Source organism: Paenibacillus barengoltzii G22 (assembly GCF_000403375.2).
GTDB classification, from domain to species: domain Bacteria; phylum Bacillota; class Bacilli; order Paenibacillales; family Paenibacillaceae; genus Fontibacillus; species Fontibacillus barengoltzii.
In genome coordinates this window covers 857,604-915,274 of sequence record NZ_KE159653.1, presented here as the reverse complement: position 1 = coordinate 915,274, position 57,671 = coordinate 857,604, and the positions used below count along the sequence as shown (strand labels likewise).

Annotated in this window: 57 protein-coding genes and 1 pseudogene (1 of these 58 only partly in view); 29 read left to right on the top strand and 29 right to left on the bottom strand. The window is 51.6% G+C overall.

Annotated features, from left to right (window positions below; genetic code table 11):
- From C812_RS12565 to C812_RS12555, 3 genes are all read left to right on the top strand, one after another.
- Positions 1–61, top strand: the 3' end of a protein-coding gene (locus C812_RS12565; protein WP_016313029.1) for a transporter substrate-binding domain-containing protein. It extends 761 nt beyond the left edge of the window; the window shows 61 of its 822 coding nt (coding positions 762–822); its start codon lies off the left edge, out of view; the stop codon is at positions 59–61.
- A 70-nt stretch (positions 62–131) separates the two neighbouring features.
- Positions 132–845 carry an amino acid ABC transporter permease gene (locus C812_RS12560; RefSeq protein WP_016313028.1) on the top strand — a complete coding sequence of 238 codons (714 nt, stop codon included), beginning with the start codon at positions 132–134 and terminating at the stop codon, positions 843–845.
- 18 nt (positions 846–863) lie between these two features.
- Positions 864–1,607 carry an amino acid ABC transporter ATP-binding protein gene (locus tag C812_RS12555; protein WP_009226089.1) on the top strand — a complete coding sequence of 248 codons (744 nt, stop codon included), beginning with the start codon at positions 864–866 and terminating at the stop codon, positions 1,605–1,607.
- Between the two features lie 79 nt (positions 1,608–1,686).
- On the opposite strand, the gene C812_RS12550 is transcribed toward C812_RS12555, so the two are convergent.
- Positions 1,687–2,364 (bottom strand): LysM peptidoglycan-binding domain-containing protein, encoded by a 678-nt coding sequence (locus tag C812_RS12550; RefSeq protein ID WP_016313027.1) that lies wholly within the window; start codon positions 2,362–2,364, stop codon positions 1,687–1,689.
- 96 nt (positions 2,365–2,460) lie between these two features.
- Here C812_RS12550 and C812_RS22275 point away from each other — a divergent pair.
- Positions 2,461–2,550, top strand: a pseudogene (locus tag C812_RS22275) (SDR family NAD(P)-dependent oxidoreductase); the annotation flags it as partial.
- Positions 2,551–2,556: 6 nt separating this feature from the next.
- Here C812_RS22275 and C812_RS12545 read toward each other — a convergent pair.
- From C812_RS12545 to zwf, 4 genes are all read right to left on the bottom strand, one after another.
- Positions 2,557–3,231 (bottom strand): uracil-DNA glycosylase, encoded by a 675-nt coding sequence (locus C812_RS12545; protein WP_016313026.1) that lies wholly within the window; start codon positions 3,229–3,231, stop codon positions 2,557–2,559.
- A gap of 174 nt (positions 3,232–3,405) precedes the next feature.
- The gene (gndA, locus tag C812_RS12540) at positions 3,406–4,818 is read right to left on the bottom strand and encodes an NADP-dependent phosphogluconate dehydrogenase (RefSeq protein ID WP_016313025.1); all 1,413 of its coding nucleotides are present in this window, start codon (positions 4,816–4,818) and stop codon (positions 3,406–3,408) included.
- A gap of 48 nt (positions 4,819–4,866) precedes the next feature.
- Positions 4,867–5,532, bottom strand: a complete 666-nt coding sequence (gene fsa, locus C812_RS12535) for a fructose-6-phosphate aldolase (protein WP_016313024.1) — start codon at positions 5,530–5,532, stop codon at positions 4,867–4,869.
- 67 nt (positions 5,533–5,599) lie between these two features.
- The gene (gene zwf, locus C812_RS12530) at positions 5,600–7,132 is read right to left on the bottom strand and encodes a glucose-6-phosphate dehydrogenase (RefSeq protein ID WP_016313023.1); all 1,533 of its coding nucleotides are present in this window, start codon (positions 7,130–7,132) and stop codon (positions 5,600–5,602) included.
- A 190-nt stretch (positions 7,133–7,322) separates the two neighbouring features.
- Between zwf and C812_RS12525 the strand changes: the two genes are divergently transcribed.
- Positions 7,323–8,204, top strand: a complete 882-nt coding sequence (locus C812_RS12525; protein WP_016313022.1) for a LysR family transcriptional regulator — start codon at positions 7,323–7,325, stop codon at positions 8,202–8,204.
- Positions 8,205–8,326: 122 nt separating this feature from the next.
- On the opposite strand, the gene C812_RS12520 is transcribed toward C812_RS12525, so the two are convergent.
- Complete coding sequence (locus C812_RS12520) at positions 8,327–8,797, bottom strand: MarR family winged helix-turn-helix transcriptional regulator (protein ID WP_016313021.1); 471 nt, start codon at positions 8,795–8,797, stop codon at positions 8,327–8,329.
- 151 nt (positions 8,798–8,948) lie between these two features.
- Here C812_RS12520 and C812_RS12515 point away from each other — a divergent pair, with 151 nt between their 5' ends.
- Entirely contained in the window at positions 8,949–9,449 is a 501-nt protein-coding gene (locus C812_RS12515) for a CarD family transcriptional regulator (RefSeq protein WP_016313020.1), read from the top strand.
- Positions 9,450–9,516: 67 nt separating this feature from the next.
- Here the strand turns inward: C812_RS12515 and C812_RS12510 are convergent, their stop codons facing one another.
- The 12 genes from C812_RS12510 to C812_RS12460 all read right to left on the bottom strand — a co-directional run bounded on the left by C812_RS12510 (position 9,517) and on the right by C812_RS12460 (position 21,180).
- On the bottom strand, positions 9,517–10,383 hold the full coding sequence (locus C812_RS12510; protein WP_016313019.1) for a spermine/spermidine synthase domain-containing protein: 867 nt from the start codon (positions 10,381–10,383) through the stop codon (positions 9,517–9,519).
- Between the two features lie 2 nt (positions 10,384–10,385).
- A complete protein-coding gene (locus C812_RS12505; protein WP_016313018.1) occupies positions 10,386–10,952 on the bottom strand; it encodes a DUF4256 domain-containing protein in 567 nt (188 codons plus the stop codon).
- A gap of 36 nt (positions 10,953–10,988) precedes the next feature.
- Entirely contained in the window at positions 10,989–12,158 is a 1,170-nt protein-coding gene (locus tag C812_RS12500; RefSeq protein ID WP_016313017.1) for a DUF4317 domain-containing protein, read from the bottom strand.
- A gap of 452 nt (positions 12,159–12,610) precedes the next feature.
- Positions 12,611–13,231 (bottom strand): DUF6273 domain-containing protein, encoded by a 621-nt coding sequence (locus C812_RS12495; protein ID WP_016313016.1) that lies wholly within the window; start codon positions 13,229–13,231, stop codon positions 12,611–12,613.
- Between the two features lie 225 nt (positions 13,232–13,456).
- Positions 13,457–14,236, bottom strand: a complete 780-nt coding sequence (locus C812_RS12490; RefSeq protein WP_016313015.1) for an arginase family protein — start codon at positions 14,234–14,236, stop codon at positions 13,457–13,459.
- Between the two features lie 242 nt (positions 14,237–14,478).
- Complete coding sequence (locus C812_RS12485; RefSeq protein WP_016313014.1) at positions 14,479–15,363, bottom strand: fructosamine kinase family protein; 885 nt, start codon at positions 15,361–15,363, stop codon at positions 14,479–14,481.
- Between the two features lie 238 nt (positions 15,364–15,601).
- Positions 15,602–17,053, bottom strand: a complete 1,452-nt coding sequence (gene rlmD, locus C812_RS12480) for a 23S rRNA (uracil(1939)-C(5))-methyltransferase RlmD (RefSeq protein ID WP_016313013.1) — start codon at positions 17,051–17,053, stop codon at positions 15,602–15,604.
- A gap of 88 nt (positions 17,054–17,141) precedes the next feature.
- Positions 17,142–17,351 carry a CLC_0170 family protein gene (locus C812_RS12475; RefSeq protein ID WP_016313012.1) on the bottom strand — a complete coding sequence of 70 codons (210 nt, stop codon included), beginning with the start codon at positions 17,349–17,351 and terminating at the stop codon, positions 17,142–17,144.
- Positions 17,352–17,363: 12 nt separating this feature from the next.
- A complete protein-coding gene (locus tag C812_RS12470) occupies positions 17,364–18,590 on the bottom strand; it encodes a Ger(x)C family spore germination protein (protein WP_016313011.1) in 1,227 nt (408 codons plus the stop codon).
- Positions 18,583–19,416 carry a GerAB/ArcD/ProY family transporter gene (locus C812_RS12465; RefSeq protein WP_016313010.1) on the bottom strand — a complete coding sequence of 278 codons (834 nt, stop codon included), beginning with the start codon at positions 19,414–19,416 and terminating at the stop codon, positions 18,583–18,585. Before C812_RS12465 ends, C812_RS12470 begins: the two co-directional genes overlap by 8 nt.
- A gap of 32 nt (positions 19,417–19,448) precedes the next feature.
- Entirely contained in the window at positions 19,449–19,637 is a 189-nt protein-coding gene (locus tag C812_RS22570; protein ID WP_167669320.1) for a hypothetical protein, read from the bottom strand.
- Positions 19,627–21,180, bottom strand: coding sequence for a spore germination protein (locus C812_RS12460; protein ID WP_244268313.1), 1,554 nt, complete (start codon positions 21,178–21,180; stop codon positions 19,627–19,629). Before C812_RS12460 ends, C812_RS22570 begins: the two co-directional genes overlap by 11 nt.
- A 325-nt stretch (positions 21,181–21,505) precedes the next feature.
- Between C812_RS12460 and recQ the strand changes: the two genes are divergently transcribed.
- The 6 genes from recQ to C812_RS12430 all read left to right on the top strand — a co-directional run bounded on the left by recQ (position 21,506) and on the right by C812_RS12430 (position 29,830).
- Positions 21,506–23,338 carry a DNA helicase RecQ gene (gene recQ, locus C812_RS12455; protein ID WP_028538515.1) on the top strand — a complete coding sequence of 611 codons (1,833 nt, stop codon included), beginning with the start codon at positions 21,506–21,508 and terminating at the stop codon, positions 23,336–23,338.
- Between the two features lie 12 nt (positions 23,339–23,350).
- Positions 23,351–25,162: a B12-binding domain-containing radical SAM protein gene (locus tag C812_RS12450; protein ID WP_016313006.1), complete on the top strand. Its 1,812-nt coding sequence runs from the start codon at positions 23,351–23,353 to the stop codon at positions 25,160–25,162.
- Between the two features lie 16 nt (positions 25,163–25,178).
- Complete coding sequence (locus C812_RS12445; protein ID WP_016313005.1) at positions 25,179–25,901, top strand: response regulator transcription factor; 723 nt, start codon at positions 25,179–25,181, stop codon at positions 25,899–25,901.
- On the top strand, positions 25,898–26,908 hold the full coding sequence (locus C812_RS12440) for a sensor histidine kinase (protein ID WP_016313004.1): 1,011 nt from the start codon (positions 25,898–25,900) through the stop codon (positions 26,906–26,908). Before C812_RS12445 ends, C812_RS12440 begins: the two co-directional genes overlap by 4 nt.
- Positions 26,909–27,135: 227 nt before the next feature.
- Complete coding sequence (locus tag C812_RS12435; RefSeq protein ID WP_016313003.1) at positions 27,136–27,906, top strand: ABC transporter ATP-binding protein; 771 nt, start codon at positions 27,136–27,138, stop codon at positions 27,904–27,906.
- Positions 27,881–29,830, top strand: a complete 1,950-nt coding sequence (locus C812_RS12430; RefSeq protein WP_016313002.1) for an FtsX-like permease family protein — start codon at positions 27,881–27,883, stop codon at positions 29,828–29,830. The genes C812_RS12435 and C812_RS12430 overlap by 26 nt, the downstream gene beginning before the upstream one ends.
- Positions 29,831–29,910: 80 nt before the next feature.
- Here the strand turns inward: C812_RS12430 and C812_RS12425 are convergent, their stop codons facing one another.
- From C812_RS12425 to mnmL, 4 genes are read right to left on the bottom strand one after another with little or no spacing between them, the layout of a single operon-like run.
- Positions 29,911–30,858, bottom strand: a complete 948-nt coding sequence (locus C812_RS12425; RefSeq protein ID WP_016313001.1) for an alpha/beta hydrolase — start codon at positions 30,856–30,858, stop codon at positions 29,911–29,913.
- 36 nt (positions 30,859–30,894) lie between these two features.
- Positions 30,895–31,293 carry a VOC family protein gene (locus tag C812_RS12420; protein ID WP_016313000.1) on the bottom strand — a complete coding sequence of 133 codons (399 nt, stop codon included), beginning with the start codon at positions 31,291–31,293 and terminating at the stop codon, positions 30,895–30,897.
- Between the two features lie 16 nt (positions 31,294–31,309).
- Positions 31,310–31,906: a tRNA 5-(aminomethyl)-2-thiouridylate-methyltransferase MnmM gene (gene mnmM / locus C812_RS12415; RefSeq protein ID WP_016312999.1), complete on the bottom strand. Its 597-nt coding sequence runs from the start codon at positions 31,904–31,906 to the stop codon at positions 31,310–31,312.
- A gap of 6 nt (positions 31,907–31,912) precedes the next feature.
- Positions 31,913–32,866 (bottom strand): tRNA modification radical SAM protein MnmL/YtqA, encoded by a 954-nt coding sequence (gene mnmL, locus C812_RS12410; RefSeq protein WP_016312998.1) that lies wholly within the window; start codon positions 32,864–32,866, stop codon positions 31,913–31,915.
- A 335-nt stretch (positions 32,867–33,201) separates the two neighbouring features.
- Here mnmL and trmB point away from each other — a divergent pair, with 335 nt between their 5' ends.
- A complete protein-coding gene (gene trmB, locus C812_RS12405; RefSeq protein ID WP_016312997.1) occupies positions 33,202–33,912 on the top strand; it encodes a tRNA (guanosine(46)-N7)-methyltransferase TrmB in 711 nt (236 codons plus the stop codon).
- A gap of 75 nt (positions 33,913–33,987) precedes the next feature.
- On the opposite strand, the gene C812_RS12400 is transcribed toward trmB, so the two are convergent.
- The 3 genes from C812_RS12400 to C812_RS12390 all read right to left on the bottom strand — a co-directional run bounded on the left by C812_RS12400 (position 33,988) and on the right by C812_RS12390 (position 36,259).
- The gene (locus C812_RS12400; protein ID WP_016312996.1) at positions 33,988–34,422 is read right to left on the bottom strand and encodes a hypothetical protein; all 435 of its coding nucleotides are present in this window, start codon (positions 34,420–34,422) and stop codon (positions 33,988–33,990) included.
- A 119-nt stretch (positions 34,423–34,541) separates the two neighbouring features.
- Positions 34,542–35,681 carry an MGDG synthase family glycosyltransferase gene (locus C812_RS12395; RefSeq protein ID WP_009226116.1) on the bottom strand — a complete coding sequence of 380 codons (1,140 nt, stop codon included), beginning with the start codon at positions 35,679–35,681 and terminating at the stop codon, positions 34,542–34,544.
- A gap of 50 nt (positions 35,682–35,731) precedes the next feature.
- The gene (locus C812_RS12390; RefSeq protein WP_016312994.1) at positions 35,732–36,259 is read right to left on the bottom strand and encodes a phosphatase PAP2 family protein; all 528 of its coding nucleotides are present in this window, start codon (positions 36,257–36,259) and stop codon (positions 35,732–35,734) included.
- A 619-nt stretch (positions 36,260–36,878) separates the two neighbouring features.
- On the opposite strand from C812_RS12390, the gene C812_RS12385 reads away from it, so the two are divergent.
- From C812_RS12385 to C812_RS12345, 9 genes are all read left to right on the top strand, one after another.
- Complete coding sequence (locus C812_RS12385; protein WP_016312993.1) at positions 36,879–38,120, top strand: glycosyltransferase family 2 protein; 1,242 nt, start codon at positions 36,879–36,881, stop codon at positions 38,118–38,120.
- Positions 38,121–38,398: 278 nt separating this feature from the next.
- Entirely contained in the window at positions 38,399–38,893 is a 495-nt protein-coding gene (infC, locus tag C812_RS12380; protein WP_009226729.1) for a translation initiation factor IF-3, read from the top strand.
- Between the two features lie 87 nt (positions 38,894–38,980).
- Complete coding sequence (gene rpmI / locus C812_RS12375; protein WP_009226728.1) at positions 38,981–39,181, top strand: 50S ribosomal protein L35; 201 nt, start codon at positions 38,981–38,983, stop codon at positions 39,179–39,181.
- A 44-nt stretch (positions 39,182–39,225) separates the two neighbouring features.
- The gene (gene rplT, locus C812_RS12370) at positions 39,226–39,585 is read left to right on the top strand and encodes a 50S ribosomal protein L20 (RefSeq protein WP_009226727.1); all 360 of its coding nucleotides are present in this window, start codon (positions 39,226–39,228) and stop codon (positions 39,583–39,585) included.
- A 533-nt stretch (positions 39,586–40,118) separates the two neighbouring features.
- A complete protein-coding gene (locus tag C812_RS12365) occupies positions 40,119–41,204 on the top strand; it encodes a BMP family lipoprotein (RefSeq protein ID WP_016312991.1) in 1,086 nt (361 codons plus the stop codon).
- A gap of 127 nt (positions 41,205–41,331) precedes the next feature.
- The gene (locus tag C812_RS12360; RefSeq protein WP_016312990.1) at positions 41,332–42,870 is read left to right on the top strand and encodes an ABC transporter ATP-binding protein; all 1,539 of its coding nucleotides are present in this window, start codon (positions 41,332–41,334) and stop codon (positions 42,868–42,870) included.
- Positions 42,863–43,936 (top strand): ABC transporter permease, encoded by a 1,074-nt coding sequence (locus tag C812_RS12355; RefSeq protein WP_016312989.1) that lies wholly within the window; start codon positions 42,863–42,865, stop codon positions 43,934–43,936. Before C812_RS12360 ends, C812_RS12355 begins: the two co-directional genes overlap by 8 nt.
- Position 43,937: 1 nt before the next feature.
- The gene (locus C812_RS12350; RefSeq protein ID WP_016312988.1) at positions 43,938–44,897 is read left to right on the top strand and encodes an ABC transporter permease; all 960 of its coding nucleotides are present in this window, start codon (positions 43,938–43,940) and stop codon (positions 44,895–44,897) included.
- A 212-nt stretch (positions 44,898–45,109) separates the two neighbouring features.
- The gene (locus tag C812_RS12345) at positions 45,110–45,421 is read left to right on the top strand and encodes a hypothetical protein (protein WP_016312987.1); all 312 of its coding nucleotides are present in this window, start codon (positions 45,110–45,112) and stop codon (positions 45,419–45,421) included.
- Positions 45,422–45,426: 5 nt separating this feature from the next.
- Here the strand turns inward: C812_RS12345 and C812_RS12340 are convergent, their stop codons facing one another.
- Entirely contained in the window at positions 45,427–45,882 is a 456-nt protein-coding gene (locus tag C812_RS12340; RefSeq protein ID WP_016312986.1) for a GNAT family N-acetyltransferase, read from the bottom strand.
- Positions 45,883–46,436: 554 nt separating this feature from the next.
- Between C812_RS12340 and ilvB the strand changes: the two genes are divergently transcribed.
- The 7 genes from ilvB to C812_RS12305 all read left to right on the top strand — a co-directional run bounded on the left by ilvB (position 46,437) and on the right by C812_RS12305 (position 54,906).
- Positions 46,437–48,182, top strand: a complete 1,746-nt coding sequence (gene ilvB / locus C812_RS12335) for a biosynthetic-type acetolactate synthase large subunit (protein WP_016312985.1) — start codon at positions 46,437–46,439, stop codon at positions 48,180–48,182.
- Entirely contained in the window at positions 48,179–48,667 is a 489-nt protein-coding gene (gene ilvN / locus C812_RS12330; protein ID WP_016312984.1) for an acetolactate synthase small subunit, read from the top strand. Before ilvB ends, ilvN begins: the two co-directional genes overlap by 4 nt.
- Before the next feature lie 240 nt (positions 48,668–48,907).
- A complete protein-coding gene (gene ilvC / locus C812_RS12325; protein WP_016312983.1) occupies positions 48,908–49,900 on the top strand; it encodes a ketol-acid reductoisomerase in 993 nt (330 codons plus the stop codon).
- 112 nt (positions 49,901–50,012) lie between these two features.
- A complete protein-coding gene (locus C812_RS12320) occupies positions 50,013–51,545 on the top strand; it encodes a 2-isopropylmalate synthase (protein ID WP_016312982.1) in 1,533 nt (510 codons plus the stop codon).
- Positions 51,546–51,714: 169 nt separating this feature from the next.
- The gene (leuB, locus tag C812_RS12315; RefSeq protein WP_009226716.1) at positions 51,715–52,794 is read left to right on the top strand and encodes a 3-isopropylmalate dehydrogenase; all 1,080 of its coding nucleotides are present in this window, start codon (positions 51,715–51,717) and stop codon (positions 52,792–52,794) included.
- Between the two features lie 277 nt (positions 52,795–53,071).
- On the top strand, positions 53,072–53,482 hold the full coding sequence (locus C812_RS12310; protein ID WP_009226715.1) for a hypothetical protein: 411 nt from the start codon (positions 53,072–53,074) through the stop codon (positions 53,480–53,482).
- A gap of 317 nt (positions 53,483–53,799) precedes the next feature.
- On the top strand, positions 53,800–54,906 hold the full coding sequence (locus tag C812_RS12305) for an ATP-binding protein (RefSeq protein WP_016312980.1): 1,107 nt from the start codon (positions 53,800–53,802) through the stop codon (positions 54,904–54,906).
- Position 54,907: 1 nt separating this feature from the next.
- Here the strand turns inward: C812_RS12305 and C812_RS12300 are convergent, their stop codons facing one another.
- Genes C812_RS12300 through C812_RS12290 form a run of 3 tightly spaced genes read right to left on the bottom strand, consistent with a single transcriptional unit; the run spans position 54,908 to position 57,393 of the window.
- The gene (locus C812_RS12300) at positions 54,908–55,090 is read right to left on the bottom strand and encodes a FeoB-associated Cys-rich membrane protein (RefSeq protein WP_016312979.1); all 183 of its coding nucleotides are present in this window, start codon (positions 55,088–55,090) and stop codon (positions 54,908–54,910) included.
- Between the two features lie 33 nt (positions 55,091–55,123).
- On the bottom strand, positions 55,124–57,154 hold the full coding sequence (gene feoB, locus C812_RS12295; protein WP_016312978.1) for a ferrous iron transport protein B: 2,031 nt from the start codon (positions 57,152–57,154) through the stop codon (positions 55,124–55,126).
- A complete protein-coding gene (locus C812_RS12290; RefSeq protein ID WP_016312977.1) occupies positions 57,151–57,393 on the bottom strand; it encodes a FeoA family protein in 243 nt (80 codons plus the stop codon). Before C812_RS12290 ends, feoB begins: the two co-directional genes overlap by 4 nt.
- Positions 57,394–57,671: the final 278 nt, after the last annotated feature.

Below are 57,671 nucleotides of genomic sequence, written 5' to 3'. Positions count from 1 at the left end.
CGAAGACGAACGGGCCCAGATTATGAACGATGCGATTAAGAATCAACCTGCAGCGAACTAAATAAAGCACGGGACATAAGCCGGCTGCAATGGGATTGCAGTCGGTTTTATACGGTGCGGGAGGAAATGAAATGACTTACGAGTGGATCATCCAAATCATTACCGATAACTGGCCTATGTTTTTGCGTGGAGCCGGGATAACGTTATATATTTCGCTCATCGGCACGATCATCGGTGCGGCGATTGGTCTGCTGGCTGGCGTGATCCGAACCATTCCGGTGCCGGAGCGCGGGCTGAAACGCTGGCTGCTGAAGATCGTTAACGGCCTGCTGACCGTTTACATTGAATGCTTCCGCGGAACGCCGATGATCGTTCAAGCGATGGCGATTTTTTACGGATCGTCTCTGTTGTTCAATTACGATATGGACCGGACATTTGCGGCAATCTTCATCGTCTCCATCAACACGGGAGCTTATATGGCCGAGATCGTGCGCGGGGGCATCTATTCAGTGGACAAAGGACAATTCGAAGCTGCCCACGCCATTGGGATGACCCATTGGCAGACGATGCGCAATGTCGTGCTGCCGCAGGTCATTCGCCACATTTTGCCGGCGACGGGCAATCAATTTATTATTAACATCAAGGATACCTCGGTGCTGAACGTCATTTCCGTATCGGAACTGTACTTTATGACCAAGTCGATTGCCGGGAACAACTTCCGGTATTTTGAATCGTTCTTTGTGGCCAGCGTGTTGTACTTGATCATGACGTTAACCGTAACGAAAATATTACAGCGTATCGAAAAAAGGCTGGACGGCCCCGAAAGCTATACGCTGCAGCGCTAGCAGAAAGCAGGAGTGAGGATGGACAAGGTAATCGAAATTCGGCATTTGAGCAAATTTTTTGGTACCCACGAGGTGCTTAAGGATATCAACCTGTCGGTCAGCAAAGGTGAGGTTGTCAGCATCATCGGCTCCTCCGGCTCCGGCAAATCCACATTGCTCCGCTGCATCAATCTGTTGGAGAAGCCAAGCGGCGGGGAAATTATCTACAATGGCAACAATATTTTGGAGGATTTGCAGAAGGCCTCGTTGTACCGCCGGCATTTGGGGATGGTGTTTCAGCAGTTTAACCTGTTCAACAATCATGACGCGCTAAGCAACTGCGTCGTGGGACAAGTCAAGGTGCTGAAGCGCTCCAAGGAAGAAGCGACGGAAATCGCGATGAAATATTTGCGAGATGTCGGGATGGAGCAATATATTCATGCCAAACCGAAGCAGCTCTCCGGCGGACAAAAGCAGCGGGTCGCCATCGCCCGCGCCTTGTCGATGGACCCGGACGTCCTGCTGTTCGACGAGCCAACCTCGGCGCTGGATCCCGAGATGGTGGGCGAGGTGCTGAAGGTCATGAAGGAGCTGGCCTACTCAGGGCTCACGATGATCGTCGTGACCCATGAGATGGAGTTCGCTCGGGAGGTATCGGACCGGGTCGTATTTATGGACCAAGGGGTCATCGCCGAAGAGGGAACGCCGGAGCAGATCTTTAATGCTCCGAAGCAAGAACGGACAAGAGAGTTCCTGAAGCGGACGTTAAACCGGGAAGGGTAAGACGAGGTTAAATGAGGATACGGCGGAACCTGGATGTAGATCTGGGTCCCGCCTTTTTTTTCGTGTGTGTGGACATCAATCAGGATTGCGGTGTTTGTTCCCTGTAGTTCAAGGAATGCCATACCCCGAAGTTATCTTTGACGTTCAGTGTACGTCTGCCGCCCATGGAGGCATCCACGTAGTAGGGGTAACGGCGGCCGGCGGTAAAATGACCGCGGAATGCGCCGGTGAACGTGACCGGAACCGCCTCGAACCGGATCTCACGAGGGGTTACGCTCAGCACGCGGGTCGTCTGCGTGGAGTTGCCGTAGTTGCTCTCATGCGTTTGCTGAACGCTGCTATCCGATTTGATCGTATTGATGTCGCTTTGCATGGCGGTAATCGTTTCCCGTAGGCCGGATACATCGGGAGCGCCGCCAATTTGCGGGATACAGAGACGTTGTCCGACCCGCAGCGAGTTCGGATCCACGCCCGGGTTCGCTTCCAGGATGCTGGCGATGGTCACGCCGTATTCCTGCGCAATCTGATACAGCGTGTCGCCGGGCTGGATGATACGGGACACATGATTTGGCGGGCAGGAGGGGATGCAGATCACCTGGCCGATTTGCAGGTTGTTCGGGTCAAGGCCTGGATTCGCGGCTAAAATGCGTGTGACGCTGGATTCCAGCCGGAACGCGATGATGTTCAGCGTGTCCCCAGGCTGTACAGTGTAGGGGTAGTGCTCTGCGGGGCACTGCCGATAATAATAGTTAAACAATGGAACTTCCCCTTTCGTTTAGGCTTCTTCCTATACCGTATGCGAGGCCTGGGCGTCGGTTACTGGAATCTCACGGGGAAGCCGTTAATCCGTTGATTCGACACTTTCCTCAGCAGCCCGCTGTCATCGGCGATCAATGGGGCGGCATTGCGGATCGATGGAGGCTTGGTACGGAGTATCGTCTAAAGTACCTTACAAATCCGGAATCTGCCAATCGATTTCAGCCAATCCTTTGGAGCGCAAAAATTGATTGGCCCGCGAAAACGGCCGACTGCCCAGAAATCCCCGATGGGCCGATAAAGGGCTGGGGTGCGGCGACTTGATCAAATGATGCTCGCGGTTTGTGATCAGGGCCGCTTTTTTCTGGGCATGGCTGCCCCACAGCAGGAACACGACCGGCTCCTGCTTCTCATTCAGCGTTTCAATCACCTTGTCGGTGAACGTTTCCCAACCGATATCCTTATGGGAATTCGGGGTGTCGGCCCGCACGGTCAGGACGGTGTTGAGCAACAGCACGCCTTGCTTGGCCCATGGGACTAAATAGCCGTTATTAGGGATTTGGCAGCCCAAATCGTCCCGCAGCTCCTTGAACATGTTCTGCAGGGAAGGCGGGGCTTTGACTCCAGGTTTGACGGAGAAGCTGAGCCCATGTGCTTGTCCTGGGCCGTGGTAAGGGTCCTGGCCGAGAATGACGACTTTGGTGTCGGCGAAGGAGGTATAATGAAGCGCGTTAAAAATATCATACATATCGGGATAAATCGTACGAGTGCGGTATTCATTCGCCAAAAACTGGCGCAGCTGTAGATAGTACGGTTTCTTGAATTCGGGCTCCAGGAAGGGGGCCCAATCGTTGTGAAGAATCGTCAAGCTTTCGTCACCTCGCAAGTTCTAGAATGCTTATGTAGGCTTCGACATCAGCGGGTGCAGTTCCTCCTTAACGCGTGCGCAGGCGCTCGATTGGTTGGATTTGGAACAGCGTGCTAGACCGTGCAAAAACGTAGTAAAAAAGCCGCGAGGTTCTTCTCGCGGCTTTCGTATATTTTATTTATCCAACCATTGGAAATGGAAGGTACCTTCTTGGTCAACGCGTTCGAACGTATGGGCGCCGAAGTAATCGCGTTGGGCTTGCAGCAGGTTCGCTGGCAACCGCTCAGAACGGTAGCTGTCGTAGTAAGCGAGAGCGGAGGAGAAGGCCGGTACCGGAATACCGCGGGTGACGGCAGTGGCAACGACTTGTCTCCAAGCATCTTGGTAGTTCTCTACAACATTTTTGAAGTAATCGTCGAGCAACAGGTTTTTCAGATTCGGGTCACGGTCGTACGCATCTTTAATATTTTGCAGGAAGCGGGCCCGGATGATGCAACCGCCGCGGAAGATCATCGCGATGGCTCCATAATTCAGATCCCAGCCATATTCTTCGGACGCGAGGCGCATTTGCGCGAAGCCTTGGGCGTACGATGCGATCTTGCTGGCGTACAGCGCTTTGCGTACCGCTTCAATGAATGCTTCTTTATCTCCGTCATACGGCTGAGTAGCCGGACCGTTCAGCCGCTTGCTGGCGGCCACGCGTTCGCTCTTCATCGCGGAGATAAAGCGGGCAAACACCGACTCGGTGATGATCGACAGCGGTACGCCCAGATCGAGGGCGCTTTGGCTCGTCCATTTCCCAGTGCCTTTCTGACCAGCGGAGTCCAGGATCACGTCTACCATCGGTTTGCCGGTAGCGGGATCTTTCTTGCCAAAGATGTCGGCGGTGATTTCGATCAGGTAGCTGTCCAGCTCACCGTTGTTCCATTCTGTAAAAATCTTATGCAGTTCATCAACGCTCAGCCCGAGAACATCCTTCAACAGATGGTAGGCTTCGCCGATCAGCTGCATATCCCCGTATTCGATCCCGTTGTGAACCATCTTCACGTAGTGACCGGCACCATCTGGACCGATGTAGGTGGAGCAAGGATCGCCGTTCACTTTGGCCGAAATCGCCGTCAAGATCGGTTCAACCAGCTCGTAAGCGTCACGTTGTCCGCCTGGCATGATCGCCGGGCCTTTCAGCGCGCCTTCTTCACCACCGGAGACACCGGCACCGATAAAGCGGATGCCTTGCGCCTCCAACAGCTTGTTGCGGCGTTGGGTGTCCGGGAAGTGGGCGTTTCCGCCGTCGATCAAGATGTCTCCTTTTTCCAAGTAAGGAACCAGTTGGTTGATCGTGTCGTCAGTTGGCTTGCCGGCTTTGACCATAATCAAAATTTTACGCGGCGTTTCCAGCGATTGCACAAATTCCTCAATGCTGTAGGTGCCAACGAAATTTTTGCCCGGGGCTTCTTCCAGCAGTTCTTTGGTTTTCTCCGGCGAGCGGTTGTACAATGCGACGGAGAAGCCTTTGCTTTCAATGTTCAGCGCGAGATTCTTGCCCATGACGGCGAGACCAATCACGCCGATTTGTTGTTTTTTCATATATATTTACCTCCAAACCTATCCTCTCTAGTCTATAGGGAAAAGCACTTATTTTACGGAATTCTTCCAGTCAGCTGCAAACTTCTCCAGCCCTTGATCGGTCAGCGGGTGTTTAGCCAATTGCGCAATGACGGCGAACGGAATAGTTGCGATATGCGCTCCGGCCAGAGCAACGCGGGTCACATGGTCCGGATGGCGGACAGAAGCGGCGATGATTTGCGTATCCAGGTTATGGACCCGGAACAGCTCTGCCACTTTCGATACCAGCTGCACGCCGTCTTCGGAGATGTCATCCAAGCGACCGAGGAACGGCGATACATAAGTTGCCCCTGCACGAGCGGCCAGCAAAGCTTGGTTGACCGTAAAGATCAAGGTGACGTTGGTCTTGACGCCCTTTTGCGCCAAATATTTGGTGGCTTCAAGACCAGCCAGCGTCATTGGCAGTTTAATCGTGATCCGCGGATCATTGTTGTTGATTTTGATCAGTTCTTCCGCTTGGGCAATCATCTCTTCAGCCGTCACTGCGTCCGGCGTGACTTCCGCAGAGACGGACTCCACGTCAGGGACGGCTTTCAAAATTTCCTCGATGCGGTCTTCGAACTTAACGCCTTCTTTGGCAACGAGGGAAGGATTGGTTGTCACCCCGGATAAGACGCCGATTTTATAGGCTTTTTGAATGTCTTCCAGATTGGCTGTGTCAACAAAAAATTTCATCGTGATCCCTCCAAATTTATAAATTTTAGATTTGAACGATCAGGGACAAGAAATTCCATATTCCCTGTTACTTAATGGATAAGGACGCTTGAGACGATGTGTTCCCGGTATTTTTGGCGGAGGTTGCCGCTTCGCTTTCACGGTCGAACCACCACTCGAACCCGTCTTTGGCCAGCAGATCGTGCGCCGCTTGCGGGCCGAAGCTGCCTGCAGGGTATTGGTATAACGGCACCTCATTTGCGGCATATGCATCCAGGATGGGTTGCACCCATTTCCAGGACAACTCGACTTCATCCCAATGCGCGAAGAAGGAAGAGTCGCCGCGGAGCGCGTCATAAATCAGGTTCTCATAGGCTTCAGGCACTTCGCTGCCGCTCTTATGGGAGCCGATCAGCACCTTCGTGAGATCTTGTTGCTGCGCTTCGCCTTCCGTATTCAGGCGCAGGTAAATGCCCTCGTTTGGACTGATTTCGAACACAAGCAAATTCGGTTTGCCGCCGTTGTTCGTGTTGGAGACTTGCTTCACCGGTTCACGGAACTCAATGACGATCCGAGTTGCTTTCTCCTTCATGCGTTTGCCGGTACGGATGTAAATCGGAATCCCGCGCCAGAAGTCATCTTCGATTTGCAGTTTGGCTGCGATGAAGGTATCGTTTTGGGATTCCTGCGGGATCCCGGCTTCGTCTTTATAACCAACCACCGGTTTTCCTTGAATTGTCCCGCTTGTATATTGACCGCGAACCACTTGGGTTGCGACGTCTTGACGCAGCAGCGGCTCCAGCGATTGCATGACATGCTTCTTCTTGGAGCGCACTTGCTCCGAATCGTCGCCTTTCGGCAGATGAGCGGCAAGCATCATCAGCAGTTGTAGCATATGATTTTGGAACATGTCGCGCAGTGCACCGGAATGGTCGTAATACCCGGCTCTTTCCTCAACGCCAACGGTTTCGCTGGCCGTAATTTGCACGTTAGCGATATAGCGGTTGTTCCAGGAAGCCTGGAGCACCGGATTCGTTTGCTGCAGCAGATGAAGCTTCTGTACCATCGGTTTACCGAGGTAGTGGTCGATGCGGAAAATTTCATCTTCAGTGAAAGCTTTGCTTAACTGTGCATTGAAATCACGAGCGGATTGCAGGTCGCGGCCAAACGGTTTTTCAATGACAAGCCGTTTCCAGCCTTTCGTGTCGCCGAGTCCGCTGTCTTGAATATGATTGGCAATCGTCTCAAACAGCTCTGGACCAACCGACAGATAAAATAACCGATTGGGCTCCGCCCCTAGGGCCTGTTCGCGTTCTTCAATGAGCTTCAGCAAGCTTTGGTAGTCTTCCTTGCGATCGACGTCCAAGACATGATAGCGGAAGAAGCTGAGAAATTTAGTCACAGCCTCAGCATCGCTAGCTTCCCGTCGGGAAAAGCTGTGCAGAGATCGTTCGATGTTTGCCTTAAAGGTCTCATCCGACCATTCTCTGCGGCCCAAACCGATGACGCTAAACACCTCAGGCAGCTTTCCATCCAAAAACAAGTTAAACAGGGCAGGGTAAATTTTACGTTTTGCCAGATCCCCAGTTGCCCCAAACAATACAAACGTATTGGCATCCATCCAGTTTCTCTCCTCTCAGCATAGCTTTCCATTTATCTATTCGTTGAATACAGGTTATCTGTGTTCGTGGAAGATAGGACTTCGCCCATTCCCACCTCGAAGCTATGGATTATTTGGAATGACTCCAATATAATACGAATATGACCATAGGTGAAATTAATATATTTGACAGGAGCTATAGACCAGGTTTATGACAAACAATTATGAGCTATACAAAGTGTTTTATTGGGCAGCCAAAACCGGCAGTTTGACGCAAGCAGCGAATGCATTATTCCTGACTCAGCCCAGCGTCAGCCATGCGATTAAACAGCTGGAAGAAAGCTTCGGCCTCACGTTGTTTTACCGCAACTCCAAGGGAGTATCATTGACGCAGGAAGGGGCGATCTTGTACTCGTATATCGAGCAATCGCAAATTTTGATCTCCCTGGCGGAGAAGAAGATGGCCGAGCTCAAAAACCTTGAGACCGGCGTACTTCGGATCGGCGGCAGCGACTCGTTGTTTAAGCATTACTTGCTTCCGTATTTGGAGGATTTTCATCGACGTTATCCGGAAGTGGGGATTCAACTGCTGCACGGAACCACTCCGGAAATCATGGGGTATTTGAAGGAAGGGAAAATCGACCTAGGCGTAGCTCGGATGCCGATCGTCGATCCGCATATCGAGGTGCGGGAGGGCATTCAGCTGCAAGACTGCTTCGTGGCTGGCTGTGCCTATGCCAATCTCAAGGACAAGGTGATTTCACTGGAGACGCTGCTGGAGCACCCGCTTATCTTGTTTTCCCGTAACAGCCGTGCCCGGATGGCGATCACGGAGCTGTTTCATGAGTACGGCTTCGAGTTGAAGCCGGAAATCGAGGTGGGCAGCGTCGACCTGCTGATTGAATTGGCGCGCAAAGGACTCGGAATTTCTTATGTGGCTCGGGAGTTCGTGTCGAAGGAACTGGAAGAGGGGTCTCTGTTTGAAATCAAGCTGGACGTAGAGCTGCCGCCGTCTCAGGTGGGCATTATGAATATGCGGAACGTGCCGCTCACTACCGCAGCCCAGAAGTTTATGGAGGAATTTAGCCTCTAACCCATATTGTGCTCCCTTGTTTCGTCAGCCTGCAAGGAATGAATGGCTACGGCGGCTCGAAATGGGGTCCACTCAGCCACAACGTATTTGTCGGGATGTAATTAAAAAAAAGGAAGGGGATTCTAAAAGGATTCCCTTCCTTTTTTCATGTCGTGAAGATCGTTTAACTTTCCCCAATCCGCCTTTAGCAGCTTCTTTAACATTTCGACCTGCTCGGCTCCCAGCGCTTCCGCAATGATCTGTTCCAGCGCTGCCTTGATGGTGGTGTTCTTCTCATAACAGCTTTCGCCCAAAGGCGTTAATCTCAAGCTTTTTTCCTTCTTATTATGCTGGGCGGGCATAACCTCTACCAGCCCTTTGGCTTCCAAGCTCTTGATGAATTTATGTGTCGCCTGCCGGGAAATATCGACTTGCCTGGTCACTTGAGATATCGTGGGATTTTGCTGATAAATCCTGGCCATGATAAACCATTCTGAGTTGGAGATATACATCTCGTTCCGTTCGTTCCACACTTGTTCGCGAATGGAGCGAAGCTGAACATGACGTTCGCTGATCAGGTCGATGAGATCCAGAGTTTCAAATCTGGGATGCATGGGATCCCTCCATTTCCGTGCCGGTTGCTAGTTCTCCTACACTATACAAAAAACGGTTGTATATTGTCAATTTAGTTGACAATTTTGCAAAAAAAGAGTATACTGATGATAGTCAACTTAGTTGACAAAATAGAGAGGCGGGATCACGACCATGTTTCATGAGGGGGATTTGATCAGTTATTCGGTGCATGGAGTTTGCCGCATCGACGAGGTTTGCGTGAAATCGCTGGCCGGGGTTTCCAAGACTTATTATGAATTGCATCCACTAAGCAATGAGACCTTGAAGATCAGCATTCCGGTTGATAAGGCGCCCTTGCAATTGCAGAAATTGATGGGGCCGGAGGAAGCGATGACCTTAATCGACTCGTTTATGGAGCAAGGCATTCCATGGATCGATAACAATCATGAACGGCATCACAAATACAGCGCGATGGTGAAGACAGGAGAACGAGAGGAAATCGCGAAGGTAGCTAATACGTTGATGCGCAAGAAACAATGGTCCGAGGAAAATCATAAGAAGCTCGGCAACCAAGACAACCAGCTGTTGTTGAGCATAGAGAATACTTTATTTCAAGAGATGGCCATCTCGTTGAACATCTCCTTCGATGATGTCTTGCAGGCCGTCGAGGAGAAGGTTGCTGTGAAACAGTGATCTGCGGTGTTCATTAATTCATTAATAGAAGAAGAGAGGTGTAGACGCACCTCTCTTTTTTATGGCTTTATAGATAACATTGAATCGACTTTTCAATCCAATATGAAAAATGAGTCTTAGGATGCTGTCGTTCGATTTGCTTCATTCGAAGATACAGGTCGATCCCATCGGATACGTCATGCCATAGATCAGTGAACACATAGTCATAAGCCTTCTGGGCCAGACGGGTGCGGGCAAACTCGAAAGCATCCGCCTGGATGATCTGAATTTTCTCAGCATGCGGGAAATGGGGAAGAAGGTGTTGCTGGAACAACTGAATCACATCTTCGTTGATCTCAACAATCGTCACGCAGTCCACATTGTCCTTCTCCGAAACCATATACGCGTAGTATCCCAGACCAAGTCCAAAGGTTAGAACTCGTCCAAAAGCATCAGCGATCGGTCCCTTCATCGTGGCGATCTCGTTTGGCGTCACCGTCATCCAGATTCGTCCCTGTTCCAGCAATGCCGGATACTTGAATTCAACCGGGAAGAACCCGATCTGCGGGATCTGCCGTCCATCCGTCGTTTGCACAATATCGTTGCATACGAATCCCTCAAACGGCTTGTACCTTTCGTATTTCAATTCGCAATCGCCAATCTGGGCATTGGGGAGGCGGATATTCCGATAATACGGGTTATGCTCATACTCAGCAGGATCCAACTGATGAACCATTGGGTCAAAATACTGATGAAACATCTCCCGATCGTGAGGGGTCTCCAGGATATCCAGCCCAAACTTGGCGGCGAGCAGCAGCTTGAAGGCGTACTCGGCTGAGACACCGCTCTGCACGAGCTCGTTAATCTCCGCCTCATCGATCAAATCGGGGGCATGGTTAAGATAACTGCTAAGTAAAGCAAAAAGCTTGTGATTGTCCTCATGGTTATGTTCCATCTCTAAACCTTCAGCATCCCGCGGAACCCTCTGGCGCCATAATAGGATTCTGCACCATTATGGTACACAAAGACGGTGTCGTAACGACGGTCGCAGAAAAGGGCACCGCCAAGCTTCCGAATGGAAGCAGGGGTTTGCACCCAACTGGAGGTTTTCAGATCAAATTTCCCCAGCTTCTGCAGTTCTCGGTACTGCTCTTCCGTTAACAGCTCAATCCCCATAGCAGCCGCCATATTCATCGCGCTGTCTTCGGGCTTATGCTGCTTTCTCGATTCCAGGGCTTCATGGTCGTAACAGACGCTTCTACGGCCCTTAGGCGATTCCGCCGAACAATCTACGAACAAGAATTGGTTGGTTTGCTCATCGTATCCAATCACGTCCGGCTCGCCGCCGGTCCGTTCCATTTCGTGGAGCGACCACAGCTTATCGGGCTGTGCCTCCAGCTTCACTTGGACCTCGGCCCATGTCAACTCGGGATGGCGATTCATGTTTTTCTCAAAGCGGGCTTGCAAAGTTTGGAGCAACTGTTCACGTTGTTCTGGCAACAAGTCCTTTGGTTCATTACTCATCATGAAGCCTCCTTCATAAAGTGATCGATTTCACCACTATAGTTCTTCTGTGCTTAGGGTAAACCCTTCAATCACCGCATCCTCATCGACTTCGATTAGAATGCAGCGTTTTCCATGATAATTGACTTGCTTCAGGTACTTTAAATCTTGAGGGCTGACCGAGATCGTGGCCACCTTCGTTTCGATCTTGATTGATTTGGACGTAAACTTCGGAACTACGCTGCTTGCTTTGATTTCATAGTTTTTGTCATCAATTACGGTTTGGTAGGCCAGCTCGACTTTTTCTGTCGTCACGTTCTCCACTCCGCTGGCGGTCAGCACGCGTTCCACATCTCGATAATCCAGCTTGGGCGGTTCTTCCTCCTCATGGGTTTCAATCACCTGCTGAATTTCCTCATACACGCTCGCAATCGTGGAGGCGTCGAGCTGATCACCGGCAACTTCTTTGACGATTTCCTCAAAGATCGCTCTCTCTTCCAGCGCGGTTACCGTCTTCTCAGCGTTCAGGACCTGATCGATAAAATGTTGATTGGGATCATTAGCCTTCCCCGCGCAATAGAGCACCCGATTCACATCCGAGAAGCCGTCGGTGATGCTGGGGTAGAAGAAGCCTTGCTCCGGCGAGCGCAGCTTGATGATCGGATCAACGATCACGTTGTACTTAAACTCGCGTTCGACATAATCGAACATCAGCGTTTTGCGTTGGGGTTCGGTCGAATTGATGCTGCACAAAATAAACGGATTGGCAAACATTTCATCGGTTTCGCTCTCCTCGGCTTCTTCATTGCGCTCCTTGGTGGGCTTGTAGTATTGGCCGCGTACGAAGGTGATCACCGTATCCCGTTCATACGTCGTATCCTCCAGCATTTTCTCCACCAGCAGAAGCATCAAATCATGCCACTCGTCGGCATCTCCGGTTACGAGAGCTTGATGCAGCAGTTCCTGTGCTGGCTTGTCCGTTTCCGGGTGCTCCTGGAACTTGACCTCGAACAGCTTCTGATCCAATTCACCGGACAGCAGTCTTTTGAAATTGCCCATGTGCAATTCCTGCTTCTCTCTCTCTAACAGCTCAAATGGCGTACGCTCAAAATGATAGATTTCGTTGGTTTCCTTCATAATATAGACGTTCAGGATGTCGTAGATACTTAGTCTTTCATGATCCAGCTTGAATTGCTTGCGGATATAAGCGATTTCCTTCTTGATCAAGATAATTCCCCTTTGCAAAAATTCAATATTTGCATTGTACTATAATGCTCGCCCTCTGTCATGGTACGTAAAAAATGAAAAAGACCCAAACCGTCAAGTTTGGGCCTAAGCGGGGGAGTTGTAGATGTGTGCGTTTTATTTCATGAACCCAACAATAAGAAAGATGACCCCAAGCGCGAAGAACAGAACTAGATTCCATAGATCCACCCCAGATAAAAAAAGGCCCACCTTGGTACGCATTGTAAAGAGGCGTGGTGGGAACTGTTACCTTTTGTAATAACGTCAACGAAACAGTGACCTCTGTTATTCTTCTGTGATAATGTCACTATGGACACTTTCGTACAACAGAAAGATTTACACTCTGGGTATCGAATGTTACCGGTGATGCAGGGGCGGATGAATTCGTATAATTTCCTGATTTGTCAACTTCGTTCACCTCCAGTTCATCTAGCTTATAAACTCAGCCACAGGGCGGGACGAACCCCGCCTTTGTTATTACCTGTTGAAGGGTGAACGTTAATGCTGTTATAGCGGAAGGTGCCATTTCCCTGAATACCTACGTTGCCGTCGCCATGGATATATACGGCTCTTCGATTGTCACGCCCGGGCGAGCGAAGCCACCACCACCATCCATGCCCATCGAGTGTTGATTTTCGCTTGTCGTTGTTTTCATCTTTCTTTTGAAACCAGTATCGTTGTTTGGCGCTGCGGTTTTCCAGGTTCTGACGGCTGTCTCCGAAATATTTACACACGGCTTCCTCAATGCTTAGAAGAAAAATAAAATCCTGAGTATCTTCTCCGCCTCTTGAACCGTACCACGAATTATCGGGGTTATTGTTCAAGACCGGAACGATTCTTAATTGCTCGGCCGGAGTGAATTTGTTGTAAAACTCACCGTTCAGATATTTTCTCAGCGAGCAGTCCGCCCAAGTCACATCACCAGCGCAATTATGATAGGAGTGTTGTTCAATGATGTGTTCTGTAATCATCAAGGCCGCACCCGGCTGTAGATCAAGAATGCGCCAGAGATAGCCGCCGAAGGTCACCACCGAGCCGATATGAAACTCACTCATCTTCTTCCTCCTCGTCCGCAGAAAGTATATCTTGGCATTTACCTTTCTTTGTTATCAAATCCATTGTATAACTCAAAGGACGATTTTTCTGTATATTTCGTTACTAATGGTTAACGCGCAAAAAAATAGGGATTCCTGACTTCGTCGTCTCCGGAAACCCTTTAATGTATAAATATGATTGTATGCGATCGAAGTCATGTGTAATACGCGCACATTCGATTTATGTCAGCCAGCTAGCAAAATATCAACAATCGCCTTGTTCGCGATCTCGTTCTTCTTTAGCTGCGGCACCCGCTCGTCGCACAGAACATCGACGGGGGATAGAGGCAATTCTCCGCAAATATCCTCTCCGACGATCGGTCGAAGTCGTTTCAACTCTCGGATCACATCCAGCAATTGTCGCAATGTCATGCTCCCCTGATCCCAATTGGTGACCGCATTATCCGGATCAAGGACATCTTTGTCTACACTGATATAAACCGGTCCGTCTGGTAATACGGAGCGTATGGCCCTGACAATATCAACCGGAGACAAACGACGAACCTCTTGCTCCGAGATGACGGTGACCTTATCGGGGATGCCAGAGGCTTGGAAGAGATTTAACGTATTCGCACCGATGATGACCACGCGGTTTAGCAGTGGTAAAGTTTGCAGCGCCATACTGACCCAAGAGCCGCAAGAAATAAGCGGAACATCGTCGTTAAATGCAAGGTCGGTATGGTGATCGAACAGGATCAGCGAGAACGGATGCTGGATTTCGGACAGCAACAAATAGGTAACGTAGTGATAATTCCCGCCCCCGATCAAAGTAATGTTTTTATACTTTCGCGATTTTAACCGAAATTGAATTTGACGCAAGGATTCATCGCTGCAGTAACCTTGGCAACTGTGTAGATCGGAAAAATCGATCCACTCGCCGGGGTATCCCCGAAGCCATGGTTGTTGTTTCAAAGTTCCATCGAAGTTTAACAAGGAAATTCCGCTTGTTTTCGTTCTGCTATCCATTGTTTCACACTCCTAATTCTTTAAGCAGGGCTTAATGTACAGGAACTTCACAATGATTCTGTCAGGCTCAGCAAGAATGTTCTCTTATTAAAAATCGTTTCATTGCTACACAACGAAGCCATTGTGCGAAATTTGTTACAGTGATGCCGGGCATCAAAGCAAGAAATCTCACAAAATGGCTCCTAAAAATAGAATGGCACTTTTGATTGTTTTTCGCAAGTAGATGCACATAGGCTTAATGCTTATCCAACATAACGAACCAACACCCGGTCAACGGATGAGCCATACGATTCGCCAAACAGGATCAAGTGGACGAGTAAATAATAAAGTTGGTACAAAGGGCGCCGATCCGCATAATCGGGGGATAGCGGGTGCGCTTCTTTATATGCGGCGTAAAACAACGAGGAAAACCCGCCGAACAATTCCGTAAACGCCATTTCGTATTCCCGGTCGCCATAGAAGACGGCCGGATCGATGAGGTAGGGTTGTCCATCCTCGCTTGCCATCCAGTTCCCATGCCAGAGATCGCCGTGAAGCAAGGACGGTTCGGTTTTGTCTGGAATCCATCGATCCAGCGATTCCGTCAGCCGCATCAGTTGTTTTTTTCGCTCGGTAGACAACCGCCCGCGTTTCTCTGCCAGCTGGATCATGGGGAGGAGGCGCCGCTCTGCATAAAATTCCCTCCACGTATCGCACCAGCTATTCGGCTGCGGAAGCAAGCCAATATAATTATCGTTATGAAGTCCGAAGCGTCCGCCAAGGGATTGCTTACGGTGCAGCTCTGCAATACCTCTTCCGAGCGCTTCTTCTGTTGTTTGGCGGGGAAGGCCGGTCTTGATCCACTCTAATACGATCATGCCGCCGTCCCTTCCGGGGATCTCACCAGCATAATACGTTTCAGGAACGGCCACCGCACAGGTTTCTCTGAGAAGTTGCAGCCCTTCAGCTTCACGTTCAAATACGATGCCGGGCAGATCGATCCGGTATTTGATGAACCACTGGCGTTCCTGGGTCGCAACCGAATACGAACGGCCGATATCTCCGCCGCGTACTTCCTTAATAGATATAATGTCTTCCTGCGGATGCAGCGGAAGAATCTGTTTCAACGTATATTTCATCCATTCCATAAATCCCTCATCCCAACGATTAAATTTTTTGAATTGGTTTGACGTAAATCATTCTCTAAGAAGGCAAAATATTATTAATTGAAGACTACAGTTAGGCTATTTACAGTAAGGTGGACAAAACGTGGACAATGTCCACGTAATAACGAAAAGCCGGGGACGAAAATCCCCGGCCTTACAGGTAGAGCTAAAAAGAGGAGCTGTTGCCCCTCTTTTTTCATTTTCAACAGTGCGACTCAAATCAGTCATCTTTCCTCACCAATAGTGAGCAACACTCCACATGGCTCGTCTGCGGAAACATATCCACCGGCTGCACCCATTCCAGCTTGTAACCGCCGTCCAGCAGCGCTTTGCAATCCTTCGCCAGGGTGGACGGATTGCAGGAGACGTAGACGAAGCGCTTCGGTTTCGTCTTCAGCACTGCTTCAAGGAAGCGGGGATCCAGCCCGGTGCGCGGCGGGTCCGCCACAATGACGTCCGGGGCGAACCCGGACTTGACCCAGCGAGGGAGCAGCTCCTCGGCGTATCCGGCGTAAAACTGAGCGTTATCCCGCCCGTTGCGGGCCGCATTGGCCTTGGCGTCCTCGACAGCTTCAGGGATCGATTCGATGCCGCGGACTTCCTTCGCGTAAGGCGCTAGCCACAAGCCAATCGTGCCGGTGCCGCAGTAGGCGTCAACGACAGTTTCTTTGCCCGTCAGGCCTGCAGCCGCCCGTACTGATTCATACAGCTTGACGGTTTGCAGCGGGTTCAGCTGGAAGAAGGCGCGGGGGGACAAGGTGAATTCCAGATCACCGAGGGATTCTTCGATCCCGTCCGCTCCCCACAAGATTTCCGTGCGGTTCCCAAACACCAGCGAGGTGTTCTTGGGGTTTACGTTCATCGCAATGCTGGTTAACTCGGGAATTTCCAGCCGCAGTTCTTTGATCAGCTCACGGCGATTTGGCAGTTTGTCGTTAGCCGTCACTAGAGTCACTTGAATTTGACCGGATTGAAACCCAACGCGGACGACAATGGTACGAACCAGCCCTTGATTGCTTTTTTCCTTATATACCGGAATGCCTAGACGCTGCAGCACGTTTCGGGTCTTGTCCACCACCTCGTTCACCTTCGGGTGTTGGATCGGGCAACCGGTAATATCAATCAGCTTATGGGAGTCGGCTGCATATAAGCCGGCGATCATTCCTTCTTGAGACATGCCTAATTGCAGCTGCGCCTTGTTGCGGTAGCCCCAAGGGTGGTCCATGCCCAGCATCGGCTTCACCCGTACATCCTCAAGACCGGTGTAACGCGCAAACGCTTCGCGAATGATCTCTTCTTTACCGGCTAACTGCCCCTCGTAGGACAGATGCTGGATTTGGCAGCCGCCGCAGATGCCAAACACCGGGCACGGCGCATCCACCCGATGCGGGGAACGCTTCTCGATCTTTCGTATCGAAGCAGTGATATATTTAGGTTCAACGCGGGTCACCTCTGCGTGAATGACCTCACCGGGAATACCGCCTTCGACGAACACGGCTTTCCGCCGGTAATAGCCGACGCCTTCACCGTTAATCCCCAGCCGCTTGATCGTCACGACGATCCGGTCGCCCGTCCGTACCTCATCGGCCTGTTCCCGCTTGGTGATGGGCGGCTTGGGCCGCGATTGCGTTTTGTTCCCTGGGCGGTTGCCCGCATAGTTGCGATCTTTCATGAATCCTGATTCTCCATCCTATTAGGTTTGTACTAGACTCAATATACCATGGGAATCCAAGGGATACCATGACCCGATATAACGAGGGCTACAGCAACTGCAATAGCAGAAACACCAAATAACCGGTAGCTGCCAGTGAAAGGTTGACCCATCCAAAGATTTTGGCGTATTTCTGTTCCTTTTGCTTTTGCTGAACTTTATAAACCGTCTGATCCACGAGCAGCAAGACGAGTCCGGAGAAGAGGGAGAGGGAAGCCGTATAAGAAAATACGCTAGTCATCACATGTAACTGATTCATCACAAACATCTCCTATTTCGACTTTAAGCCGGTTCGACGGATCGACACGCTGAGTTTTATGGAGATTGGGATGTTCGCATACATCTGTTCCCAATCGCTTTTTTGGTGAATGTGCTGTTTCCAGAAGCCGGGATGATGCGCCCTCACATATTCGCCAAATCCAAAAATGTCTGAGTGATCTTGTTGTGTCCGACGGCAGAAGTTATGCATCAGCTTCGTTGCACTCCGCTCTAAAGCGTCTTCAATTTTTTCGAGAGCAGCTTCCGAGTCAGCACCCTGGCCAGCATCGAAATGCTCATCAAGAACTCCTTCGAGGTGGAGATTCAGATATACATGGGGCTTTCCTTCTTCGATGCGGACATTCGTTTTGGCACGACGCTCCGTTATTTTAATCATGGTATAGCCAAGATCGGGAACTTCTAATAAGGCGGAATACCCCCCGGGATCCGTACCCTTAATCCCCATATAGACTCCGATATCCACCGCAGAGGTGACTCCGGCCAGGCGACCGTCGCTGAAGTAAGCCATGCCTTTCAACAAAATATGTTCCTTACCTTGAACGGCGATGTAAGGGAGAAACCCGTTCTGTCCCCAGTTCGATTCCTCGATCCAAAAGGTGCCTAAGTAATTGGCTGGAAATTTCCCCATGCCGATGGCTTTTTCAACCATGGCCTGAAGATACAAGGTAGGCACGCGTTCGAGCGGAGGGGCCACCTTCATCAACTCGGCGGCTTCTGTCTCGGAGACGAGCAGCCAAGTTCGCCGGCGAACCTCTGGATTTCGGCGGAGATAATCGTTTAGTTCGTCCAGACCTCCTCGGGCAATTTCCTTACTGATGACGATCACCCGTAAATGAATGAGATAACGAGGATCGGCAATTTCCTGCTGCATATTGTTTAAAGCTTCGTCCAGACTATGCCCGTACACTTGAACGATCCATACCGGGCTTTCTCCATCGCCGCCACCTCCCATACCGCCGGTGCCGGGGCCAAGGGGAACCCGACCGGGAACGGCAATTTGGGCCGTCACTCGAATCATCTTTTTAGGTAACGGTATGTTTTTCATATGGGTGACTTGCGGTTCCTTCTCCAAGGCATCTGGAGGTGCCTCATCGATAGCCAAGCCGAGCACGAGGGCGCGTTCTTCGACTTCCACCTGATCCCAGCAGCCTGTCAAATTAAGCGTTAGTACGAAGCAAAACAAAATCTGTATCCATCGCTTCCCTAGGGCGTTACCCATGAGAGTGCCCTCCCTTGCGTCGGATCACCGAAACGATCCATAGCAGCAAGGCGTAGCCTGTCAGGAACAAATAACTGGACTCATCGGCAATCCGAGAAAATCGATACAATTGAAATTGATCTTGAGGAAGCAAAGAGACCCCAAACAGGAATGGGATCAGTAACGTCGTCACGAGACGGTGGTCCTGGAACTTAAGCAGTTTGCTGAAGGTGATTGAAGTGATGTAGTAGGTGGAAAACATGGTCGTGTACACGTTAATCACCCACATGATAATGAAAAGCGCATCCATCCGCTCGATGACATCGTCGCCAACAGCGATCGAGCGCGCCATTTCCAGCGTAGGATATATCAGAAGAAGGGTTTCCCGAACTCCGTATATCCCAATCGTGGAAAGCACGAGCAACAGGTACAAACTGGCGCTGACCGCGATGCCAAGCATAACCGACTTCATGGCACGAGCCGGCTTCTCTGTAATTGGAAGCAGCATCGTGATGATGAAGGAGCCCAGGTACAGCGAAGCCGTAGATAGAATGGCGAGCGGCCAATTGGGAGCTTCATTCCCGAGCACGGGCAACCAATTTAAGAAATGGACCGATTTCATCGACATGAAGATGAGAAACAGGAAAGGGAAAATGACAAACGGCCAATAAAACAAATGAACATAGGCAAATTGAATGGAATTCCTCCGGCAGGATAAGGCGACAAGGATGAGCATCATCAGGATACTCATTTCGATCGGAGTTTTCCGGAAGACGACGGTGGACAACACTTCCCCAAACTGACGGAACAATAGCGCTGTTGTGATGAAGAAGCAGGCGAACACCATACAATTGGCAAAGAGGGCAGGAAGTTTTCCAATTACGGTCTGGCTGTAACCAGTAATGTCTGATCACTAAATCGCTGGCTAAGGCGGGTGAACACAAAAAGGCTGAAGGCGGCGCAGCAAGAGCCAACTACCGTCATCAGCGGCGCGGCATTATCGGCCGTCTGAGCGATCAATTGCGGAAAGCTTAAAACGTAAGGCCCAAAAATGGTACTACTGATCACAATGGCCAGCTGAATCGTGCTGAGTTTCTCTATTTTCTGCATCGGCTGTCTCCTCCGGTCGAAAAATCTTATTGAAATTGGCTTGGAACGTGTTGGCACCGCGCCGTGTGTCATCGATGGTGTACAGATAACTTGGGCGCTTACCCATCCACCACAAGGGAGCCCGAATGATCGTGTCCACAATCCCTGCGCGTTTCTTGGTCAGGATGGACTGCAGGTACGGAATGCCAAACGACTCCAGATACAATAAGTGATTTACGATAAAAATGCTCCCGATCATCACCCCGTACAATCCGAATAAGCCGGCTAACACGATCAGCGGAAAGCGGAGCATCCGCATCGCAATGGCTGCATTATAAGCCGGAGTGGCAAAGGAGCCAATCGTTGTCAGGGCGACGATAACCACCGTAATCGGGCTCGACAGGCCAGCGGATACAGCGGCTTGTCCGATGACCAGTACGCCAACAATCGACAGCGCCCCGCCAATCATTTGCGGCAACCGGATCGTGGCTTCCCTCAGCACCTCCATCGAAGACTCCATAATCAGCACCTCCAGCATGGCGGGGAAGGGGACTCCGGCGCGCCCCCCGGCGATCGCCACCGCAAAATCGGTAGGCATCAGCTCCGGGTTATAGGAGATGACAGATACATATAGCGATGGAAAGAATACGGAGAATATCAAGGCCATTAGCCGGACAAATCGCAACATGCTGGCGATCAGGAAGCGTTCGGAATAGTCGTCAATGGTTTGAAAAAACTGGTCAAACAGTGCCGGGACGATCAAAGCAAAGGAGGAGCCTTCCACCAGAATCGCTATTCGCCCTTCCAGCAAAGCGGCAGCGGTTTTATCTGCCCGTTCCGTGTTCTGAATCTGTGGAAACGGTGAGATCGGCTGGTCTTCAATGAACTGTTCGATGTACCCGGCGTCGATGATGCCGCCGATGTCAATTTTGGACAACCGCCGCATCACCTCGCTAACCAAGTCGGGATTGGCGATTCCGCTGATGTAGCAGACCGCGGTTTTCGATTTGGAGCGGGTACCTAGATCGGCGGTTTCTACAACCAAATCGGCCGTTTGCAGCCGGTAACGGATCAGCGACAGGTTCGTCTCCAACTGCTCAATAAACCCGTCCCGCGAGCCGCGGATGACCTGCTCGGTCTGAGGTTGTTCGATGGATCGCTTCTCAATACTCCGTGTATTGAAGGTCACCCCTTCGGCGTAACCGTCGATGAGCAGCACAGTATGTCCCTTCATCATCAGGTCCAGCAGGACGCTCCAATCGGAGCTTCGCTGACCGAAGTTCGCATGCACTCGCTCCCGGTACACCTGTTCAAACGGATCCAAAGGCTCTGGCGAATACTCTCCGTTCCCCGGCTTTAACTCATGGGAAAGGAAAGGAGACTGCATTGGGGCGACAATCCCCTCTTGAATCAACTTTTGATCCGTGATGGAGGAGAGGAAGAGCAGTGCCGCGTCTCGCTTGTCCAATGTCACCTGGCGAACAACCAGATCTGCGTAATGATTCATATGTTGATGAATCATGTTCAAGTTATTTTCCAGACTCGCCTCAAGTTGCCTTGGCTGGTTTCCTTCGAGGGAGGAACTGTTCGAGGAAGATGACGAAGATGATGAATGAATCTTTTTCATATACGCTTCGTATTTGGATTTCCACTCCATCATAACTGCCGCCTCCGGACGATTTTAGGATTATTAGAGAGTGTTGGTCTTTTTGGTAAAGTTTATGTAGCATTAGCGGCGGTTGCCCAATTGTTCAAACCCCGGTAAACTAAAAAAGTGCATAAAGCCGGTCTGTCCCGGAGTTCGGGAAGGCAACGGCCTGATGGGAAGTTAGGTGAAAACAAGCGAAATGAGCACGGAAGCACTTACGATGGAACATGCGCAGCAACTGCTGCAGAAATATTACGGATACCCCGATTTCCGCGAAGGCCAGCGGCGGATCGTCGAGAGTGTATTATCCGGCGCAGATACGCTGGGCATTATGCCGACAGGCGGTGGGAAATCGATCTGTTACCAGATCCCGGCTCTAATGCTGCCAGGTCTGACGCTGGTGGTGTCCCCGTTGATCTCGTTGATGAAGGACCAGGTGGATGCGCTCACCGCGATGGGCATCTCTGCTGCCTACATCAACAGCACGCTGTCGGGCAAGGAAGTCAACGACCGCATTCGGGCAGCACGCCGCGGCGAACTGAAATTGCTCTACGTGGCGCCGGAGCGGTTGGAGCTGGACTGGTTCCGTGAGGAAATGAGTGAGCTCGCCATCTCCTGCGTCGCCGTCGATGAAGCACACTGCGTGTCACAGTGGGGACACGACTTCCGGACGAGCTATCTGGCGGTCTCCCCGTTTGTGGAGTCGCTGCCGCAACGGCCGATCCTGGCAGCCTTTACCGCCACAGCAACGCCGGAGGTCATGGACGACATGGTCCGCTTGCTGCGTCTAGCGAATCCGGCGGTGTTCGTCACCGGCCTGGGCCGGGACAACCTGGCGATGTCGGTGCTGCGTGGGGAGAACAAGCGCGAATTCGTCCTGAATTACGCGACGACCCATGCGCATCAGCCCGGCATCGTCTACGCCGCCACTCGCAAGGAGGTCGACGACCTGTACGAGCGCCTGTGCCGTGCCGGCATCCCTGCCGGCCGCTACCATGCCGGCTTGTCCGACAAGGAGCGGGAGGAGAGCCAGGAGGCTTTTCTCTATGACGACATTCGCGTGATGGTCGCGACCAATGCCTTTGGGATGGGGATCGACAAATCGAATGTCCGTTATGTCATCCACTACAATATGCCGAAGAACATGGAGGCTTATGTTCAGGAAGCAGGCCGGGCTGGACGGGACGGCGAGCCCAGCGAATGCATTCTGCTGTTTAGCCCGCAGGACATTATGACGCAGAAATTCCTGATCGAGCAAAACCCGCAGGATGGGGAGCGCAAACGTAACGAATACCGCAAGCTGCAGCAGATGGTTGAATATTGCTACCAGACCAGCTGCTTGCGCTGGGCGATGCTGGATTATTTCGGCGAAGCTCATGACCGCACGCCTTGCGGCATTTGCAGCTCCTGCCGAGACGAACGGGAGCTCCTCGACATGACGCGGGATGCGCAAATCGTCTTCTCCTGCATCCATCGGATGCGGGAGCGGTTTGGCGTCTCGCTGGTCGCTTCGGTGCTTAAGGGCTCGCAGAACAAAAAGGTGCTGCAATACGGCTTTGACCAGTTGCCTACTTACGGTATGCTGCGGACTCGTACTGAGAAGGAAATTTCTGAACTGATCAATGTGTTTATAGCGGAAGGGTATTTAGCCTTGTCTGAAGGGCAATATCCGGTCGTAAGGCTGCAACCGCTGGCGGTTGAGGTGCTGAAGAGCCGCCATCAGGTGATGCTGCGTGCGCCGGAGCCTGCGAGTGCGGCCTCATCATCGTCCAGCTCGCGACGCCGGAAGTATGATGAGGGGCCGTCTGCTGTCAATGAGACGGTGTTTGAGCAACTGCGCTTGATCCGCCGCGATTTGGCCGAGAAGGAGCGGGTTCCTTCCTATATTATTTTCAACGATGCGACGCTGCGCGAGATGAGTGTGGTCTGTCCGACCAGCGAAGCGGATATGCTGAGAATCAAGGGCGTCGGCGAAGTGAAGTACCGTAAATACGGAAAGCCGTTTCTGGAGTTTTTTCAAAATATGGAGTAGGGTTGTGAGCATGTGAAAGTCATATTGGCAACGCTGAACGCAAAATTTATTCATACCTCGCTGGCGATCCGGCTGCTCAAAGCTTACAGCGGCAACAAGTTTGACATTGATCTGGCCGAATATACGATCAAGGACCCGGTGATGAACATCGTATCGGATCTGTTTAAGCGTAAGCCGGATGTCATCGGATTCTCTTGTTATATCTGGAATATCGAAGAGACGATTCGAGTGGTGGCCTTGCTGAAGAAAGTGCTGCCGGAAGTGAAGATTGTACTGGGCGGCCCCGAGGTCAGCTACGATACGAAATACTGGATGGAGCGGGTCCCGGAGGTGGATTTTATCGTCATGGGGGACGGAGAGGAAACGTTCCACCATTTGCTGCAGGAGCTGTCCGGGGAGCAGAAGTTCCACTTCGTGTTTGGCGCAGCTTACCGCAAAGGGGAAGAGGTTGTGCTAAATCCGCCTCGGCCAAAATCCGATCTGAACACGCTGCCGTCGCCGCATCGTTTTCCCGAGGATATTCCGAATCTCGGCAAACGGATCGTCTATTTCGAGACCAGCCGCGGTTGTCCGTTCAGCTGCCAGTTTTGCCTCTCAAGTATTGAGGTGGGCGTGCGGTATTACGATATCGAACGGGTGAAGTCTGACATTCTGTACCTGATCGAGAACGGCGCGAAGATCATTAAATTTCTGGACCGTACGTTTAACATTAACCGCAATTACGCGATGGAAATGTTCGAGTTTCTGATCAACAACCATCAAGGTTGTGTCTTCCAGTTCGAAATTACGGCGGACATCATGCGGCCGGAGGTCCTGGACTATTTGGCGGAGAACGCGCCGCCAGGAATCTTCCGCTTCGAGATTGGCGTGCAGTCCACAAACGATCCAACTAACGAACTGGTGAAACGCCGCCAGAACTTTACGAAGCTGACCCGGACCGTCACCAAAATCAAGGAAAGCGGCAAAATCGCCCAGCATCTGGATTTGATCGCCGGACTGCCGGAAGAGGATTATGCCACGTTCCGCAAAACGTTTAATGACGTGTTCGCGTTGCGCCCCGAGGAGCTGCAGCTTGGCTTCCTGAAGATGCTGCGCGGAACCGGGCTGCGGAACGACGCGGAGAAATACAACTACGTGTTCATGGATCATGCGCCTTATGAAATCCTGAGCAATAACGTGCTGCCGTTTGAGGATGTCATTCGGTTGAAGCGGCTGGAGGACGTGCTGGAGAAGTATTGGAATGCGCATCGCATGGATCACACCGTGGAGTATCTGGTGACTCACGAGTTCGATTCGCCGTTTGACTTCTTCCAGGAGTTTGGCGACTACTGGGAAGAGCAAGGGTGGCAGCGGATCGGCCATCAGCTGGAGGACCTGTTCACTCGGCTTCATGCGTTCCTTAGCGGCCGTACGTTGAAAGAGCCGGAGGTTGTGCTGGGGTTGATGAAGCTCGACTATCTGCTTGGACACAAATATAAGCCGCGGAAAATCTGGTGGGAAGACCGGGTAGACAAAGATCGGCGCAGCGCGTATTTCCGGATGCTCGCTGAGCAGCCGGCGGCCTTGTCGGAGCAATTTGCCGCATACGGCCTGGACGAACGCGAGCTGCAGAAGTATGCTTGCATCGAAGAGTTGCCGTTTGCACTCGGCGATGTACTGCAAGCCGAAGGCGTAGAAGCGACGGCAAGCCCGGCGGACGCAGGCGATGCGCCGCAAGGCACGCTGCTCGTTGTCCTGTACCAGCAGGAAGCGGACGAGCGTCCGGTGTTTTTTTACTCTAATTTAAGCGCTTGGTCCCCGGAGCATCGCACCTTGATCAAGTGAGGAGCTGACTTTAAGGATGTTTACGATCCTGATCGTCGAGGATGACGCCAAAATGGCTGGAATGCTGTCAGAGCATATCGAGAAGTATGGATACCGCGCGGTCGTGGTGGACGACTTCAACCGGGTGCTGGAGACGTTCCGGGAATACGCCCCCGATCTGGTGCTGCTGGACGTGAATTTGCCGAAGTTCGACGGCTTCTATTGGTGCCGGCAAATCCGCGGGATGTCCACCTGTCCGATCATCTTCCTCTCAGCGCGCGACAGCGGCATGGACCAGGTGATGGCGCTCGATAACGGCGCCGATGACTACATGACGAAGCCTTTTTCCTATGATGTGGTCATGGCGAAGATCCGCAGCCAACTGCGGCGGGCCTACGGCGATTATTCAGGCAAGCAGGAGGAGCGAACCGTAAGTGCGGCGGGGCTGGTGTTGTATCCAGAGCGGTTTACGGTGACGAACGGGGAGAAGTCCGTCTTGTTGACACAGAAGGAAGCGGTGCTGCTGGAAGCGCTCCTGCAAAAAGCCGGGCGGGTCGTCAGCCGGGAGAAGCTGCTAGATTTGATGTGGCAGGGACATCATTTCATCGACGATAATACGCTGAATGTGTATGTGACCCGCATCCGGAAGAAGCTGAAGGAGCTAGACCTGGAAGATGCGGTGGAGACCGTTCGCGGAGCAGGGTACCTGCTGCGAACGAACAGTCCTCCTGCCTTCGGCTTCGAGGAGGCCCCGAAATGAGGCTGTTCTGGAAAGAGCATGTGCCGCTGCTCCTGTTTCTCGTACCGCAAATCTTGTTGGTGCCTTTGTTGTATTGGCTGGCTGGCAACAGTCAGGCTGAGATTGCGGCGTACGCTTGTGTGCTGAGCTTTACGCTGCTGATCTCCTACTTGTTCTACCGGTATATCAGCAACCGCGAGCTCTATCGGCGAGTGACGGAGCCGCCCCGGACGCTGGAGGAGCTGCTGCAGCCGACGGGGGATACGCCGCTTGCCGAGGCTTTGGATGAGCTTCTCAAATCCGGGTACCGGCTGTACGAAGCGGAGCTTTATCGTTATGGCAAGCAACGTGAGCATCACGCTGCGTTTACGGGGCGCTGGGTGCATCAGATGAAGACCCCGATTTCAGTTATCCAGCTTACCTTGGAAAATGAACGCGAGAAAGAGACGATCCCGGAAGCGGTGCTCGACAGCATCCAGGAGGAGCTGGACCGGCTGCGCAAAGGGTTGGAGATGGCATTGTACACCTCCCGGCTGGAACAGTTCGAACATGATTTTCATGTCGTTCCGGTCTCGCTGCTCACCGTCGTGAACGAGGCAGTTGCGGATCACCGCAAGTTGTTCATTCGCAAGGCAGTTCATCCGGATATTCGGATCGATGAGGAGGTGGAAGTGTACTCCGATAAGAAGTGGCTGACGTTTGTGCTTGGCCAACTGATCACCAACGCTGTAAATTATTCCGCCGGGGTCGGGGACAAGGTGGAGCTAACTGCTTATCTTCGCGGCAAAAAAACGGTGCTGGAGGTCCGTGATTACGGCATCGGCATTCTTAAGGAGGATATTCGCCGCATCTTCGAGCCTTATTATACGGGGCAGCGCGGACGCCAGTACAGCGAATCAACCGGTATGGGCCTGTATCTGGTCCGTGAGGTCTGCAACCGCTTAGGGCATCAAGTGGAGTTGGAGTCCACGCCGGGACAAGGGACAACGGTAAGGTTGCTGTTTGAACAGCAACGGCCATTTGAATAAGCAGGGACTTTGCAGAGATCGGACCAGTTCGATCGGCGAGGTTGCTGCTTTTTTTGCTGACCGAACATAACCTTACAAACTTTTAAGATTCGTTTAAGTTCGATCGATGGCTGACTTTCCGGCGTTGGGATAGAGTATAACCATAAAGCAACAACCGAGCTGCGGCAAGGGCGTGAGGGATAACGCAGACGCTCACCGCTGGCTCAAGGAAAGGAGAAATTCAAACGATGGAAATGCTTAAGGTCCAAGGGCTGAGCAAGGTCTACCCGGGAAAAGTCGCAACGCGCGCGCTGCAGGACATCGAGCTTACGATCGAAAAGGGCGAATTCGTTGGCATTATGGGACCCTCCGGCAGCGGGAAAACCACGTTGCTTAATCTAGTTTCTACCATAGATACACCTAGTTCGGGGGAAGTATGGATTAACGGCAAAAATCCACACACGCTGAAACGTAAGGAGCTCGCCGCCTTCCGCCGCCGGGAGCTAGGGTTCGTGTTCCAGGATTTCAACCTGCTGGACACGCTCACCGTTGCGGAAAATATTGTACTTCCTTTAACACTGGACCATCGTCCGTTTCGGGAAATGGATCAGAAGCTGCAGGCCATCGCGGAGCGGCTCGGCATTACGGAAATTCTCGGTAAACGGACGTATGAAATCTCCGGCGGGCAACGGCAGCGAGCGGCGATCGCTCGCGCTATGATCGCTTCACCGTCCTTGCTGTTAGCCGATGAACCGACGGGTTCGCTGGATTCAAACGCATCCCGGAATGTCATGGAGCTGTTGGAGACGTTAAACCGCACCGAAGGGATGACCATGATGCTGGTCAGTCATGATCCGTTGGCCGCCAGCTATTGTGACCGGGTCGTATTTATCAAGGACGGCCGGCTGACAAACGAGATTCACCGGGGGGACAGCAGACAAGCCTTTTTTCAGAAGATCATCGACATGCTGTCGTATCTGGGAGGGAATGCGCATGAACTTTCTTCAATTCGCGTTTAACAACGTCCGACGGAACGCCCGGGCCTATTTCGCTTACTTTTTAAGCAGCGCCTTTATGGTGATGATCTTTTTTACCTACGCGATATTCATCTTCCATCCGGGGATTACGCAAAGCGAGATCGGACGGATGACCCGCATTGGAATGGAAGTGGCGGAGTATATCATTTTCGTGTTTTCGATCCTGTTTGTGCTGTTCTCCATCGGCAGCTTCTTGAAGGCGCGCAGTAAGGAGTTTGGTGTACTCTCGCTGCTTGGGGCGACCTCTGGTTCGATTAACCGGCTGATCTTTCTCGAAAATTTGATCATCGGTGCAGGAGCCATCGCGGCGGGGCTGGCGGGTGGATTGCTGCTGTCCAAGCTGTTCCTGCTGCTGAGCACGAAGGTGACTGGAATCGAGCGGCTTCCTTTCTACTGGCCCTGGAAGGCGATGGGGTTCACGACGGTCGCTTTCCTTCTGCTGTTTGTGGTATTGTCCATATTTACGCTGGTCTTTGTCCGGAAAAATCGGGTGGTCGAGCTGCTTGGCGGAAGCAGTAAACCGAAAACAGAACCGAGGGTGTCTTGGGTGCTGGCACTTCTTGGCGTGGCGTTGCTGGCTAGCGCCGTTATCCTCCTGAAAGGCGGCAACAGCCTCGACTTTATGAAAATGATGCTTGCGGCCGCAACCGGGATCTGGGGGACTTACTTTTTCTATACCCAGGTGACGGTAGCATTGATTCGATTGCTGAAACGAAGCCGTCGCTTGTTATGGCGCGGAACCCGGTTGCTCTGGATATCGGAAATGGCCTATAAAATCAAGGATAACGCGCGGATGCTGTTTATGGTCACCGTCGCGATCTCGCTGGCTTGTATGAGCGTAGGCGTCATTTTGGCGGCTAATGCCCAGAATGAGCGGGTTTATAAAGCAAATCCATTTGCCTTTACGTATGGCATCTATAATGAGGATTTCGTCAAGAAGGATTTGGCTTGGATCGATCAGCAGTTGTCCGAACGGGGGATCCGTTATGAGACGGTGGAACAAGAGTCTTTTTTTGGATACATCGGATCATCCGAAATGTATGTCAATGTCCTGCCGCGCTCGGATTATAACAAGGCTGCAGAGTTGCTTGGTACTCAAGGGTTGCCGAAGATTGGTCCGGGACAAGCGATCGCTTATGCGATGGAAGGATCGGCGACAGCGAACGCATTGAAGGGGGCGACCCTTCCGTTATCCCTCTCATTTCTGGAGCAGCCTCTGGAGCTGGAGTTGCTGCCTAACGAAGTTCCGTTGACGGGAATCAGCAGCAATATTTCCGTGGTCGTGTTATCCGATGCAGATTTTACGAAGCTGAAGAACGGTATGACGGAAAAGAAACAGAATCGGCTGTACCGAAACATGAAGATCTATATTCCGGATTGGCAGCGCAAAGGAGTTCCGCGTCTCCAAGATCCCGAAGTCGTCATCGGAAAGCAGCTGTTTCAAGGAATGATGGAGCGCCTGGATCAGGATGAGACGGGCAATTATATGAGCTCGCGGGGCAGGACGTTTGCGGAAGCTCGGGAGCAGCTCTCGATGCTGAGCTTTGTGGGCATCTTTATCGCCGCAATTTTCTCGATCTCCTCCGCCAGCTTCCTGTATTTCAAGCTCTACAGTGAGCTCAATCAAGATCGGCGCATGTACCATTCCTTATCGAAAATCGGGCTGAGCGACCGCGAAATGCGCTACTCTTCCAGCTTGCAGATCGCGCTGCTCTTCTTCATTCCGGTGGCGATCTCCGGAATTCAAACGATGGTGGTTCTGTCCCTGCTCGGAACCCGGTTCCTGCTGGGGAATGTCACCGTCCCGGTGCTGACCGCCTCTGGTGCTTTCTGGGCGGCGCAGCTGCTCTATTTCGCCGTGGTGCGTTCACGTTATGTCGTGCAGTTAAAGCGTGTGATGGTCTAAGTCCATTACGAAAAAGGCGAGCCTGCCAACCGGCCTCTTCTTCTCGAAGTGCCGATTCCGCAGGCTCGCTTCATTTATTACTAGGCATCCGCTGATACGGGCGGCATATGCCTTTCGATCCAGTTCAACAGTTCCGACATCACTTCGTCGCGGTTGATTTCGTTAAGCATCTCGTGGCGGCCTCCGGGATACAGCCGCACCTCAACATCCTCGAGGCCGAGCTGATGGTACAGTCCAACGAGGCGCCGGACGCCGGCGCCGTTGAGGCCAACGGGGTCGAGATCGCCGCCAAAGATATAAACCGGCTTATCCTTCGGGATCAAGCGCATTTTCTCCGGGCGGTGAATCTCCTGCAGCAGACCAAAGAAGCCGTAAAAGAAGCCGGCGCTGCACAAGAAACCGCAGTGCGGGTCGGCGATGTAATTATCCACCTCGGCCTCGTCCCGAGAGAGCCAGTCAAAGGGCGTCCGAGACGGAAGAAAGTTACGGTTAAAGCTCCCGAAGGTCACCGCGTTCATCAGCAGGCTGGGATGGCTCTCGCCTTGCAGCAGGCTTTGCAGGCGTGCGAGGCTTCGTCCCAAGCCCAGCAGTCCCCGGGGGCCATTTGTTCCTGAGAGAATAAATCCGGCGTACGGCTCCGGGGCCAGGTACATGACCTTCTGCGTCAGAAAGGAGCCCATGCTGTGGCCGAGCAGAAACAAGGGAAGATCGGGATGCTCCTGACGGATGATCTTCGTGAGCTGAATCATATCCTCGGCCATGCCGGTAAAGCCTTGTTTGCCAGGCCAGCCTAATTCCTCCGGACTGCCAGCCGTCCGCCCGTGTCCGCGATGATCGTTCGCGTAGACGATAAAGCCGTGGGCGGTCAGCAGCCGAGCCAGGCGCTCATAGCGCTTGGCCGTTTCCGCCATGCCGTGCGCGATTTGCAGCACCCCGCGCGGCGGGGCAGCGGTGTCCTTGGCGATCCAACGATACACGAAGACGCCGTGACTGGTGTCATTGTCGAACGTAAACGTATGCTCTTTCAAGCGCAGCCCCTCTTTCCACGGAAATATGAGAAGACCTTAAGCGAGAAACGCAGGCTGGAAAAATTCAATCCGTTCGCCATCAGGCCCGTTAAAGAAGAAGAATCGGCTGCCGTTGGGCAGACTTCGGATTTCCGGGTCGAGGCCGGATAAGCCTAATTCGGAGATCCGGGCGTATTCCTCCTCAATGTCACTGGCGGTAAAGGCGATATGATGCACTTTGCCCTCATTTGGCAACTCTTCTCCTTTAGGAAGATTAATTAACTCGACCTCAACGGATTCCTGACCCGGAAAGGTGAGGAAGGCCAGGCGCAGCGGATCCCCCACTTCACCGATCGTGGATAACAGCTTCATGCCGATCACCCGTTCATAAAATTCGATGGAATCCTCCAGCGCCGAGACGCGAATTCCGACATGCTCGATTTTGCGAATGCCCATACCGATGACCTCCAGTTTAAATGGAATTGGTTGATTTCTTCTCAATTGCAATCAAATACGGAGCAGCCGGCCTTTGTGGCTGCCGGTACAGGATCGCTTGCCCGGCAGAGGCGGGCAGTGCGGCCGCCCAGGCTTCCACCGCCGCCGCTTCGGCGTCGCCGCCGGGATGGCCGGGGTAGAGGACGGCCGTCAAAATCCCGCGCGGCCGCAGCAAGGCCAGCGCAGCCTCCAAGGCGGCCAGCGTGCTGTCCGGCTGCGTGATCAGCGCCGGGTCGGCGCCCTCGGCCGGCAAATAGCCGAGGTTGAACATCACGGCGCCGAGCCGCCCGTGCACGTCCGTTGGAAGCACGGCCGCCATGTCCGCGTGGCTCGCCTGGAGCAGGGTAACGTCGGCGAGGGTATCCGCCGACTCCTTGTCCAGCCGAGCCTGCGTGAGCGCCAGCGCCTGCGGCTGGATATCGAAGGCGAACACTCGCCCCTTCGGACCGCAGGCTTTGGCCAGGAACAGCGTATCCGCACCGGTCCCCGCTGTGGCATCGACGGCCGCGTCGCCGAGCCTCAGCCGTTCGCCGGCCAGTTTATGCGCGAAGCTTAATACGGAGAGGAAGCCCATACGCTCTCAACGTCCTCTCCAGTATTTGCCCTGCCAGGAATCGCGGCGCTTCAGCTCCGCGTCGATGGCATTAAGCACTTCCCATTTCTTAAGGCTCCACATCGGTCCGATCAGCAGGTCGCGCGGCGCGTCGCCGGTCAGACGATGTACGATCATTTCCGGCGGCAGAAATTCCAGCGTGTCCACGATCAGTTTGACGTATTCGTCCTGTTCCAGGAAACGCAGCAACCCTGCCTCGTACTGCTTCACCATCGGCGTCTTGCGCATCAGATGGAGCAGGTGGATCTTAATGCCTTGCACATCCATGTTGGCTACAGCTCGGCCGGTCTCCAGCATCATTTCATGCGTTTCCTGCGGCAGGCCGTAAATAATATGCGTGCACACCCGGATGCCGCGTGCGCGCAGCTTCTCTACCGCATCGAGGTAGCATTGCGTATCGTGCGCCCGGTTGATCAGCGTGGACGTCGACTCATGGATCGTCTGCAAGCCCATTTCAACCCAGAGGTAGGTACGCTCATTGAGCTCGGCTAAATAATCCACGACATCGTCTGGCAGGCAATCCGGTCTCGTGGCGATAGATAACCCGACGACGCCCGGCTGCTCCAGGATCGCCTCGTAATATTCACGAAGCACCTCCACCGGCGCATAAGTATTCGTATAAGCCTGAAAATATCCAATATATTTCGCATGCGGCCACTTCAGATGCTGCCGGTCGCGGATCGTGGCAAATTGCGTTACCAGATCGTCCCGGCGGCTTCCGGCAAAATCGCCCGATCCCCGGGCGCTGCAGAACGTGCAACCGCCCTTGGCAATCGTGCCATCGCGGTTGGGGCAAGTGAATCCGGCATCCAGCATCACTTTAAAAACCTTGTCCCCAAACTCTTGGCGCATCTCGAAATTCCAGGTATGAAATCTTTTGTCTCCCCACACAGCAGGGGTGTCCGTCATCAGTGTACTCATTGCGGCTCCTTCATTTTGTCACAAAAAATTTTTCTGCATAATTATACAACGGCGAAAGCCCCGTCCGTACGCCGGTTCCACTGGATTTATTGTATCAAATTTCACGCGAAAAGGGGAATGCTGCTTGCCTGTTTCCTTGCGGCAGTGTAGTGAAATATGTTATTTTGAGATTATCAATTTCGTTGGACCCCAATTCCAAAATATATCGAAAAGGGAATCACTCGTCTCGTCTCCCCGGCGAACGGTTGGTTCCTTTTTCATTGCGTGCTTTACATTTGCAACAAACTTCGGCACAATATTGCAAGGAATGGATACCAAGAAAGCGGAGGAATAACATGCGTTTACGCGGCAGAAAAGGAATACGGGAGCATTTGGAACAGCAGCAGGATCTGGTTGTGCTGAATCCCCGGGAATATAAAGGACGTTGGGCGGAGGTGTTCGGCAACGACCGTCCGATCCACATCGAGCTTGGCATGGGCAAGGGCCAGTTTATTAGCGGCATGAGTGTTAAATATCCGGACGTAAACTTCATCGGCATGGACATGTATGATGAGTTGATTCGCCGGGCGAGCGAGAAGGTTCGCGCGAAATGGGACGAGCAGGGTGGACTGCAGCCGCAAACCGTTCGTTTGGCGCTGGGTAACATTGAAATGATCGAGGACTTTTTTGCACCGGGGGAAGTGGAGCGCATTTATTTGAATTTCAGCGATCCGTGGCCGAAGAAGAAGCATTGGCGCCGGCGCTTGACGCACCCGCGGTTTTTGGAGAAATATCGTCAGCTCCTGAACGAAAATGGCGAGATTCACTTCAAGACCGACTCCCGCGTACTGTTTGAATTTTCGCTGAATGCCTTTGCCGCGGTTGGACTGCAGATGAGCGATATTTCGCTGAGCCTGCATGAAGGTGGGATTAATGAAGCTCATGTCATGACGGAATACGAAAGCAAATTTGTGGGACAAGGCATGCCGATCTACCGCTGCGAGGTGATGGTTGGCGAAGCGGCCTTGCAGCGTTATCATGAGCGGAAGATGGATATGTTTAAATAACCGCTGCTTATGGAGTTCAAAAACAGCCAGCTCGAATCGAGAGTTGGCTGTTTTTTCGATGGATAGACGTTTTCTTTACGGCTTGACCAGTACGCTAATCTCCAAGGAAGCGGGTGACCCGTCATCCGTATCAAATTTAAGGGACCATTTCCCTTCTAACTGGGAACCAAAGGCATGATCAGAAGTAAAAGCACTGCCAGGGAGGATAGTAGTCTTTACCCAAACCCACCCGGTGGGGGAAATGAGTTGATAATATACATTTTTAGTGCCGGTGTTCTTGACATACACATGGGTGATTTTCGAGTGATCCTTCTCCTCGTAATCAAAACTATGAGTGCCTTGGCCATCACGAAAAGTGATTCGTGCTTCGGAAAGAACATCACTTTTTGCTTCTTCCGTGGATTGTACAGGAGTGGTTGAGCTTGCAATAACAGCGGGCGTAAATGCAATACTCAATGTCAATAGTGCGATACATAAAGAAATGAATTTGCCATACATCCTGCCAGACACCCCTTTAGCCTCCTATTAAGACGACAAGTTAATATTAACGCATAAGGGAAAATAAGTAAAAACAAAAAGCTAAAAAGAAACCTAGGGGGATCTTGTTGTCGAGCCACCTAGGTTTCTGTTTATTTTCGGATGAAATTCGTATTCCCAAGTAAATCAATGATAGCTTGAGCACTTTGCATCGGCCGGAATTTGGCGATATGGTTCAAGACCTCTTCCCGTTTCCGCACGACTTCGTCGTATTGCTCGGTCAACCGTTTGATCCAATCGGTAATATCGTCCAGCGATTTCATCGGGGTTCCCCAACCTTGCTGGGCAAAATAATGCGAATTTTCCTCTTCCTGGCCGGGAAGCGGCTGGTGGAACAGCATCGGGATGCCTTTGGCCAGCCCCTCCGAGCAGGTCATGCCGCCCGGCTTGGTGATCAGTAAATCGGACACTTCCATCAGCTTGTCAATTTCCTTCGTGAACCCGAGCAGATGAATGTTGGGATGAATGAATCGGGGATCCTTTTGCATTTTCTCCAACGACTTCTCGTTGCTGCCCAGACAGAAAATGACTTGAATTTGCTCCCGGTAAGAGGCGAGCAGGGCATTGACCGCCTCGTCCTTCATGAAGCCCCAACCTCCGCCCATGACCAGTACGGTAGGCATATCCTTCAGATGGAATTGCAGGCGGATATCTTCCTTCCGATGGCGCTCCCAGAAATTCGGATGGATCGGGATGCCGGTAATCAGGATTTTGCTTTTGTCTACGCCCCGTTCCATCAGTTTCTTCTGCACCTGGTCGGTGGACACGAGATAACAATTCACTTCCCGGCTCACCCAAGCTCCGTGCACATCATAATCGGTAATGACGGTACAGAGCGGCACGTCCAACATACCCAGCCGTTTCAGGCGGGAAATCACCGCGCTGGGGATCGGATGGGTGCAGACGATCACGTCGGGATGAAGCTGACGGATAATTTGAATTGTACGCGTATAAAAAATCCGATGAAGAGCCATCGTCGTCAATCGGTTTAAAGATTTCTTGTAGTTGCTGCGATACATCATACGGACAAGCCGAGGCTGCGAGGACACCGTTTTCTTGTAAGCGGTGATGATGATCGGCGCCACCCTAGGGTTCAAAAAACTGCCCAGCTCTAGGACTTTCGTCTGTATGTTTGGCGCAATCTTTCGTAAACTGCTGGAGAGCGCGTAGGCCGCTTGCGTGTGACCGGCTCCAAACCCCTCGGATAAAAGTAAGACTCTCTGTTTTTGCACTGGTTTCACCTTATTCCTGCAAGGTTTTCCTACTGTCTACAATATCCCCTTTAAGCCCATAATGCAACCGTTCCAAGCGCTACAGAGGAGCCGATGACCGCTCCTGCGAGAGTATCTGAAGGGTAATGCAGGCCTAAATAAATACGCGAAACTGCCACGATTAACGCGATGGGGAGCAGCACCAGAATCAAGCTTGGAACCGCGGCCATAAACGGAACCGTAATGGAAAAAATGGCCGTTGTATGCCCGGACGGAAACGAGTGGTCCGTCAGCGGATTCCGGAACGTATTGGTTCCCGGCAGCGTTAAGTAGGGCCGAAGACGCGGGTAGGTTTTTTTGACGAGTGCGACTGGAAGATGACTGATCGCGAGCGCGACGCAGGATTGCAGGCCGATTTTGCTCCATGGCTGCGGAGCCGCAAGCCAGATGAACAAGGACGAAAGGATGGTGAACCAAGCTCCCCCCAAATGAGTTAAATGATACAGCCAGAAATTCAGAAAACTGCGGTGCAGGCGGCCGTTGATTCCTACAAAGAGCTGTCGGTCGAGTTGTTGAAGCTTATGGAATAAACGAGTCATAATATCCCTCCGCATGATGGTTGGCCGCGTTCTAGCCCCCGGAAAGTGCCTGTCCCGTGGCTGCTCTTTTCAAATAGCATGGCATTTTGAAGTTAGACTTATCATATTTTTAATCCATGGCCTTTTCAAGGACGTTTTTTTGCGCTGTAGCCGTGCTCTTTTTTGACATTTCGTTCTTCGCACCTTTACAATGATTCAAATCATAACAGATCTGTTTAAAAAAAGGGTGCAGATTTGTTAACTTTTTGCCAAGCAAGTTCGTTTATGTAAATGTAACGCCAACAAGTTGTCCAGCCGAGCAATAAAAAAATTAAAAAAGGAAATAAAAATTGCCAAAAGTGATGAAAATAGGATGTAACCGTACCTGAAAGCAGGTTGCGGGGGCCCCTGTATGCCAAAATCCACCAGTCTTCCAGTTTTTTGCGCAGCATAGGGGCTACAGTTACTTTGACAAACGACGTCAAGTTGTGGAAAATCGTATTTGGTTTGAAAAAAAGAGCCGGCGACAAGTCCAACAAAGATCTAGAAAAGAAAGAGCAAGACAAGAAAGAAAGGGTCATTACAATCAAAAGCTCCGAAAGATAAAAAAGACATCGGGGTAAAAAGGGGGCAAGAAATCATGTTGGATGTCATCTTGATTTCACTGCAGGTCGTCCTGGCAGTGGTTGGGGTGTATCAATTTGGTTTGGCTTTATTTGGCATGTACAGAAAGAAGAACAAAGTGCAATACGAACCGAACAAATCCTTTGCGGTGCTGGTCGCAGCGCATAACGAGGAAAAAGTGGTCGGGGCGTTGATGGAAAATTTGAAGCAAATGAACTACCCAAAAGAATTGTACGACGTGTTTGTCATTTGCGATAACTGCAGCGATAATACCGCAAATATCGTTCGCAGCCACGGGATGAACGCTTGCGTTCGGACCAACCCGAACTTGCGGGGGAAAGGTTATGCGATCGAATGGATGCTGAAGCAGCTATGGAAGATGCCGCGTCAATACGACGCCGTTGTGATGTTCGATGCCGACAATTTGGTGCATCCGGATTTCCTGCGGGAAATGAACAACGATCTATGCGCAGGCGCGCGGGTCATCCAAGGCTATATCGATACGAAGAATCCGGAGGATTCCTGGATTACCGCTTCTTACGGGATTTCGTACTGGTATTGTAACCGCCTGTGGCAGTTGTCCCGGACGAACCTGAAAATGGCGAACTTCCTTGGCGGCACAGGAATGTGCTTTGAAACCGAGCTGTTGAAAGAAATCGGCTGGGGCGCTACAAGCTTGGTAGAAGACCTTGAATTTACGATGCGTTGCGTTGAACGCGGAGTGTATCCGGTGTTTAACTACGACGCGAAGCTGTTCGATGAGAAACCATTGACGTTCAAAGCGTCGGCACGCCAACGTCTGCGTTGGATGCAAGGTCACTTCACTGTCGCTCGCCGTTATTTCTTCCCGCTGTTGTGGAAGAGTATCAAGGAGCGGAACATGGTGAAGCTGGACATGGCGCTTTACGGAGCCAACGTGTACATCGTGTTATTGACGTTCCTGCTGACGGCGTTTATTTGGGTTGACCAATCGTTAATGCAAGAACCGCATGTTAAAACGTTGTATGGCTACCTGCCGATGTGGGTGTCGTATGTGGCGATTGTCGCGAACGTGTTTATTTTCTTGATGGCGATGTTCCTGGAGAAGGTTAAATCGAAGAAGGTCTATGCTTACTTGGTTCTGTTCCCGATTTACCTGATTTCCTGGTGGCCAATCACGTTCTATGCGTTCTTCACCCAGAACAACAAGCAATGGAGCCATACGCAGCATACGCGGGTGGTTCGCCTCGAAGAAGTCCAAAGCAACAAGGTGAGTTAATTTGCGAACGGCTCTTGACTTGGTAAATTACACATGATATAGTATTTGAGGTTGCAAGATATTTTTGGATTGCAAGCAGAGGCCCCGGCTTCTCACCTGACCGACGCACGTGTTGGCTGGTTTTGATCCGTTCATTTATGAATGCTTATGTTCATGAAGAATTGACGATCAATGAGGGATGCGGGTATTGGGCCTGCATCCTTTTTATGTGTGTGAGTACAGGGTCCGAGTCATTACTTAAGACCACTTGGAGGTGGAGGATTATCAGTAAGGAACATTTGATCAATGAAGAGATTCGTGCGAAAGAGGTCCGTCTGGTAGGTGCTGAAGGCGAACAAATCGGCATCAAGCCGCTGCGCGAAGCGCTGCAGATGGCGATGGACCTGAATCTGGATCTGGTGAACGTTGCGCCGACTGCCAAGCCGCCGGTATGCCGGATTATGGACTATGGCAAGTTCCGTTACGAGCAGCAGAAGAAAGAGAAGGAAGCCCGCAAGAATCAGAAAATTGTGGACATCAAGGAAGTGTGGTTCCGTGCGAATATCGAGGAACACGACTTCCAAACGAAACTTCGCAATGTGATCAAATTTTTGAAAGATGGCGACAAGGTTAAGTGCTCAGTTCGCTTCCGCGGACGGGAAATTACCCATGCCGACATCGGGAAGAAAATTCTCGACCGCGTCAAAGATGAGGTTGCGGAAATCTCGAATGTTGAACGAGTTCCGAAACTGGAAGGACGCAGTATGATCATGATCCTGGCACCGAAAAACTAATCGTTTGTTTTCTATATATGATCGTTCCGAATGCGGAATGACCTGAAAGAGAAAACGGGCGTTCACAAACTTTGAGGGGGAAGTACAATGCCTAAAATGAAAACCCACAGCAGCCTGAAAGGCCGCTTCAAAATTACCGGATCCGGTAAAGTTAGACGTTACAAAGCGAACCGCAATCACTTGCTGTCCCATAAGTCCAAACGTGCAAAACGTGTTTTGGCTAACAGCCCTGTTGCATACGCAGGTGACGTTCGCCGTATGAAGCAGCAACTGGCGAACCTGAAGTAGTATTCGAAGGAACAATTTACACAACTTATTGGGAGGTTTTTTAAATGGCAAGAGTAAAAGGCGGATTCGTCGTTCGTCGTCGTCATAAAAAAGTACTGAAGCTGGCTAAAGGTTATTTTGGTTCTAAACACCGCATTTTCAAAACTGCGAACGAGCAAGTGATGAAATCCTTGCTGTACGCTTACCGTGACCGCCGCGCGAAAAAACGCGACTTCCGCAAACTGTGGATCGTTCGTATTAATGCGGCAGCTCGCATGAACGGTTTGTCCTACAGCAAATTGATGCATGGCTTGAAGCTCGCTGACGTGAACATCAACCGCAAAATGCTGGCTGATCTCGCAGTGAACGACTTGAATGCCTTCAATTCTTTGGCAGCTGTTGCTAAAGAGAAAATCAACGCGTAAAACTCAAACGATAAGGCGCTGTTTCCGGAACTTCCGGGACGGCGCTTTTTTTGGGGATCGAGCCGTCTGAGGGGAATTACATAGACTGGAGCCGAAACGATGCACACGCGGCAGGATTGTGTTGGTGTTTTCGGTGCGCTATTTCCTGGAAATCCATGGAATGTTCCCGGGGTAGGAGTTTTTGCCTTCGCCAGAAAGCCTTGAGTTTAGGGCATGGAATTGTCGGAAATATGGAATGCTATAGAAGAACCGCACGACACGATCGTCAATCTTACAAACCTGGGTAATCACTAATGTTTGCTCGTGAATCAGGTGTGAATGTTCGGGAATCCCGCGGTTCACTGCATAATCTCACATGACGCGAACATTGGATGATAAATTTGTCGAAAGTAAGCGTTTTATTGAAAATAAAGGCGAAAATTATTTAACCCAAGGTTATTAAAAGTATGGATTTTAGAATATTTTACAGGTATAATCTGTCTGTGTGGTCAACTTAGACAAGACTCACAAAATTTTAAGGGGGATTAACCGCAATGAACAAAGCTTTCAAACTTTCTTTACTCTTGGTGCTCGCATTTACTCTGGTTTTGGCGGGATGCGGCAACAAAAATGCAGCAAACAACGGCGGAACAACTAATGCAGGAAATGCCGGAAATACAGCAGACAACACGCAAGCAGGCAACGGCGAAACGGCAACCGATGCATCGAAGATTAAAGTCGGTCTCGTTACTGACGTGGGCGGCGTAAACGACAAATCCTTTAACCAATCGGCATGGGAAGCTTTGACTGAGCTGAATAAAGAGACTGGTCTCCAAACCAAATATCTGCAAAGTAACCAAAGCTCTGACTATGTGCCAAACTTGAACCAGTTTGTACAAGGCGGTTATGACTTGACTTGGTCGATCGGTTTTGACCTTGGCGATGCAACATTGGAAGTTGCCCAAGCAAATCCAAATGCCAAACTGGCGATCATCGACAACGTGGTTGATGCTCCTAACGTAGAGTCCGTAACGTTCGCCGAAAACGAAGGTTCCTTCCTGGTCGGCGTTGTTGCAGGTCTGACGACAAAAACGAACAAAATCGGTTTTATCGGCGGTGCGGAAAGCCCGGTTATCAAACGCTTTGAAGTTGGTTTCCAAGCGGGTGTAGCTGCGGTTAACCCAGATGCCAAAGTAACCGTGACTTATGCAGGTGCTTATGACAAACCGGATATCGGTAAATCCTTGGCAACTCAATTGTTTAACGATGGCGCCGACATTATCTTCCCGGCTGCAGGTCAAACGGGCAACGGCGTATTCAACGAAGCAGCGGCTCGTAACCAAGCCGGCGGTGCTAACAAACTGTGGGTTATCGGCGTAGACAAAGACCAATCGCTCGAATTCGGTGATGAAGTAACTCTGACTTCCATGATGAAACGCGTTGACGTTGCCGTTAAGAACGTAACGCAACAAGTGATCGACGGTACGTTCAAAGGTGGTCAAGTAACGAACCTGACGCTGAAAGAAGATGGCGTAGGCTTGCCGGAAGAGAATCCGAACCTGAGCCAAGAAATCTTGGACAAAGTCGAAGAATTCAAACAAAAAATCATCAATGGCGAAATTACGGTTCCTGCTGAGTAATCAGCAAACCCAAGAAGTTTACGTCCGTATGGACAGTGGAATATAATAAAGTTATTCAAGTGAGCAAGGCCAGTGGATCTACTGGCCTTGTTGCTTGCGTTAATCCCATAATGGTGAGGGTGGTTTCATGAGCGCTGAAGCTCCCGTAGTCGAGTTGAAGCAAATCACAAAACGTTTTCCCGGTATCGTCGCAAACGATTCCATCAGCCTAACCTTACGCAAAGGTGAGATTCACGCCTTGCTAGGCGAGAACGGCGCGGGTAAATCAACGTTGATGAACATTTTATTTGGACTGTATCAACCGGATGAAGGCACTATCGAAATGAATGGCCAGCCGGTGACGATCGACAATCCCAACAAGGCAATCAAACTAGGCATTGGGATGGTGCACCAGCATTTTAAGCTAGTACATCCTTTTACGGTGACCGAGAATATCATTCTTGGCATGGAACCCAAAAAAGGACTTAATATCGACTATAAATCGGCGACCGCCCAAGTGGCGAAACTGTCGGAGCAGTACGCCCTGCAAGTTGATCCCAACGCGAAAATTCATGACATTTCTGTCGGGATGCAGCAGCGGGTCGAGATCTTGAAAATTCTGTTCCGCGGCGCAGATATCCTTATATTTGACGAGCCTACTGCTGTGCTGACGCCTCAGGAAATCGAAGAATTGATGGCGATTATGAGACGGCTGGTGGCAGAGGGCAAGTCCATCATCTTGATCACGCACAAATTGAAGGAAATTATGGAGATTTCCGACCGAGTGACCATTATTCGTCGGGGTAAAGTCATTGATACCGTTGAAACGGCAAAGACGAATCCGCAAGAACTGGCCGAGAAGATGGTGGGCCGGGGCGTAAGCTTCAAGGTAGATAAGAAAGAACCGCAAATTGGCGAGCCCGTCCTGCAGCTGAGAGATTTGAAAGCGAAGGACAAGCAGGGCATTCAGATCCTTAACGGACTGAACCTGGATGTGCGTGCCGGGGAAATCGTCGGCATTGCCGGGGTAGACGGCAACGGACAAAGTGAATTGATTGAGGCGATTACGGGCTTGCGGAAAATCGATTCTGGCTCCATCAAGCTGTCCGGCAAGGAAATTGCCAACCTTCCGGCGCGTAAGATTATCGAAAGCGGGTTGTCCCATATTCCTGAGGATCGTCATAAGCACGGACTGGTGCTGGACTTCTCCATCAGCGAGAACATGATCCTGGAGACCTATTACAAAGCGCCTTACAGCAAAGGTGGTCTCCTTAATCGGCGGGCGATTGACGAGCATGCCAAGCAGTTGGTTGAAGCGTTTGACGTGCGTACGCCAAGCATTGAGACGAAGGCGCGCTCCCTGTCCGGGGGGAACCAGCAGAAGGCAATTATTGCGCGGGAAATAGACAAGAATCCGGATTTGCTGATCGCTGCTCAACCGACACGGGGACTGGATGTCGGGGCGATCGAATTTGTTCACAAACAGCTGATTGAGCAGCGAGATCAAGGCAAAGCGGTGCTGTTGATCTCCTTCGAGCTGGATGAAATTATGAACGTATCCGATCGGATTGCCGTTATTTATGAGGGCCGGATCGTCGGGGAAGTGCTTCCGCACGAAACTAACGATCAGGAACTGGGTCTCATGATGGCGGGAAGCCTGGAACGGGGAGGTCAAAGCGTTGGATAAGCTGCGAAAAATATTTACCCTAGATAGCATTGTTTTACCGCTTGTAGCCATTGTACTTGGCTTATTGGTCGGCGCGGTGGTTATGCTGATCGGGGGATACAATCCGTTAGTGGCCTATGGTGCCTTAGTGCAAAGGGTTATAGGTAATCCGTACGATTTCGGGGAAACGATCCGTCAAATTACCCCTTTGATGTTTACGGGGTTAGCGGTCGCTTTCGCCTTCCGCTCCGGGATGTTTAACATCGGTGCGGATGGACAAGTCTTGATCGGGATGACGGTGGCAACTGCGATATCGTTGTCTTTCAAGGGATTGCCATCGGCTATCCTCGTTCCCTTAGCAGTGATTGGCGGGGGAATCGGCGGTGGACTGTGGGCAGCCATTGCAGGTTACCTGAAAGCCAAACGAGGCATCAATGAGGTTATCACCACGATTATGTTGAACTGGACGGCGCTGTATTTTTCCAACTACATCATTCGCAATTTTTATCTGCTTAAGGGCCAAAACCGTTCGGAGAACATCGATGCGTCCGCTTCGATGACGTTCTTAAACGATGTGTTTAATAACGCACGGGTCCATTGGGGAACGGTAATTGCTTTGCTGACCGCCGTATTCTTCTTTGTGTACCTCTGGAAAACGAAGCAAGGCTATGAAATGCGCTCTGTAGGTCTGAACCCGAATGCGGCAGAATACGCCGGCATGAACGTTGGTCGCAACATCGTGAAAGCGATGTTTATCAGCGGTGTGTTCGCAGGTCTGGCTGGTACGTTTGAAGTACTGGGCGTGTTTCATTATCAATCGGTATTCGCCGCTTCTCCGGGATACGGGTTTGACGGCATCGCCGTGGCGCTGTTGGGCATGAACCATCCGTTTGGTGTAGTGCTCGGTTCGATCCTGTACGGCGTATTGACGTATGGTTCGGCCGGGATGAGCTTTAGCGCCGGTGTACCGCCGGAACTGATTAAGATCGTAATCGGTTCGATCATATTCTTTATTGCCGCTCAAGGCATTGTAAGAATCGTGCTGAAGCCGTTTTACCTGAAGCGCAAGAAAGAGAAGGTGTCGTAAGATGGACGTAATTACACTGCTTGGTCAATTGCTGAACTCCACCCTTGTCTTTTCCACGGCGTTGATATTTACAGCGCTTGGCGGGATCTTCTCCGAGCGTTCCGGCGTCGTTAACATCGGCTTGGAGGGGTTGATGATATTCGGGGCGTTTGCGGCTGGCGTAGGGACTTACTATGCCCAAGAAGCAGGGATGGGCAGCTTCTCGCCTTGGGTTGGCGTCATTGCGGCGATGGTAGCGGGGGCGCTTGGTGCGCTGATTCATGCCGTTGCGACGATTACGTTTAAGGCGGATCAGACGATCAGCGGGATCGTCATCAACTTCCTGGCAGCCGGTTTGACGGTGTACATCGTCAAATTGATTTTCGACGGAGCTGCTGAAACTCCGCTGGTTACCGTATTCCATAAGTTCCCGATCCCGGTGCTGCGTGATATCCCGATCATCGGGGAAGGCTTCTTTAACTCGTACCCAACGACGTATCTGGCGTTAATCCTCGTTGCGGTCATTTACTTCGTGTTGTTTAAAACGCCGTTTGGGCTGCGCCTGCGTTCGGTCGGCGAACATCCAAGTGCCGCGGACACGTTGGGCGTGAACGTGACCAAAATGCGTTATATCGGGGTGCTGCTCAGCGGTGTCCTCGGTGGGATCGGCGGCGCTACGATTACGCTGACGACCACCAGTACGTTTGCCCATAACACGATTTCCGGTCAAGGCTTTATTGCGATTGCCGCCATGATCTTCGGGAAATGGAACCCGCTGGGCGCCTTCGGTGCGGCGATGTTCTTTGGCTTCTCGCAGGCGATCCGCAACTACGTGCAGTTGTTCGATTGGTCGAGAAATATTCCGCAGGAATTTATCTTTATGATCCCTTACGTGCTGACGATTATCGTCCTCGTTGGTGCGGTGGGTAGATCCTCGGCACCAGCGGCGTTGGGGACACCATACGATCCTTCGAAACGATAAGCTACAAGCCCAAAAGGATGCTGACTATAGCTCAGCATCCTTTTTTTTGCTTGCTGGAGTTAGGAGCCCGTTTGTCAGGGGGCAAGGCGATGGTGTATGCCAGGGTGGAGACAGGCGCATATGCTAAGGGTGTACACAAAATAGCCGAGTCAAACGGTTCGGCCAGAGCGGTTTTCACGGCTATAGGATCTAACCTGACAGGAGGAATTCGGATGGGTAGAACGGTTACGAGAAAAGAAGCCGAGAAATGGCTGGGCAAGCAGATCGCGGCTTATAAAAAAGACGGTACGGTGGTTACAGGGAAGCTGGTGAAAATCAGCGGCAATCGCTTGATTCTGCGCCAAGCTCCCGGCAAAAAAGTCAAAACCAAAGCGATCATCCCGCTTGTATTGTTTGATCTCTTAGCGATCGGCACCGCTCCATACGCCTTTGGCGGTTATCCGTACGGGGGAGTTCCGTATGGCGGCGGCGTACCTTACGGCGGCGTGCCGTACGGAGGGTATCCTTCCCCGTATTTCTGGTAAGCGGCTTAAGTGCGGCTGGGCAGTCTTTTTTCCAGTTCATAACATTGGGACAATGGGATGTAACGCTGAGTCCGATATCCCAATTTGCGGTAAAAGAGGTGGGCTCGGGTGTTATCCCGGTCCACCATTACTTTTGCGCGCTGACAACCCCGGGAGACGGCGAAGTTTTCCGCATGGGCCATTAATGTCTTGCCGTGACGCTGCCGTTGGTGTTCCGTTGCCACCGCCATCATATCGATATATAACAAATCGCCATAAATGAGAAAATGGATAAATGCGACAGGATCCGCTTCATAGGTTGGTGACGCAATCAGCGACACGCCGCGCGACAGCCGGACTGGAAGATCCTTGAAGACGGCTTCAATGTCCTGAGGAGGCAAATGGGTGAAGGGGACAAGCTCCCTGCGGATGAGATCGTAGATGACGGGATCGTCCTGTTTCGGTCTTCTGTAACGAATCATACGCGAATCTCCTCCTAACCGTGCATAAGATTGGGCACTATCTTTTATCATATGAGGGAGAGGAGGGAAAGGGTTCCAGCCAAAAACTTTAATTGTTTAGGGTATTGACGTGCGGTGTAATCTAATCATATAATGTTCCTAAACATTTGAAGCATATCTTGCCAACGGCAATGAAGAGGACGAAGCTTTAAGGGCTCTTTGCTCAGAGAGTGGATGGATTTGCTGAGACCACCACCAAAATCCCTTAACTGCGAGCTCACCTCGGAGCTGTTTCCCTGAAAAGCTGCAAGCCATCCGCGGTGTCGCTTGCGACCAAGGCTTAGTAGGGGGAATCGTCTGGTCCGCGTTAGGGACCACGAGTAAGGTCGCTTAGGCTTTTACTCGTCAAGGCTTGGCACTGTGAGGTGCTGGGTAAAAATGGGTGGTACCACGGAGGATAAAACCTTTCGTCCCTCGGAGCAGGAAACTGTTCCGGCGGGCGGAAGGTTTTTTTAGTTTAATAAGCGTTTCAAAAATTGACTTTTAAAAACAACCTATGAAAAGGAGGATGACTGATGAGCGCGCAAATTCCAGAGATGCGGTCTACAGAACAATTACGAGAGAAATGGATGAAACCGGAAGTCATTTCCGGTTCCGAAATCCTACTTCGCAGCTTACTTTTGGAAGGTGTCGAGTGCGTCTTTGGTTATCCGGGCGGAGCGGTGTTGTATATTTACGATGCGCTGTACGGATTTAAAGACTTCCATCACCTGCTCACGCGACATGAGCAGGGCGCCATCCATGCGGCAGACGGGTACGCTCGGGCTACCGGCAAAGTCGGCGTATGTATCGCCACCTCCGGTCCGGGAGCAACGAACACGGTGACGGGGATCGCCACTGCGTTTATGGATTCAGTTCCGCTGGTTGTGATTACAGGGAACGTCGTTTCCAGCCTGATCGGCACGGACGCGTTCCAAGAAGCAGATATTACCGGCATTACGATGCCGATTACGAAACACAGTTATCTGGTTCGGCGTGTAGAGGACTTGCCGCGAATTATTCACGAAGCATTCCACATCGCCAACACGGGACGCAAGGGACCGGTTCTGATCGACATTCCGAAGGACGTGTCCGCGAACAAAACGTTGTTCGAACCGGTTCAAACCATCAACCTGCGCGGTTATAACCCTACGGTGGTGCCAAATCGTTTGCAGCTGGACAAATTGGCTGCAGCGATCCAGGAAGCTGAACGTCCGGTCATTATTGCCGGGGGCGGCGTCGTTTACTCCGGCGGGCATGAGCAACTGTTCGAATTTGTAAATAAAACGCAAATTCCGATTACAACGACATTGCTTGGCTTAGGTGCTTTCCCGAGCGGCCACGAGCTGTGGATGGGAATGCCAGGGATGCACGGTACGTATACGGCCAACCAGTCGATTCAACAATCCGATCTGTTGATTAACATCGGGGCGCGGTTTGACGATCGGGTGACCGGCAAGCTGGACGGATTTGCCCCGCATGCCAAGGTGGCTCATATCGACATCGATCCTGCGGAGATCGGCAAGAACGTCCATGCAGACATCCCGATCGTAGGCGACGTCAAAACGGTGCTGGAAATGCTGAATCCTCTCGTGTCCCGGGCGGACAAAGCGGATGCTTGGAGAGCACAAGTCCAACGCCTGAAAGCCGAGAAGCCGTTGAAGTACAAGGACTCAGATACGGTACTGAAGCCGCAATGGGTGATCGAGATGCTGAATGAAACGACTGGCGGCGAAGCGATCATCACAACCGACGTTGGTCAACATCAAATGTGGACGGCGCAGTACTACAAATTTAATCAGCCTCGCTCTTGGATCACCTCGGGCGGACTCGGAACGATGGGCTTTGGCTTCCCTGCTGCGATTGGTGCCCAAATGGGACATCCCGATCGGCTGGTCATCTCGATCAACGGTGACGGCGGCATGCAAATGTGTGCTCAGGAGCTGGCGATCTGCGCGATTAACAACATTCCGGTCAAAGTCGTAGTGATCAATAACCAGGTGCTTGGCATGGTACGTCAATGGCAGGAAATAATCTATGACAATCGCTACAGCCATATCAATCTCGAAGGAAGTCCGGATTTCGTCAAACTGGCGGAAGCTTATGGCGTCAAGGGCCTGCGGGCAACGAACAAGGAAGAAGCCAGACGCGTATGGCAGGAAGCGCTCGACACGCCAGGACCGGTACTGGTGGAATTCGTGGTCAGCAAAGAGGAAAATGTATATCCGATGGTTACCCAAGGCTCCACCATTGATCAAATGTTGATGGGGGACAGTGAATGATGATGAAAAGCCATGCGATCTCTGTTTTAGTGAACGACCAGCCAGGTGTTCTGCAGCGCGTTGCCGGCCTCTTCGGACGGCGCGGTTTTAATATCGAAAGCATTACCGTGGGACAATCCGAGGAAGCCGGATTGTCCCGGATGATCATCGTTACCAAAGGGGACGACAAAACGCTGGAGCAAATTGAGAAGCAGCTCTACAAACTGATCGACGTGATCAAGGTTGTGAATCTCAGCTCCAGACCGATGGTGGCACGGGAGCTCGCTTTGATTAAGGTCAAAGCAGAGCCGGCGGAGCGCCCGGAAATTATGGGGGTTGTCGAAACGTTCCGCGCTGCCGTCGTTGATATCGGGACGCATAGCATGATCGTCCAAGTTGTGGGAGACACGGAGAAAATCGATGCAATGATTGAACTGCTTCGTCCGTACGGGATCCGGGAGCTGTCGCGCACCGGTGTCACCGCCATGATCCGGGGGAACGCTTAAACCAGGCTCCACCCAGGCTCATTGACACTACAGTAGATTTGCCGCCGCGTGCGGCTTCACCTCTCCGCTCGCTGCCGAGCGGGTGTTTGAGGGGATCGATTAAGCCAAAAGTTCACTTTACTGCTTCAAGGCGTCGGTCCATTGAAATACCCGCTCGTTACAGGCGGAGGAAACCATATTATACTTAATAAATCAAGGGCACAGCTTGACTGTCCCGCAAATCTTAGGAGGGCATAAGAAATGGCAGTTACTTTGTACTATGAACAAGATGCAGATCTCAGCGTATTGAAAGGAAAAACCATTGCTATTATCGGTTACGGCAGCCAAGGACATGCCCATGCGCAAAACCTGCGCGAAAGCGGACTGAATGTCATCATCGGCCTGCGTGAAGGGAAATCCTTCAACAAAGCGAAGGAAGACGGTTTTGAAGTGTTGTCCGTTGCAGAAGCAACTAAACGTGCAGACGTTGTGCAAATCCTGATGCCGGACGAAACTCAAGCTGCGGTTTACAACAGTGAAATCGCGCCTAACTTGAAGAAAGGCGCTGCATTGTTGTTCGCTCACGGCTTTAACGTACATTTTGGCCAAATCGTACCTTCCCCGGACAATGACGTATTGCTCGTTGCTCCGAAATCCCCAGGTCATATGGTTCGTCGTACTTATGTTGAAGGCTTCGGCGTTCCTGGCTTGATCGCGATCCACCAAGACGCTACCGGCAAAGCAAAAGAAATCGGCCTTGCTTATGCGAAAGGGATCGGCTGTACACGTGCAGGGGTTATCGAAACTTCGTTCCGTGAAGAAACCGAAACCGATCTGTTCGGTGAACAAGCCGTATTGTGCGGCGGTGTATCTGCCTTGATCAAAGCTGGCTTCGAGACGCTGGTGGAAGCTGGTTATGCTCCAGAAATGGCGTACTTCGAGTGCTTGCACGAAATGAAGCTGATTGTCGACCTGATTTATGAAGGCGGCTTGGCGACGATGCGTGATTCCATCTCCAACACGGCGGAATACGGCGACTATGTCACTGGCCCGCGCATTGTGACGGAAGAAACGAAGAAAGCGATGAAAGAAGTGCTTGCTGATATCCAGCAAGGTAAATTCGCCCGCGACTTCATCCTGGAAAACCAATCCAACCGTGCGTTCCTTACGGCAACTCGCCGCAACGAAGCGAACCATCCGATCGAAGTGGTCGGCAAAGAGCTGCGCGGCTTGATGCACTGGATCAAGAAATAAGCGGTATACCGTTCCTATTGCAAATCGTAAGATAGGTATTAACCTGAATATCCAATGCGGCCGTGCCTAATGCGTGAGCCGCATTGGAGCTTTTTCGGAGGAGGTGCATGGCATGCGCAAAATCTACATTTTTGATACGACGCTTCGGGATGGGGAGCAGTCTCCCGGAGTCAACCTGAATACTCGCGAAAAGCTGGAGATCGCCTATCAGCTGGAGAAGCTGGGCGTCGACCGGATTGAAGCGGGCTTCCCTGCAGCTTCGCCCGGGGATTTGGCAGCCGTGAACGCCGTGGCGCGTGCAGTTAAAAAGTCGACGGTAATCGGCTTGTCGCGTTCGCGCACCCAGGATATCGATGCGGTTCGCGAAGCGCTGCAAGGAGCGGAAGACCCTTGTATTCACTTGTTTCTGGCCACCAGCCCGATCCACCGGCAATATAAGCTGAAGATGAGCAAGGAACAAGTCCTGGAAACCGCGCAAGCGGCACTTCGCTATGCGAGCAAGTACTTTTCGAAGATCGAATTCTCCTGCGAGGATGCAGGCCGGACCGAACTGGATTTCCTCTGCGAGATGACAGCGATGGCGATCCGCGAAGGCGCATCGGTGGTCAATATCCCTGACACGGTCGGATATTTGTATCCGGAAGAATACGGCAACATCTTCCGTACGCTGAAGGAGAAGGTGCCTGGGATTGAGAAAATCCAACTGAGCGCCCATTGTCATGATGATTTAGGCTTGGCAACGGCGAACTCACTGGCGGCGATCCTCGGCGGTGCCGACCAAATCGAAGGAACGATCAACGGGATCGGGGAACGGGCCGGCAATACCGCGCTGGAAGAAGTAGCGCTGGCGCTGGAAACCCGGTTTGATTTCTTCGGTGCCAAGACCACGCTGGAACTGTCGGAAATCGCCCGTACGAGCCGACTTGTCAGCCGCTTGACGGGGATGGTCGTGCCGGGCAACAAGGCGATTGTGGGCGCCAATGCGTTTGCCCATGAATCCGGCATCCACCAAGACGGCATGCTGAAGGAGAAAACGACTTACGAGATCATGTCCCCGGAAACGATTGGGCTCAAGGAGAGCAAGCTGGTGCTGGGCAAGCATTCCGGCCGCCACGCATTCCGCGAGAAGCTGGTCGATATGGGGTATACTTTGGACGACGAGCGGTTAAATGAAGCCTTCGCCAAATTCAAGGCGCTCGCCGATAAGAAGAAGGAGATCACCGACGAAGACCTGCTGGCGATCGTTGAGGAGAAGCTGGTCGATACGCCGGAGGAATTCCGCCTTGAGACGATCTTTGTCTCTTACGGCAACGAGGCTACACCTGCAGCGAAGGTACGGCTCGTTACTCTTGGCGGCGACATTATCGAGAAGGAAGCCGAAGGCAACGGTTCGGTTGATGCGATCTATAATGCCATCGATCTGGCTTCCGGCGAGGAAGTCAAACTGGCGGACTATTCAATCAAGTCCGTTAGCCAAGGCAAGGATGCCCAAGGCGAAGTACATGTCGTGCTGACGCAAAACGGCATTTCAGTACAAGGCCGCGGCATTAGCACCGACATTTTGGAAGCGAGCGCTCGCGCCTATGTCGATGCCATTAATCGGTTGATTGAGAAGCGAAAAAGCCACTCTACGATTCGGGCTTAACTAATACGCGGATGTGCGGATACAGCGGAGTTGATTCATGCAGCTTCGCTGTTTTTTTGATGACTTATAGTTAAAACCTATGACCTTAATAGATTCTATATCTTTGTCTATCCTTACCCGGTGTGTTACAACTGAAGAAGAGGATGTTCACGAAAGGGAGCTGGAAGCAATGGCAGAAGTCAAGAAAATCGCGGTCATCGCGGGTGACGGCATCGGGCCGGAAGTGGTGGCTGAAGCGGAGAAAGTGTTGAAACGGACAGAGGAGCTGTTCGGATACCAGTTTGAAACGGAGCATGCGTTGTTCGGCGGGATCGCCATCGACGAGAAAGGAACGCCGCTTCCACAAGAGACGCTGGAGATTTGTCAAAAGGCTGACGCTGTCCTGCTCGGGGCTGTAGGCGGTCCAAAATGGGATAACAATCCGAAGGAGCTGCGCCCAGAAACCGGCCTGCTCGGTATTCGTAAAGCGCTCGGCTTGTTCTCGAACTTGCGTCCGGCGGTGGTATTCGATTGCCTGAAGGACGCTTCGACGCTGAAACCGGAAGTGCTTGAAGGGACGGACCTTATCGTTGTACGTGAGCTGACCGGCGGCATCTATTTCGGTGAGAAATACCGCCGCGATACAGAGCAAGGTCAAGAAGCCGTGGATACCTGTGCATATAACGTAAAAGAAGTTGAGCGGATCGTTCGCCAAGCGTTTGAGATTGCCCAGAAGCGCCGGAAGAAGCTGGCTTCGGTAGATAAGGCCAACGTGCTGGAAACGTCGCGGTTGTGGCGTGAAGTCGTGAACCGGATCGCACCGGAATATCCGGACGTTGAGCTGGAGCATGTCCTGGTGGATAACTGCGCGATGCAGCTGCTGCGCCGCCCTGCCAGCTTCGACGTGATCGTAACGGAAAATATGTTTGGCGACATTTTGAGCGATGAAGCGGCTATGTTGACTGGCTCGATTGGGATGTTGTCCTCCGCTTCCTTGGGCGAAGGCAGCTTTGGGCTGTATGAGCCTGTTCACGGTTCGGCCCCGGACATCGCAGGCCAAAACCTGGCCAACCCAATTGCGACAATCTTGTCCGTTGCGCTGATGTTCCGCTTAACGTTTGGTTACGCGGATGCGGCTGACGCGATCGAAGCCGCTGTCACCGACGTGCTGAATGCCGGACATCGTACTGGCGACATCGCCGTTGATAAGAGCAAAGCAATTGGAACTAAGGAAATGGGCGATCTGATCGTTGCTGCAATGAAGAAATAAATGTATCTGCATGGGGCCGTGGAATTGACTTTCGGAATGGCCGATGTTACCATGTGGGAAGAAATTAAGAAGAAAGACCCCCTGTTTGAGCTTGGCTCAAATCGGGGGTTTTTTGCCCAGAAGCTTTCTCCGGCGGAGGATTGACTTAAGCTCCCAGGATTTACAATCCACACGCAGGAATTTGAAGCAAGCTTCACGAATAAATTATAGGAAAATCCCGGCTTCAGGGAGAGCCAGGAAGAGGAAATGAACCAAACGCGGGAAAGGGTGAAGGGGAATGAGCTTTTGCTGCGGAGCCAGCATGCTGGGAACAAAGGGCACCTTAAAGCATTATCGCACGCAGGTACATAATGTGCCCCTGTTATTTTGCCCGGTATGCCACCGGGTTGAGGTTCATTATAAAGTCGAGAATGAATACGAAATCCTGGCCGAATACGCGCATGGTGACGGTGTCGCGGAAATTGATTTTCAGGATTTTGTGATGGAGGACGATGACTCCATTTTCGGAAATTGCGTTAATCGGGAAGATGAAGATCCCTTGGCTATCGTACAGAGTCAAATCGATATTTCGCTGGACCTCATGTCCGTTGCCAAACAAATCGGCGATGAGAAATGGACGGAAGAGCTGAAGAAGAGGCTGGCGGTCATGAGCCGTCGTCGAGCGCGGTTACTGCATAACAATCGTTAATTCCTAGAAATAGTCTTCCAGAAGGGAGACTATTTGTATTTTTTTAGGACTTAGGTCGTCGTTTTGCGTTGATCCCACTTTTTTCGACAGTTTCTCTGATTGACGGTATTTGGAAAACATGACTATGATTGAAACAGGTGGCTTTTGACTTATCGGAATTAAAAATGGACAAGTATGGCATCGCCCGGTGCGAAATAGACATAGATCGCATGGTAAGGTTGAGGTGAGTGCACCGCTTCAGGGTAGTTCTTCTAGGTAGTGATGGTATGTTGTCTTGTAAGGCAAAGTACATCATCTGAATAAAGGGGGAACCAAGCTTGTTGAGTGAATTTCAAGAGACATTGCTCCAGTCCGTCAAAGCATACCAATCGACCCAACTCGTAAAAAACAAGTATGAGAACGTACTCCAACACCTGGACAGCGGAATCATGCTGTTTGACTGTGATGGGGTTCTAACCTTTATCAATGTACAGATGGCCAAACTGCTTGAAATGCCGCGCCAATCCCTGATTGGCTGTAATTTATTACAGCTGCTGCGGCATCCACATCTCAACCAATTTAAGAAGCGTAAGATCTTGCGTATTTACCGGGAGACCATCTTCCACCGCAAAAAGTACCATGAGTTAATTGACGAATACGGCAGACATTGGTTGATTACCGTTACTTATGGGGATCAGATGGATGGGGATTTTCTGCTCAGCGTCAAGGATGTATCTGATTTTAAACGGATCGAACAAACGGCTTATCAGAACGACAAGCTGGCGATGCTTGGGAAAATTTCTGCTGCAATCGCGCATGAAATTAGGAATCCGCTTACAGCGATTCGCGGGTTCATTCAATTGCTGCGGCCGCATTTGATGCAACTAGGCAAAGACGAGTACGCGCGGATTATCTTAACGGAAATCGACCGGGCGAACGATATCATCCACGAGTTTCTGAATTCATCGAAGCCTTCGGCTCCGCAGAAATCGACGGTCAACGTGTCTTCCTTGTTGAAGGAGGTTGTTCTGCTTACGGAGAGCGAGGCGTTGATGAAGGGATGCCAAATGATCCTTCACGAGCCCAGCGAGGAGCTGCTCGTCTCCATCGATGTGAAGCAGATCAAGCAGGTGCTCTTGAACATTATCAAAAATGCGATGGATGCCATCGCCGAAGTAGGCGGCGACCACCAAGGGGTGATCGATATCCGTGCAGAGAAGGAAGGCAAATCGGTCTGCATTTCCATACAAGATAACGGCGGCGGAATGGACAAGGGGCTGCTAAGCCGCTTGTTTGATCCGTTTTTTACAACAAAAGAGAAGGGGACGGGATTGGGATTGTCGGTGAGTTACCGGATTATCCGGAACCATCGGGGGAACATTTCCGTGGACAGTTTAAAAGGAGCGGGAACGATCTTTACGATTTCGCTCCCGCTGGTATCCTAATTTAATCTTTAGGGCCTTCGGCCGAAGATAGCGAAGAGGACGCCGCGTACTTCCCGCAAGCCGCAGAACAAGACTTCTGCTGCGAGCAGGAGGCGCAGGCGCCTTTTTTGCTTTTCTTGAAGCCGCGGTATAACGCAAAGCCAGCATATCCAAAAATAATGGTAAGGATGAGAATATCGGCCATTACAAGCAGCTCCTTTCGTTTATCGAAATTGTCTTAAGCCAGTCCGAATCCTAGCCGCCATCCGATCTGATAGATCAAGAAAGCCACAAGGTAAGCCAGTGCCAGTGAATAGCCGACCGCAAATAACGTCCACTTCCAGGAAGCTGTTTCTTTGCGAAGAACCCCAACTGTTGCAAGGCAAGGGGTGTAGAGCAGAACGAAAGCCATAAAGCTGTAGGCCTGCAGCCCGGTGAAGGATGCGGCAATTTGGCCTTGGAGTCCGGTCATATCAGGCACATGATAAATAATGTTCATCGTGGATACCACGACTTCCTTCGCCATAAACCCGGTAATCAGGGCGGCCCCAGATTGCCAAGTGCCGAAGCCTAGCGGCTGCAGGACGGATGCGAATAAGCCGCCGATGGCTGCGAGGAAGCTGTCGTCCATGTTGTCCGCCACACCGCCCGGACCAAGGTACGTAAGCAGCCAAATCAGCACAGAACCGCCAAGAATGAAGGTGCCGGCTTTGCGCAGGAAGCCTTTGCCTTTCTCCCAAGTGCTGCGGAACAAGGTGATGCTTTGCGGCATTCGATAAGGCGGCAGCTCGACGATAAAGTAGGAACGTTCGTTTTTGAACAGGAACAGCGAGAATAACTTGGCTAACCCAAGCGCCAACACGATGCCGAGCATATACAGAGAAAAGACGATCAGACCTTGCGATTCCGCGAAAAAGATCCCGGCAAACAACGCGTAAACCGGCAGCCGTGCGGAACAGGACATCAGCGGAATGAGCAGCATGGTCAGCCGCCGCTCCTTCGGTTGCTCGATGCTGCGGGAAGACATAATCGCCGGCACATTGCAGCCAAAGCCGAGGATAAATGGAATTAACGCTTTGCCGTTTAAACCGACGATTTCCATCAATTTATCCATCATGACGGTGATCCGAGCCATGTAACCGGAGTCTTCAATGAAGGAAATAATCAGGAACATGATAAAAATCTGCGGAATAAACACCAGTACACCGCCTACGCCGCCAATGATGCCGTCGATGATCAGCGCCTGCGTGAAGTCCGATGCCCCTATGCGGGTAAGAAGATTTTCTACACCGCTGGTTAGGGGTCCGCTGATGAACCCGTCCAGCAGATCGGAGAGCGGGTTGCCAAGCCAATCAAATGTCAACTGGAAAGTGAGGTACATGAAGACCATAAACAGCGGGATTCCGAGAAACGGGTGGGTGACAATATGATCGATCCGTTCGGTTACCGAGTGCGGTTTCTTCTGTGAGGCATCTACGGCTTCACTGCAAATGTTCTGAATCCGCTGGTCTCGCACGGAGCGGATATACGTTTCTGCGGAGGGAGCCAAACCGCTGGCGGCCAGCTTCGCATCCGCTTCGGTCCGGATCTTCTGCAGAATGAGCAAGTTGGTCTGCGGCGGAAGTGTGGAGATGACTGCCGGGTTGTTCTCAAGTACCTGCATGGCGATCCAGCGTAAGGCCGGGCGATGATCCTCCCAGTCTGCTTCAAGCTCACGGGTGATCTCCTGAATGGCCTGCTCGATCACTTCACCATAATCCATCGTAAATTGCGGCGCTTGCGCCGATTCAGAAGATTGCTGCTCGATGACCTGCAGCACTTCTTTAGTTCCTTTACCTGTACGTGCAATCAGCGGAACAACAGGAACGCCCAGCAAGTCTGCCAGTTTCCCAGGGTCCACCTTCAACCCGCTGTTCTCGGCAACATCCATCATATTTAAGCCGATGATTACCGGTTTACCATATTCCAGCAGTTGCAGCGTTAGATACAGGTTACGCCCCAAGTTAGAGGCGTCTACAATATTGACTAAGACGGAAGGGGATTCGGAGGCCAGGTACTCGGCGGCAATCCCCTCATCCCGTGACAAAGGATGCAGAGTATAGATCCCCGGCAGGTCGGTGAGAAGCCCGGTTTTCCCCCGCAGGTGCCCGACTTTTTTCTCCACCGTTACGCCGGCCCAGTTGCCGACATACTCGTAAGAGCGGGTTAAGGCGTTAAACAGTGAGGTTTTTCCCGTGTTCGGGTTCCCGATCAGTGCCGCATTGTTCATGAGACCGCCACCTCGATGTGGGCCGCTTCCTTCTGACGGATGCCCAGCAGTTGTCCGGCGTATTCCAGCGTGACCGGACCACCCCATAAGCAGTACCGTTTCACAACCACGCGGGATCCTTCCCGGATTCCTAGATCCGCAAGGCGCCGTTTCAGGATCGGGTCCATATTGCCAATTTGCGTGATGGCACAAGGGGTCCCGGGTTTCAAACCCAGCAGACAGCATCGGCAAGGGTGCATGAAAACTTCCTCCTTCTATCTTAAGATCATGAAAATGCAAGAGATCGTCATGCTGGTAAGCCAAACAGGGCTGGAACATCGAAATGATTCAATGCTATTGAGAATCAATCTCAATCAAATCCACCAGTAATATAGCACGCTCTGCTGGCCCATACTGTGATTTATTTCATAACGAAGAGTGGATACTTCGTGATCCAAAGATGACTTTTCGAACAACCGATCTAATAGAAGCTCGAAAAGTCAGGTTTGAAGCACCGAGAAGGTTGAATGAAGCCAGG

Coding starts and splice junctions, on each gene's coding strand:
- C812_RS12310 (WP_009226715.1), top strand. CDS start 53,072: ATGAGCTTTTGCTGCGGAGCCAGCATGCTGGGAACAAAGGGCACCTTA.
- C812_RS12485 (WP_016313014.1), bottom strand. CDS start 15,363: ATGGAATGGATGAAATATACGTTGAAACAGATTCTTCCGCTGCATCCG.
- C812_RS12320 (WP_016312982.1), top strand. CDS start 50,013: ATGCGCAAAATCTACATTTTTGATACGACGCTTCGGGATGGGGAGCAG.
- feoB (WP_016312978.1), bottom strand. CDS start 57,154: ATGAACAATGCGGCACTGATCGGGAACCCGAACACGGGAAAAACCTCA.
- C812_RS12505 (WP_016313018.1), bottom strand. CDS start 10,952: ATGAGTAATGAACCAAAGGACTTGTTGCCAGAACAACGTGAACAGTTG.
- C812_RS12385 (WP_016312993.1), top strand. CDS start 36,879: ATGTTGGATGTCATCTTGATTTCACTGCAGGTCGTCCTGGCAGTGGTT.
- C812_RS12345 (WP_016312987.1), top strand. CDS start 45,110: ATGGGTAGAACGGTTACGAGAAAAGAAGCCGAGAAATGGCTGGGCAAG.
- C812_RS12475 (WP_016313012.1), bottom strand. CDS start 17,351: ATGAATCAGTTACATGTGATGACTAGCGTATTTTCTTATACGGCTTCC.
- rlmD (WP_016313013.1), bottom strand. CDS start 17,053: ATGAAAGATCGCAACTATGCGGGCAACCGCCCAGGGAACAAAACGCAA.
- C812_RS12360 (WP_016312990.1), top strand. CDS start 41,332: ATGAGCGCTGAAGCTCCCGTAGTCGAGTTGAAGCAAATCACAAAACGT.
- C812_RS12430 (WP_016313002.1), top strand. CDS start 27,881: ATGAACTTTCTTCAATTCGCGTTTAACAACGTCCGACGGAACGCCCGG.
- C812_RS12365 (WP_016312991.1), top strand. CDS start 40,119: ATGAACAAAGCTTTCAAACTTTCTTTACTCTTGGTGCTCGCATTTACT.
- C812_RS12390 (WP_016312994.1), bottom strand. CDS start 36,259: ATGACTCGTTTATTCCATAAGCTTCAACAACTCGACCGACAGCTCTTT.
- ilvC (WP_016312983.1), top strand. CDS start 48,908: ATGGCAGTTACTTTGTACTATGAACAAGATGCAGATCTCAGCGTATTG.
- C812_RS12465 (WP_016313010.1), bottom strand. CDS start 19,416: ATGGTGTTCGCCTGCTTCTTCATCACAACAGCGCTATTGTTCCGTCAG.
- C812_RS12495 (WP_016313016.1), bottom strand. CDS start 13,231: ATGAGTGAGTTTCATATCGGCTCGGTGGTGACCTTCGGCGGCTATCTC.
- C812_RS12515 (WP_016313020.1), top strand. CDS start 8,949: ATGTTTCATGAGGGGGATTTGATCAGTTATTCGGTGCATGGAGTTTGC.
- ilvN (WP_016312984.1), top strand. CDS start 48,179: ATGATGATGAAAAGCCATGCGATCTCTGTTTTAGTGAACGACCAGCCA.
- C812_RS12435 (WP_016313003.1), top strand. CDS start 27,136: ATGGAAATGCTTAAGGTCCAAGGGCTGAGCAAGGTCTACCCGGGAAAA.
- C812_RS12420 (WP_016313000.1), bottom strand. CDS start 31,293: ATGGGCATTCGCAAAATCGAGCATGTCGGAATTCGCGTCTCGGCGCTG.
- rplT (WP_009226727.1), top strand. CDS start 39,226: ATGGCAAGAGTAAAAGGCGGATTCGTCGTTCGTCGTCGTCATAAAAAA.
- C812_RS12525 (WP_016313022.1), top strand. CDS start 7,323: ATGACAAACAATTATGAGCTATACAAAGTGTTTTATTGGGCAGCCAAA.
- C812_RS12445 (WP_016313005.1), top strand. CDS start 25,179: ATGTTTACGATCCTGATCGTCGAGGATGACGCCAAAATGGCTGGAATG.
- leuB (WP_009226716.1), top strand. CDS start 51,715: ATGGCAGAAGTCAAGAAAATCGCGGTCATCGCGGGTGACGGCATCGGG.
- mnmL (WP_016312998.1), bottom strand. CDS start 32,866: ATGAGTACACTGATGACGGACACCCCTGCTGTGTGGGGAGACAAAAGA.
- ilvB (WP_016312985.1), top strand. CDS start 46,437: ATGAGCGCGCAAATTCCAGAGATGCGGTCTACAGAACAATTACGAGAG.
- C812_RS12290 (WP_016312977.1), bottom strand. CDS start 57,393: ATGCACCCTTGCCGATGCTGTCTGCTGGGTTTGAAACCCGGGACCCCT.
- C812_RS12490 (WP_016313015.1), bottom strand. CDS start 14,236: ATGGATAGCAGAACGAAAACAAGCGGAATTTCCTTGTTAAACTTCGAT.
- C812_RS12340 (WP_016312986.1), bottom strand. CDS start 45,882: ATGATTCGTTACAGAAGACCGAAACAGGACGATCCCGTCATCTACGAT.
- C812_RS12510 (WP_016313019.1), bottom strand. CDS start 10,383: ATGGAACATAACCATGAGGACAATCACAAGCTTTTTGCTTTACTTAGC.
- mnmM (WP_016312999.1), bottom strand. CDS start 31,906: ATGGGCTTCCTCTCCGTATTAAGCTTCGCGCATAAACTGGCCGGCGAA.
- rpmI (WP_009226728.1), top strand. CDS start 38,981: ATGCCTAAAATGAAAACCCACAGCAGCCTGAAAGGCCGCTTCAAAATT.
- C812_RS12350 (WP_016312988.1), top strand. CDS start 43,938: ATGGACGTAATTACACTGCTTGGTCAATTGCTGAACTCCACCCTTGTC.
- recQ (WP_028538515.1), top strand. CDS start 21,506: ATGAGCACGGAAGCACTTACGATGGAACATGCGCAGCAACTGCTGCAG.
- gndA (WP_016313025.1), bottom strand. CDS start 4,818: ATGAAAAAACAACAAATCGGCGTGATTGGTCTCGCCGTCATGGGCAAG.
- C812_RS12520 (WP_016313021.1), bottom strand. CDS start 8,797: ATGCATCCCAGATTTGAAACTCTGGATCTCATCGACCTGATCAGCGAA.
- C812_RS12470 (WP_016313011.1), bottom strand. CDS start 18,590: ATGGGTAACGCCCTAGGGAAGCGATGGATACAGATTTTGTTTTGCTTC.
- C812_RS12560 (WP_016313028.1), top strand. CDS start 132: ATGACTTACGAGTGGATCATCCAAATCATTACCGATAACTGGCCTATG.
- C812_RS12460 (WP_244268313.1), bottom strand. CDS start 21,180: ATGATTCATCAACATATGAATCATTACGCAGATCTGGTTGTTCGCCAG.
- C812_RS12440 (WP_016313004.1), top strand. CDS start 25,898: ATGAGGCTGTTCTGGAAAGAGCATGTGCCGCTGCTCCTGTTTCTCGTA.
- C812_RS12555 (WP_009226089.1), top strand. CDS start 864: ATGGACAAGGTAATCGAAATTCGGCATTTGAGCAAATTTTTTGGTACC.
- zwf (WP_016313023.1), bottom strand. CDS start 7,132: ATGGATGCCAATACGTTTGTATTGTTTGGGGCAACTGGGGATCTGGCA.
- trmB (WP_016312997.1), top strand. CDS start 33,202: ATGCGTTTACGCGGCAGAAAAGGAATACGGGAGCATTTGGAACAGCAG.
- C812_RS12300 (WP_016312979.1), bottom strand. CDS start 55,090: ATGGCCGATATTCTCATCCTTACCATTATTTTTGGATATGCTGGCTTT.
- fsa (WP_016313024.1), bottom strand. CDS start 5,532: ATGAAATTTTTTGTTGACACAGCCAATCTGGAAGACATTCAAAAAGCC.